The 56,476-nt window shown below is 68.4% G+C and carries 52 protein-coding genes and 1 tRNA gene (2 of these 53 running past the window's edge); 25 read left to right on the top strand and 28 right to left on the bottom strand.

Annotated features, from left to right (window positions below):
• Positions 1–1,397, top strand: the 3' portion of a protein-coding gene (locus tag ACFYRH_RS18000) for a cation-translocating P-type ATPase (protein ID WP_387775775.1). The gene continues 1,315 nt to the left of window position 1, outside the view; only the last 1,397 of its 2,712 coding nucleotides appear in the window; its start codon lies beyond the left edge, outside the window; it ends in the stop codon at positions 1,395–1,397.
• 19 nt (positions 1,398–1,416) lie between these two features.
• On the opposite strand, the gene ACFYRH_RS17995 is transcribed toward ACFYRH_RS18000, so the two are convergent.
• Both ACFYRH_RS17995 and ACFYRH_RS17990 read right to left on the bottom strand, forming a co-directional pair.
• Positions 1,417–2,295, bottom strand: coding sequence for a universal stress protein (locus tag ACFYRH_RS17995; RefSeq protein WP_387775773.1), 879 nt, complete (start codon positions 2,293–2,295; stop codon positions 1,417–1,419).
• Between the two features lie 36 nt (positions 2,296–2,331).
• Complete coding sequence (locus ACFYRH_RS17990; RefSeq protein ID WP_387775770.1) at positions 2,332–2,955, bottom strand: hypothetical protein; 624 nt, start codon at positions 2,953–2,955, stop codon at positions 2,332–2,334.
• Positions 2,956–3,169: 214 nt separating this feature from the next.
• Here ACFYRH_RS17990 and ACFYRH_RS17985 point away from each other — a divergent pair, with 214 nt between their 5' ends.
• Both ACFYRH_RS17985 and ACFYRH_RS17980 read left to right on the top strand, forming a co-directional pair.
• Positions 3,170–3,754, top strand: a complete 585-nt coding sequence (locus ACFYRH_RS17985) for a hypothetical protein (RefSeq protein ID WP_387775767.1) — start codon at positions 3,170–3,172, stop codon at positions 3,752–3,754.
• 51 nt (positions 3,755–3,805) lie between these two features.
• Positions 3,806–4,558, top strand: a complete 753-nt coding sequence (locus ACFYRH_RS17980) for an esterase/lipase family protein (protein WP_387775764.1) — start codon at positions 3,806–3,808, stop codon at positions 4,556–4,558.
• Here the strand turns inward: ACFYRH_RS17980 and ACFYRH_RS17975 are convergent.
• Genes ACFYRH_RS17975 through ACFYRH_RS17960 form a run of 4 tightly spaced genes read right to left on the bottom strand, consistent with a single transcriptional unit; the run spans position 4,539 to position 9,526 of the window.
• A complete protein-coding gene (locus ACFYRH_RS17975; RefSeq protein ID WP_387778289.1) occupies positions 4,539–5,975 on the bottom strand; it encodes a wax ester/triacylglycerol synthase family O-acyltransferase in 1,437 nt (478 codons plus the stop codon). The two genes, ACFYRH_RS17980 and ACFYRH_RS17975, sit on opposite strands and share 20 nt — an antisense overlap.
• 2 nt (positions 5,976–5,977) lie before the next feature.
• Positions 5,978–6,853: a 2-oxo acid dehydrogenase subunit E2 gene (locus tag ACFYRH_RS17970; protein ID WP_387775761.1), complete on the bottom strand. Its 876-nt coding sequence runs from the start codon at positions 6,851–6,853 to the stop codon at positions 5,978–5,980.
• A complete protein-coding gene (locus ACFYRH_RS17965; RefSeq protein ID WP_387775758.1) occupies positions 6,828–8,774 on the bottom strand; it encodes a neutral/alkaline non-lysosomal ceramidase N-terminal domain-containing protein in 1,947 nt (648 codons plus the stop codon). The genes ACFYRH_RS17970 and ACFYRH_RS17965 overlap by 26 nt, the downstream gene beginning before the upstream one ends.
• Positions 8,774–9,526, bottom strand: a complete 753-nt coding sequence (locus tag ACFYRH_RS17960) for an SDR family NAD(P)-dependent oxidoreductase (protein ID WP_387775755.1) — start codon at positions 9,524–9,526, stop codon at positions 8,774–8,776. The genes ACFYRH_RS17965 and ACFYRH_RS17960 overlap by 1 nt, the downstream gene beginning before the upstream one ends.
• A 187-nt stretch (positions 9,527–9,713) precedes the next feature.
• On the opposite strand from ACFYRH_RS17960, the gene ACFYRH_RS17955 reads away from it, so the two are divergent.
• Positions 9,714–9,935, top strand: coding sequence for a DUF2945 domain-containing protein (locus ACFYRH_RS17955; RefSeq protein WP_387775752.1), 222 nt, complete (start codon positions 9,714–9,716; stop codon positions 9,933–9,935).
• 402 nt (positions 9,936–10,337) lie between these two features.
• Here the strand turns inward: ACFYRH_RS17955 and ACFYRH_RS17950 are convergent, their stop codons facing one another.
• Positions 10,338–10,907: a hemerythrin domain-containing protein gene (locus ACFYRH_RS17950; RefSeq protein WP_387775748.1), complete on the bottom strand. Its 570-nt coding sequence runs from the start codon at positions 10,905–10,907 to the stop codon at positions 10,338–10,340.
• 297 nt (positions 10,908–11,204) lie between these two features.
• Complete coding sequence (locus ACFYRH_RS17945; protein ID WP_387775745.1) at positions 11,205–11,369, bottom strand: hypothetical protein; 165 nt, start codon at positions 11,367–11,369, stop codon at positions 11,205–11,207.
• Positions 11,370–11,814: 445 nt separating this feature from the next.
• Here ACFYRH_RS17945 and ACFYRH_RS17940 point away from each other — a divergent pair, with 445 nt between their 5' ends.
• Complete coding sequence (locus tag ACFYRH_RS17940) at positions 11,815–14,175, top strand: hypothetical protein (protein WP_387775742.1); 2,361 nt, start codon at positions 11,815–11,817, stop codon at positions 14,173–14,175.
• A 71-nt stretch (positions 14,176–14,246) separates the two neighbouring features.
• Here ACFYRH_RS17940 and ACFYRH_RS17935 read toward each other — a convergent pair whose 3' ends face one another.
• The gene (locus ACFYRH_RS17935; protein WP_387775737.1) at positions 14,247–15,536 is read right to left on the bottom strand and encodes an MFS transporter; all 1,290 of its coding nucleotides are present in this window, start codon (positions 15,534–15,536) and stop codon (positions 14,247–14,249) included.
• Positions 15,537–15,586: 50 nt separating this feature from the next.
• Between ACFYRH_RS17935 and ACFYRH_RS17930 the strand changes: the two genes are divergently transcribed.
• Positions 15,587–16,657 carry a LacI family DNA-binding transcriptional regulator gene (locus tag ACFYRH_RS17930; protein ID WP_387775734.1) on the top strand — a complete coding sequence of 357 codons (1,071 nt, stop codon included), beginning with the start codon at positions 15,587–15,589 and terminating at the stop codon, positions 16,655–16,657.
• A 233-nt stretch (positions 16,658–16,890) separates the two neighbouring features.
• Here the strand turns inward: ACFYRH_RS17930 and ACFYRH_RS17925 are convergent, their stop codons facing one another.
• Entirely contained in the window at positions 16,891–17,580 is a 690-nt protein-coding gene (locus ACFYRH_RS17925; protein WP_387775731.1) for a GAF and ANTAR domain-containing protein, read from the bottom strand.
• A 179-nt stretch (positions 17,581–17,759) separates the two neighbouring features.
• Here ACFYRH_RS17925 and ACFYRH_RS17920 point away from each other — a divergent pair, with 179 nt between their 5' ends.
• The 7 genes from ACFYRH_RS17920 to ACFYRH_RS17890 all read left to right on the top strand — a co-directional run bounded on the left by ACFYRH_RS17920 (position 17,760) and on the right by ACFYRH_RS17890 (position 22,795).
• The gene (locus tag ACFYRH_RS17920) at positions 17,760–18,437 is read left to right on the top strand and encodes an ANTAR domain-containing protein (protein ID WP_387775728.1); all 678 of its coding nucleotides are present in this window, start codon (positions 17,760–17,762) and stop codon (positions 18,435–18,437) included.
• Between the two features lie 64 nt (positions 18,438–18,501).
• Positions 18,502–19,518, top strand: coding sequence for a DNA topoisomerase IB (locus ACFYRH_RS17915; protein ID WP_387775725.1), 1,017 nt, complete (start codon positions 18,502–18,504; stop codon positions 19,516–19,518).
• Positions 19,519–19,675: 157 nt separating this feature from the next.
• Positions 19,676–20,095 (top strand): hypothetical protein, encoded by a 420-nt coding sequence (locus ACFYRH_RS17910; RefSeq protein WP_387775722.1) that lies wholly within the window; start codon positions 19,676–19,678, stop codon positions 20,093–20,095.
• Complete coding sequence (locus tag ACFYRH_RS17905) at positions 20,092–21,321, top strand: NRAMP family divalent metal transporter (protein ID WP_387775719.1); 1,230 nt, start codon at positions 20,092–20,094, stop codon at positions 21,319–21,321. Before ACFYRH_RS17910 ends, ACFYRH_RS17905 begins: the two co-directional genes overlap by 4 nt.
• A gap of 3 nt (positions 21,322–21,324) precedes the next feature.
• The gene (locus ACFYRH_RS17900) at positions 21,325–21,627 is read left to right on the top strand and encodes a hypothetical protein (protein WP_387775716.1); all 303 of its coding nucleotides are present in this window, start codon (positions 21,325–21,327) and stop codon (positions 21,625–21,627) included.
• Complete coding sequence (locus ACFYRH_RS17895; RefSeq protein WP_387775713.1) at positions 21,614–21,955, top strand: hypothetical protein; 342 nt, start codon at positions 21,614–21,616, stop codon at positions 21,953–21,955. The genes ACFYRH_RS17900 and ACFYRH_RS17895 overlap by 14 nt, the downstream gene beginning before the upstream one ends.
• A 135-nt stretch (positions 21,956–22,090) precedes the next feature.
• On the top strand, positions 22,091–22,795 hold the full coding sequence (locus ACFYRH_RS17890; protein WP_387775710.1) for a GAF and ANTAR domain-containing protein: 705 nt from the start codon (positions 22,091–22,093) through the stop codon (positions 22,793–22,795).
• A 31-nt stretch (positions 22,796–22,826) separates the two neighbouring features.
• Here the strand turns inward: ACFYRH_RS17890 and ACFYRH_RS17885 are convergent, their stop codons facing one another.
• The 6 genes from ACFYRH_RS17885 to ACFYRH_RS17860 form a co-directional block, all read right to left on the bottom strand.
• Positions 22,827–23,180, bottom strand: a complete 354-nt coding sequence (locus ACFYRH_RS17885; protein WP_387775707.1) for a hypothetical protein — start codon at positions 23,178–23,180, stop codon at positions 22,827–22,829.
• Between the two features lie 29 nt (positions 23,181–23,209).
• Positions 23,210–23,464, bottom strand: a complete 255-nt coding sequence (locus tag ACFYRH_RS17880; RefSeq protein WP_387775704.1) for a hypothetical protein — start codon at positions 23,462–23,464, stop codon at positions 23,210–23,212.
• 76 nt (positions 23,465–23,540) lie between these two features.
• Positions 23,541–24,557 (bottom strand): Ppx/GppA family phosphatase, encoded by a 1,017-nt coding sequence (locus ACFYRH_RS17875; protein ID WP_387775701.1) that lies wholly within the window; start codon positions 24,555–24,557, stop codon positions 23,541–23,543.
• A 97-nt stretch (positions 24,558–24,654) separates the two neighbouring features.
• Positions 24,655–26,448, bottom strand: coding sequence for a SelB C-terminal domain-containing protein (locus ACFYRH_RS17870; RefSeq protein ID WP_387775698.1), 1,794 nt, complete (start codon positions 26,446–26,448; stop codon positions 24,655–24,657).
• On the bottom strand, positions 26,439–27,764 hold the full coding sequence (selA, locus tag ACFYRH_RS17865) for an L-seryl-tRNA(Sec) selenium transferase (protein WP_387775694.1): 1,326 nt from the start codon (positions 27,762–27,764) through the stop codon (positions 26,439–26,441). The genes ACFYRH_RS17870 and selA overlap by 10 nt, the downstream gene beginning before the upstream one ends.
• Before the next feature lie 19 nt (positions 27,765–27,783).
• Positions 27,784–27,878, bottom strand: a tRNA-Sec gene (locus tag ACFYRH_RS17860).
• Between the two features lie 93 nt (positions 27,879–27,971).
• Between ACFYRH_RS17860 and fdh the strand changes: the two genes are divergently transcribed.
• From fdh to ACFYRH_RS17835, 5 genes are all read left to right on the top strand, one after another.
• Complete coding sequence (fdh, locus tag ACFYRH_RS17855) at positions 27,972–31,199, top strand: formate dehydrogenase (RefSeq protein WP_387775691.1); 3,228 nt, start codon at positions 27,972–27,974, stop codon at positions 31,197–31,199.
• Complete coding sequence (locus ACFYRH_RS17850) at positions 31,186–32,067, top strand: 4Fe-4S dicluster domain-containing protein (RefSeq protein ID WP_387775688.1); 882 nt, start codon at positions 31,186–31,188, stop codon at positions 32,065–32,067. The genes fdh and ACFYRH_RS17850 overlap by 14 nt, the downstream gene beginning before the upstream one ends.
• Entirely contained in the window at positions 32,064–32,966 is a 903-nt protein-coding gene (gene nrfD / locus ACFYRH_RS17845) for an NrfD/PsrC family molybdoenzyme membrane anchor subunit (RefSeq protein WP_387775685.1), read from the top strand. The genes ACFYRH_RS17850 and nrfD overlap by 4 nt, the downstream gene beginning before the upstream one ends.
• A complete protein-coding gene (gene selD, locus ACFYRH_RS17840) occupies positions 32,963–33,955 on the top strand; it encodes a selenide, water dikinase SelD (RefSeq protein WP_387775682.1) in 993 nt (330 codons plus the stop codon). The genes nrfD and selD overlap by 4 nt, the downstream gene beginning before the upstream one ends.
• Before the next feature lie 74 nt (positions 33,956–34,029).
• Positions 34,030–35,202 (top strand): zinc-dependent alcohol dehydrogenase, encoded by a 1,173-nt coding sequence (locus tag ACFYRH_RS17835; protein ID WP_387775679.1) that lies wholly within the window; start codon positions 34,030–34,032, stop codon positions 35,200–35,202.
• A gap of 3 nt (positions 35,203–35,205) precedes the next feature.
• Here the strand turns inward: ACFYRH_RS17835 and ACFYRH_RS17830 are convergent, their stop codons facing one another.
• Positions 35,206–35,406 carry a CDGSH iron-sulfur domain-containing protein gene (locus ACFYRH_RS17830; protein ID WP_387775676.1) on the bottom strand — a complete coding sequence of 67 codons (201 nt, stop codon included), beginning with the start codon at positions 35,404–35,406 and terminating at the stop codon, positions 35,206–35,208.
• 22 nt (positions 35,407–35,428) lie between these two features.
• On the opposite strand from ACFYRH_RS17830, the gene ACFYRH_RS17825 reads away from it, so the two are divergent.
• Positions 35,429–36,454, top strand: coding sequence for an iron-containing redox enzyme family protein (locus tag ACFYRH_RS17825; protein WP_387775673.1), 1,026 nt, complete (start codon positions 35,429–35,431; stop codon positions 36,452–36,454).
• Positions 36,455–36,459: 5 nt separating this feature from the next.
• Complete coding sequence (locus ACFYRH_RS17820) at positions 36,460–37,545, top strand: YbdK family carboxylate-amine ligase (protein ID WP_387775670.1); 1,086 nt, start codon at positions 36,460–36,462, stop codon at positions 37,543–37,545.
• A 14-nt stretch (positions 37,546–37,559) separates the two neighbouring features.
• On the opposite strand, the gene ACFYRH_RS17815 is transcribed toward ACFYRH_RS17820, so the two are convergent.
• On the bottom strand, positions 37,560–38,051 hold the full coding sequence (locus ACFYRH_RS17815; protein ID WP_387775667.1) for a DUF6328 family protein: 492 nt from the start codon (positions 38,049–38,051) through the stop codon (positions 37,560–37,562).
• A gap of 97 nt (positions 38,052–38,148) precedes the next feature.
• Between ACFYRH_RS17815 and ACFYRH_RS17810 the strand changes: the two genes are divergently transcribed.
• On the top strand, positions 38,149–39,126 hold the full coding sequence (locus ACFYRH_RS17810) for a TIGR03557 family F420-dependent LLM class oxidoreductase (protein ID WP_387775664.1): 978 nt from the start codon (positions 38,149–38,151) through the stop codon (positions 39,124–39,126).
• A gap of 62 nt (positions 39,127–39,188) precedes the next feature.
• Here ACFYRH_RS17810 and ACFYRH_RS17805 read toward each other — a convergent pair whose 3' ends face one another.
• Positions 39,189–39,902 carry a GAF and ANTAR domain-containing protein gene (locus ACFYRH_RS17805; protein WP_387775662.1) on the bottom strand — a complete coding sequence of 238 codons (714 nt, stop codon included), beginning with the start codon at positions 39,900–39,902 and terminating at the stop codon, positions 39,189–39,191.
• A 120-nt stretch (positions 39,903–40,022) separates the two neighbouring features.
• Here ACFYRH_RS17805 and ACFYRH_RS17800 point away from each other — a divergent pair, with 120 nt between their 5' ends.
• Both ACFYRH_RS17800 and ACFYRH_RS17795 read left to right on the top strand, forming a co-directional pair.
• Entirely contained in the window at positions 40,023–40,631 is a 609-nt protein-coding gene (locus ACFYRH_RS17800; protein ID WP_387775659.1) for a flavodoxin family protein, read from the top strand.
• A gap of 113 nt (positions 40,632–40,744) precedes the next feature.
• On the top strand, positions 40,745–41,410 hold the full coding sequence (locus tag ACFYRH_RS17795; protein WP_387775656.1) for an HAD family hydrolase: 666 nt from the start codon (positions 40,745–40,747) through the stop codon (positions 41,408–41,410).
• 26 nt (positions 41,411–41,436) lie between these two features.
• Here ACFYRH_RS17795 and ACFYRH_RS17790 read toward each other — a convergent pair whose 3' ends face one another.
• Positions 41,437–41,841, bottom strand: coding sequence for a rhodanese-like domain-containing protein (locus ACFYRH_RS17790; protein ID WP_387775653.1), 405 nt, complete (start codon positions 41,839–41,841; stop codon positions 41,437–41,439).
• A gap of 216 nt (positions 41,842–42,057) precedes the next feature.
• On the opposite strand from ACFYRH_RS17790, the gene ACFYRH_RS17785 reads away from it, so the two are divergent.
• A complete protein-coding gene (locus ACFYRH_RS17785; protein ID WP_387775650.1) occupies positions 42,058–42,258 on the top strand; it encodes a hypothetical protein in 201 nt (66 codons plus the stop codon).
• Between the two features lie 124 nt (positions 42,259–42,382).
• Positions 42,383–43,906, top strand: coding sequence for a catalase (locus tag ACFYRH_RS17780; RefSeq protein WP_387775647.1), 1,524 nt, complete (start codon positions 42,383–42,385; stop codon positions 43,904–43,906).
• Between the two features lie 17 nt (positions 43,907–43,923).
• On the opposite strand, the gene ACFYRH_RS17775 is transcribed toward ACFYRH_RS17780, so the two are convergent.
• The 8 genes from ACFYRH_RS17775 to ACFYRH_RS17740 all read right to left on the bottom strand — a co-directional run.
• Positions 43,924–44,466 (bottom strand): hypothetical protein, encoded by a 543-nt coding sequence (locus ACFYRH_RS17775; RefSeq protein WP_387775644.1) that lies wholly within the window; start codon positions 44,464–44,466, stop codon positions 43,924–43,926.
• An 88-nt stretch (positions 44,467–44,554) separates the two neighbouring features.
• Positions 44,555–45,502, bottom strand: coding sequence for a sugar kinase (locus tag ACFYRH_RS17770; RefSeq protein WP_387775641.1), 948 nt, complete (start codon positions 45,500–45,502; stop codon positions 44,555–44,557).
• Positions 45,499–46,149, bottom strand: a complete 651-nt coding sequence (locus tag ACFYRH_RS17765) for a bifunctional 4-hydroxy-2-oxoglutarate aldolase/2-dehydro-3-deoxy-phosphogluconate aldolase (protein WP_387775638.1) — start codon at positions 46,147–46,149, stop codon at positions 45,499–45,501. Before ACFYRH_RS17765 ends, ACFYRH_RS17770 begins: the two co-directional genes overlap by 4 nt.
• Positions 46,139–47,917: an exo-alpha-sialidase gene (locus ACFYRH_RS17760; protein WP_387775635.1), complete on the bottom strand. Its 1,779-nt coding sequence runs from the start codon at positions 47,915–47,917 to the stop codon at positions 46,139–46,141. The genes ACFYRH_RS17765 and ACFYRH_RS17760 overlap by 11 nt, the downstream gene beginning before the upstream one ends.
• Positions 47,911–49,056 (bottom strand): galactonate dehydratase, encoded by a 1,146-nt coding sequence (gene dgoD, locus ACFYRH_RS17755; RefSeq protein WP_387775632.1) that lies wholly within the window; start codon positions 49,054–49,056, stop codon positions 47,911–47,913. The genes ACFYRH_RS17760 and dgoD overlap by 7 nt, the downstream gene beginning before the upstream one ends.
• A 23-nt stretch (positions 49,057–49,079) precedes the next feature.
• Positions 49,080–51,722, bottom strand: coding sequence for a glycosyl hydrolase family 28-related protein (locus tag ACFYRH_RS17750; protein ID WP_387775629.1), 2,643 nt, complete (start codon positions 51,720–51,722; stop codon positions 49,080–49,082).
• Positions 51,723–51,732: 10 nt separating this feature from the next.
• Entirely contained in the window at positions 51,733–54,402 is a 2,670-nt protein-coding gene (locus ACFYRH_RS17745; protein WP_387775626.1) for a right-handed parallel beta-helix repeat-containing protein, read from the bottom strand.
• Between the two features lie 18 nt (positions 54,403–54,420).
• On the bottom strand, positions 54,421–56,476 hold the 3' portion of the coding sequence (locus ACFYRH_RS17740; RefSeq protein ID WP_387775623.1) for a right-handed parallel beta-helix repeat-containing protein. Its footprint extends 587 nt past the window's final position; the window shows 2,056 of its 2,643 coding nt (coding positions 588–2,643); its start codon lies beyond the right edge, outside the window; it ends in the stop codon at positions 54,421–54,423.

Here is a 56,476-nt window from a genome sequence, read left to right as displayed (position 1 = left end):
ACACGGTCTTACATGTCAAGGGTGCTCCCGAGGAAGTGCTGGCGCGTTCGACGCGGTACCTGGGGCCGCAGGGGACGGCCGAGGCCACGGACGAGGTCCGGGCGGGCTTCGCCCGCAGGTTCGCGGAGCTCGAGGGGCGCGGGCTGCGGCTGATCGGCGTCGCCGACAGACCCGCCGGCCGACCGACCGAGCGAGCCGATGTCGAGCGGGATCTGGTGTTTCTCGGGGTGGTGGCGATGCTGGATCCGCCACGACCCGAGGTGGCAGACGCCGTCCGGCGATGTCAGGCTGCCGGGATCCGGCTGATCGTGGTGACCGGTGACAACGGTCTGACCGCGGCGGAGATCGCCCGGCAGGTCGGCATCACCCGTGACCGTGTGACGGTGGTGACCGGCGCCGAGCTGGACCTGATGACCGAACGTGAACTGGACGGCCTGCTCGCGTCCGAGCACGACCTGATCTTCGCTCGCAGCTCGCCCGAGGCGAAGCTACGGATCGCGGATGCGCTGCAGGCAGAGGGTCAGGTTGTCGCGATGACCGGTGACGGCGTCAACGATGCACCGGCGCTACGCCGCGCCGACATCGGCGTCGCTATGGGGGCCTCTGGCACCGATGTTGCGCGGGAAGCCGCCACGATGGTGCTGACCGACGACAACTTCGCCGACATCGTCACGGCGGTCGAAGCGGGTCGCCGAGTGTACGACAACGTGCGGAAGTTCATCGTCTACATCTTCGCCCATGCGACCGCGGAGGTCGTGCCGTTCCTGATCTACGCACTGTCCGGCGGTCGGGTCCCACTGCCACTGACGGTGCTGCAGATCCTGGCCATCGACCTCGGCACCGAGACGCTCCCGGCGCTCGCGCTCGGTCGTGAACCCGCCGAACCAGGCCTGATGGACCGGCCACCACGACGCCGGACCGACGGGGTGATCGACGGCCCAATGCTGGCTCGCGCGTGGGGACTGCTCGGCGGTCTGTCGGCAGCGCTGGTCGTCGGCGTCTTCTTCTGGACCCTGCTCGCGGGCGGCTGGCGCCCTGGCGACCCGACCGGCAGCGGTACGGCACTCCACCACCTGTGGCTTCAGGCGACAACCATGTCCTTCCTCGGCATCGTGGCCTGCCAGATCGGCACCGCCTTCGCGTCCCGGACGCAGTACGCCTCGCTCCGCTCGATAGGGCTGACGACGAACCGCCTGCTCCTGTGGGGCATCGCGTTCGAAGTGGTCTTCGCTGCCGCGGTAGTGGCACTGCCGGCCTTACAGAGCATCTTCGGCACCGCCGTCCCACCTGTTCCACAGGTCTTCGTCCTGACAGCTTTCCCGTTCGTGGTCTGGGGCGCGGACGAACTCTGGCGGCTGTTCCGCCGTCGACGGTCCGTGAAGAGGCCGGCAGTCTGAAGGCGCCCCCGGGGTCGCTTCAGCGGACGATGGCGATTGGGCAGCGGGTGTGGTGCAGGACGGTCTGGCTGACCGATCCCAGCAGGAGACCGCTGAATCCGCCGCGTCCGCGGGAACCGACGACCATCAGGCCGGCGGTTTCGGACCGCCGGAGCAGCGCCTGTCCTGCGGAGCCGCTGACGAGTTCGGTCGTCCAGTCGACGTCGGGGTGGTCCGCGGCCGCGCCGGCGACGGATTCGGCGACGAGCAGCCGCGATTCCTCCCGGACCTTCTCCTCGTCGAACTGCAGCATCGAGTCGCCGTCGGCGTAGGTCAGGTACGGCGAGGTCCAGGCGTGCACTGCGACGACTCGGGTGTGGCGCGCCTCGGCCTGGTCGAAGGCGAACTCGATCGCCTTGGCCGAGGACTTCGAGCCGTCCACACCGACGACGACGTCGTCGTGATGGTGCTGGGCGTGCGGCGGCGAGTCGTGGGGGACAACCAACACCGGGCATACCGCATGCGTGGTGACCTGGACGGCGACCGAGCCGACGAGGAGACCGCTCCAGCCGCCGAGGCCACGCGACCCCAGCACGACCAGCCGGGCGTCTTCGGCGGCCTCGATCAGCACCTTCGGCGCCGCGCCGCCGACCAGGGCCGTCTCGACGGTGAGCTCCGGATGGTGCAGGCGGATGCCTTCGGCCACTGCCGACAACCCCTTCTCCCGCGCCGTCCGCACGGCCTCGAGCGGTACGACGTGGCCGGGCGACGGACGCGTGACGATGACGATCTCGAAGGCTTCGACGATCCGCAGTGGCGCCATCGTCCGGACGGCTTCGTCGGTCGCCCAGCGCAGTGCGCGTTGACTACCGGTGGAACCGTCGTACCCGACGACGATCGGGGCGGGCTGAGTGGTCATGGTGTTCTCCTTTGTCCAGGACCTCCGGTACGGCGTTCACCTGATGTCCGGTTCGATGGTCCGCTCGCCGAAGCGGATCAGCGTGTGGTTCACGCAGTCGGCCCGGACGTCGCGCGAGGCGGCGGTGAGCAGGACCCGCTCGAGTGCGATACCGGCCTGGATCTGGTCCGCGGGTTCGCCGCGGTGCGTGACGACGACCGCGAGCGATCCGACCGGAATCCAGGACAGTTGGGCGTCCTCGATCGCAGCGGCCCGTTCGAGCGCCCGCCGGTCCTGTGCGTCCGGGGGCGTCGCGGGACGGGCGAGCTGCCGCGTCAGGATCGCGACGTACAGCTGACGCAGCTCTTGGTCGGGCAGACCGGTGGGTTCGACGAGGATCCGGGCGGCGAGGCCGGGTTCGTTCGGGTAGGGGTAGAGGCTCGTCCAGCTGTCGTAGCTCAGCGAGGCAGCTGCACAGCGCAGGTTGAAGATGGTGGCTCCGGTGGCAATGCGCTGGACCCTGGCGGTCGGCTCGGGTCGCCGGCCTTCGTCGAGATAGACGTCGATCAGGTGACCGTTCACCTCGATGCGCCAGGAGCGCGGGACGTGCAGACGCGGTGCGGCGTCGGCGGCGTGCATCAGCACACCGACCGCTGCGGATGTCAGCTGGTCAGTCAGCATCGGAACCTCCTTGGGCCGCGGTCCCTCTGATTCCAGCGTCTGCCACGCGCCGGAGGGCCGACAGTTGCAGACGTCCCGGGCACGATGGGCCGTTCGACTCAGCTACCTGGAGCCGGCCGACGGCAACGGGGGAGACCTGGATTGGCCGCCGCTGGTCGAGGTTCGTGACTTTGGACCCCTGTGCTCATGGCTGGCCGCGGCGCACCCTTGGGGGATGAGAGTTCTCGCCACCGGCCCTCCACAGGAGCCATGGTTCCGGCAGCACCCGAGGATCGTGCTGGCTGTCGCGGGCCTGCTCTTTGCGTCGGTGCTGTTGTTGCGCGTGTTCGCCGGTGAGCTGGTCGACGCGTCCACCCTGCTGTTCACTCTGCCGGTGGCGCTCATCGCTGTCGCGTTCGGATTACGGGCCGGGATGGCCGCCGGGGCGCTGGCGGTCGTGCTCGTCGTGATCTGGGTCGTGACGACGGATACGACCCTCAGCGCGGTCGGATGGATCTCGCGCTTGGTACCCGAGATCTTGCTCGGGCTCCTGCTCGGCGACGCGTCGGACCGGCTCCGGCGCGCAGACGCCGAGCGGCGGCGGCTCGAGTCCGGGGCGCTGCTGTACCGCGAGGCGATCGAGATCAACGATTCGCTCGTGCAAGGCATGGCCGCCGCACGGTGGGCGCTGGAGGCAGGCCGGACCGAGGCGGGGCTGAAGACTCTGGACGAAACGCTCGGCCAGGCGCAGGAACTGGTGTCCGACCTCATCCGGCAAGCCGACAGGGGAAGTCCGACGTCCTCCGTGACCTCCGAGTGAGCGGACCCGGACGCCTACACTCGACGGAGGAGCGTGAAACTCATGGTTGGCGTGACAGCTTGGGAGCCGTTCACCCCGCCCGTCGCGCTGCGCCGGCGTGAGGTGCTCGGCTGGCTCGGTTATGTCCGGGCCATCGGTCGGCGAGTGCCGGCGGTGGATCCGCGTGACTCGCTGCTGGTACCGGTACTGACGGTGCCTGGCTTTCTGGCCGGTGACTGGTCGATGATTCCGTTGGCGCGGCACTTGCGCAGGTCCGGGCATGCGACCTTCACCAGTGGCATCGTCCTCAACTCCGGATGCACCGAGATGCTGCTCGAACTGCTCGAACACCGGCTCGAGCAGGTCGCCGAGGAGGCGGGCAGATCGGTGGCGCTGGTCGGCCAAAGCCGTGGCGGCACGCTCTGCCGGATGCTGGCGGTCCGACGGCCCGAGCTGGTGGCGGGAGTCGTGACTCTGGCGTCCCCGTTGCTCCATCAGCTCGCGACCACCCGGAATCTTGTCGCCCAGGTGGAACTGATGGCCCGCGTCAATGTTCTCGGCTGTCCCTGGTTGCTGTCGGCGGACTGCCTGGCCGGAGGCTGTGCCGAGCGGACAAGTGCACTTCTCGAGTCACCATGGCCTACTGGACTACCGTTCGTGTCGGTCTACTCGCAGCACGACGGCGTCGTCGACTGGCGCTCCTGTCTCGACCCAGCGGCGGAGCATGTCGAGGTGATCAGCACGCACAACGGGATGGGTACGGACCGGCACGTCCAGCGCCTGTTGAGCGGCAAACTGCGGACCTTCAGCAGCGGGCGAAACTGACCAGCGACGCCAGTTCCGCCGCGGTCCAGTCGGCAATGCGCTGCACGTCCGGCACCTGCTCCCGGTCTGCGACGATTCCGACGGCCAGTCGTCCGCTGTAGCTCATCACGGTCAGATTGACCCCGAGACCGTCCGTGATCCCGGCGAGCGGCACCATCGAGCACACCCGCGCCCCGGCGAGATAGACAGTCCGCTCAGGTCCGCGGACGTTCGAGATGTTCACGTTCACCGCCGGCGTCCGCGGAGCCCAGGCGTTGAGTCGGGTGAGCAGCTGGACCGTCTGTACGACGAATGCAGGTGGAACCATTCGCACCGTGTCGACGAGTGCGTCGGGTGCGGTCGTGCCGAGATCGCGTAACGCGCCGAGCATCGCCTCGTGCGCGACGCCCAGCCTGGCCGCGGGGTCGTCCACATCGGTCGGAATCGGCACGACGACGGCGCTGAGTTCGTTGGCCGCGGAGTCCGGACCGGTTCTGCGCAGGCCGACCGGCACCACCGCCGTCAAGGGCTGTTCGGGGAGTTCCGAATGCTCGAGCAGCCAGCGGCGCAGGGCGCCCGCGGCCATCGCCAGTACTACGTCGTTCACACTTACCGCGAAGTGGGTCTTCACCCGCTTGACATCGTCGAGTGCGACGGTCGTGATGCCGATCCGGCGATGCCCGGAGATCTGCCGGTTGAACGACGTCCGCGGTGGCCGGGCGATCACTCTGTGCCTGCGCGCTCGCCGTACCAGCGCGGTGGTTGCCCCGACGAGCCGAATACCGGGCATCGTGCCGAACACCGGAAGTTCGTCGAGTCCGGACAGGGCTGCGGGCAGGCCGGCCGCCGCGCGCGCAGGTTGCCGGACTGCGCCGCTCAAGCCGCGCAGCAGCATCGACCCGGGGGCGGGTGGCGGTGGCGCGGCCGGGCGCGGCGACCGTCGAGGACGGCGGCGCGGACGAGGCCTGCTGTCGGTCAAGGCGCTCAGGATCTGTACGCCGGTGCGACCGTCGGCGACCGCGTGGTGGATCTTGGTCAGCACCGCGGCCCGGCCGTCGGCGAGTCCCTGGATCAGGTACATCTCCCACAGCGGTCGCGCGCGGTCGAGCGGCCGGGAGAAGATCCGTGCCACCTGTTCGCGGAGCTGGTCGTCGTCGCCCGGCTCCGGCAACGAGACTTCGCGGATGTGGAAGTCGAGGTCGACGTCGGCCTCGACCCAGTACGGCCGGTCCAGGCCGAAGGGCACCTCGGCCAGGCGGCGGTGGAACGCCGGCACGAGGTCCAGCCGTTCGAGCACCAGCGCGCGCAGCCGGGCCACGGTGAGCTTGCCTCCGGTGAGCGTCGCCGGATCGACCGTGATCAAGGCTGCCGTGTGCGTGCTCACCCGGTTGTTCTCCGCGGCGAGGTACATCGCGCCGAGGTCGTCGACCTGCAGCATCGTCACAGCTCCTCCCGGACGGACGCACTGTCCACGGCGTCTTCCGGCAGCCCGAGGTTTCCGATCGGGTCCTCGAGGCGGCGGCGCAGCAGTTCGGCCGAGCGCGCGGCGTACAGGCCGTCCTCGATCCGCTCGTCGAACGTCCAGCGCAGCGGAAGGATCTGCCGGATCTGGATCCGCCCGTCGTGGACGACCGGTGCCGGCCGGCAGCTCCCGACGACGAGGAACAGCGGGCAGTTGCCGTGTTCGTAGAGGTGGTGGAAGGCTGCGTCGGTCTTGAGGCTCCCGAGGTTCGAGACGACGGCCGACGAGTACATCGGATCCGAACTGGTCAGGGAGGACGGCAAGAGGCCGCGGGCATCGAGCCAGTGGAACACCGCGACCGCGATGTCGAGCAACGGTACCGGCAGCGACAAGAGGAGTTTCAGCTCCTTGTCGACGCTCGCGACGCCGGCCGCGCGGGCTTGCTGGATCGCCGTCTCGAGGCTGCGGACCACCGTGCCGAGGCTCTCGTCGGGCTCGAAGCGCCGCTTGATCATTTCCAGCGTCGCGTTGTCGGCGAATTCCTTCATGGCGCCGAAGGACAGGTAGACACCGTCACGGTCGTACAGCCGGCGGCGGGCGACGAACCGGTTGAGCCGCGGCCGGGCGTGCAGCATTCCGGCGACTTCGTGCAGGAGCAGGACGAACAGACTGAGGCGCGGTCCTCCGGCGGCGTTCCACCGCTCGATCCAGTCCTGGGCCGCGGTGATGTCGACGAGTTGTTCGAAGTAGACCGTCGACTCGTTGCGGCGACGCATGATGAACGGCATGATCGCCCGCTCGTCCGGGATGCCGGTGACGAGCCGGCCGTCACGGCGGCGCAGCGGGGTTCGCATGATGTCCTCCCTCGTTCCCGATGGTGAACACCCGGGAACTGCCCGAGTAGGGCCAAAGGACCTGCCGACGAGCCTTTCCGTAGCACCGGATGCGGTACTCGCCTGCCGCATCCTGCGGGACGGTCCAGGTCACGACGGCGATCTGGCCCGAACGGGTGCGGCGCCAGCGGAACGTCGTGGACCAGTCACCGTCGTCGGCCACGGTCGACCAGCCGTCGGTGACCCGCTGCTGGACCTCCAGATAGGTGCCGTTGCGGTGCAGGTCGTTGTTCGGGTACGCCGCCACGAAGACAGCGGTCACGACGTCGCCTGGCCGGTACCGGGCCCTGGGCTCCAACACCACGTCGCCGAAGTCGAGGCCGGCTGGGGCAACGTCGTGAGGGATCCGCGGTCGGGCGTGTCGTAGGCGTCCGGACAGGTCTGGCTCGGCGTCGCCGTACCGTATCGGCGTGCCGTCTCGGATGGCGGTCGCGAGCTCGCTCGCGACCTGCTGGAGCGCGGGCAGGGTCCAGCGGCCGAAGAGCGTACTGCCGCCTTCGTACTGTTGGGTGTCGTACTCCTCGGGTGTCGTGATGTAGTGCAGATAACCGTTGGTATAGCCCACGACCAGGACATCGGCCAGCTGCGCGCCGACGATCGAGGCGACCGTACGGCGCAACCGGAGACCGGCGACGATCGTGACTTCGGCGGGGACACCGATGAGGTACAGGTGCCCGATCCGCAGCAATTGGACCGGCGCCCGCCGTGCGACGTAGTGGCCGCGGAGGCCGCCGGCGACGAGCGCCTTCGGTGCCTGGGCGTCGCGAAGCGCGGGCATCCGGCGGTAGATCCAGCGCGACACCCCGTCCCAGAAGGGATTGCGGCCCTCGTGGAACCCGCGGAACGCCGGCCCGTCCTCCGTACTGCCCGCCAGTGCCGAGGCCCCGCCGACCGGCCCGCCGGTGCGATGCTCGCGACCGTCACCGGTGAACTCCGGCCGGATCACCACGGCGCCGAGGTTGACATGGGTCATCCGATGATCAATGCCATCGGCAATTGTCCGGCCGGGCGCGGTCATGAGCCGGGCAGCGGCCTGGTGCTGGCGCAGTCCGATGACGCGGGTGTTCTCGACTTCGTCGGCAGTCGGCCCGCGGCCGGGCCGTAGGTCGAGGTTCGGGGTGAGGTCGCCGGCATTGGTCTGTGCGAAGGCCGCCACGAGGTCGTTGGGTCGGCGATCCAGGTAGTCGGCACCGGCCACCACACGTTCCCAGTGGTACGCGGCGTACCCCTTGTTGTCGCCGCTGATCAGGGTGTTCGTGTTGGTCATACTGGTGTTGTGTACGCCGAACCAGTTGATCGCTCCGACCGGTGTTCCGTCGCGCTCGATCCGCAGCAGCGTGGTCTGCGGATCGACGCCGTCCGGGAAGCAGCGTCGGTCCGCCTCCGGATTGTTGTCGAAGGCGACCTTGGACCGATTGGCGCTCGCGTCGTGGAGTTCGCCGTGTGACAGCGTGAGTACGGCGGGAGAGAGGTCGTCGTGTGCCCGGACGACGGCCTCGGTCATCCCGTCGACGATCGCCGCGAATGTCTTCGGCCGGAAACCGCCGGTGTTCGAGTGATAGAGCCGGTGGTGCGAGTAGCCACCCGGTCCACAATGGGTGTGCGTCGCCGTGATCATGGTGTTGTGCTCGGTGTACAGCACACCGTACCGGTGCCGCAGCCGGTCGAGCAGTGCGCGACGGACACTGTCGAACACCATCGGCAGATCGTTGACGACGACCAGCACACGCCGTCCACCGGCGGGCTCGGCGATCACGAACGCGCGGGACCGCAGGCGCAGGTGAATACCGTCACTACGCTGCCAGGACTTGCCGTAGCCGAGCATCCCGGTGTCAGCGGGTTCGCCGGTGATGTCCGCGATCCCACGCCCACACGACAGCATCAGCGCGCCAGGTAGCCGCCGTCGATGGACAACTCGACTCCGGTGACGAACGAGGCGTCGTCGCCGGCCAGATACGCGACGCCGGCGGCGATCTCGTCCGGGCGGCCGAGGCGGCCCATCGGCGTGAGGGTGGTCATCGTGGTCCAGAACGGCGTACCGCGGGCCGAGTCGAGGATCGGGGTGTCGATGAATCCGGGATGGATCGAGTTGACCCGGATCCCGTCGGTCGCCCAGTGCACGGCGGCGTTCTTGGTCAGCGTCCGGACGGCTCCCTTGGCCGCGTGGTAGGCCGGTGACGTGCCGAAGCCGCCGCTGGTGCCGAAGATCGAACTGATGTTGACGACCGAGGCATGACCGGAGGCCTTCAGGTACGGCGCCGCGGTCCGCATCCCGAGGAACACGCCGGTCTGGTCGACGTCGATCGTGTGCTGCCAGTCCTTCAGCGTCGTTTCCTCGATCGTGGCCAGATCGCCCATACCGGCGTTGTTGACCAGGATGTCGATGCCGCCGAACTGTTCGGCGGCGAGCGCGCAGACGGACTCCCAGTCCGCTTCGCTCGCGACGTCGTGGCGGGCGAACACGGCCTGCGCCCCTGAATCCCGCAGCGCCTCCGCCACGGCTTCTCCGGCCTCGACGGCGATGTCGGTCAGCAAGACTGCCGCGCCCTCCGCCGCGAGCCGCCAGACGGTCGCCTTCCCGATCCCACTCGCCGCGCCCGTCACCAGCGCGACCCGATCGTCCAGCCTGCCCATATCGCCCGCCTCCTCCGATGCCTCCAGCCGCTCCAGGCTTGCAGCGCCTTCGAACTCCCAGCAGATCCGTTCGGCCCCAAAACCGGCGCATTGGTCCCTGGCCGGATGCCTGGCGTGCCGATGTGCGGCAGCTGGGGGACAGGGGTATTGGACGGATGCAGCGACCGGAGCTGGGCACCGCACCGTCATGACAGACTTCCGCAAGGGTGACGTCGTGGAATGGGACAGCCATGGCGGTACGGCGTACGGGACGGTCGAGCGAAAGATCACCGAACGGACCGAGGCCGGTGGCCGTACAGCGGACGCGTCGCCCGGCGAACCGCAGTACCTGGTGCGCAGTGCCAAGTCCGGAGGTACGGCGGTGCACATACCGTCGGCGCTGCGGCGGAAGAAGTCCTCCTCGCGCTGATGCTCGCGGCATCTCGAATTGGACGGAGCAGGCGACCCACGATCACCGACGATCCGGCACGGGCTGCGTCCGGGTAGCCGGGCTCTGATCGTTCGCCACGTCACCTCGACCCACGGCTCCCGGGTGCCCGTTCGAGCGCTTCGGGACCACGATGGAACACCGAGCTGACGATCACGAACTCGGTGCCGGCCGGCGCGACCGCCCTGCGCCGCTCGGTCTCCTCGCGCGTCTGACGGAGTACGACGAGGGTGGTCGGCCAGAGGCACTGTGACTCCTGGACAGCGACGCCTCCGGGTGGACCGCCTCCGCGACGCTCGGAGCAGCGATGGACCCATCCGAGCGTCGCGGGTCGGAGCCGCAGAGTGCGCCATCCAGGGACTGGCCGTGCCGGTAGGTTTCGTCCTAGGTGGAGCGGCCGGTCAGCCTGTCGCGGAGGCGGTCGACGAGCCCGACTCCGGGGCCGGCGAGTTTGTGGAACAGTTCGGCGTTCGGGGCGCCGGGATGGGGCCTGGTGGGTGCGACCTTCTTCGCGAGCTCGACTTTCTCCTTCAGACGGACGAGTTCGGCCGTCGGGATGTGAGCGCGGAGTTGTGGGAACTGTTCGGTCTCCTCGTCCTGCACGTGGTCGATGAGCACTTGCTGCAACTTCCGGAGGGTGTCCTCGAACTCGGTGGTGGCCGCATCGGCGCCCTCCAGTTGCTTCATCAGCTGCTCGAGTTCCTTGTGTTCCTCGATGTCGTGTTCGACGGCGCGGTCGCCGTCGGGCAGGTGCTCGCGCATGGCCGGGTAGACGTACATCTCCTCGGCGACCGAGTGCCGTACGAGCTCGGCGATGAGCTGGTCGGTCAGCTCCCGGCGTTCGTCGGCGCCTGCTGTCGCGCTGATCTGATTGGCGAGATCCTGCGCCTCACGGTGATCCGCGATCAGGATGTCGATCACGTCGGGTTCGGCAACGCTGCTGGCTGTATTCATCTGTTGCTCCGTTGTTGAAACGGCGGTCCGGGCGCAATCTCCACCGGACCGCGTGCTTACCTGTTGGCTCGGGATGCCTTCCCGGCCGTCTCTTGGCGGGCGATTCCCAGTCGGTACCCGCCCGCAGCCCTTCGACGCAGCTGCAGCCGAGGTCATCGAGCTGCTTCCTGCGCCGGTCGATGCGGCGTCCTCAAGCGGAGGCCCCGGAACGCCGGGTGCGCGTGACTGGTCCAAGTTGGCCCAGGATCCGGCACACTCACCTGTCGCACTCTGATGACGGGCCACGAGGCGGAAGCCTCAGGGCTTATCACGCTGCCGGCTCCCGCGCGGGGCGATGTACCTGAGCACACCGCAGGTCGTGGCCCACACCGCGCTGATCACGCTCGCTGCGACGGCGTGGCCGGCGAGTGCGAGGACGACGATCGATGCGAACGCGACCACAGTGACCGCGAGGATCACCATCATGAGATTGTCCGGGGACGATGGCCCGCCCGGGGACGAGTTCTCTATGCTCATGAATGAACTGCCTTTCCTGCGTTGCTTCCGGATGGGTTTGTTCGCTGGGCGGTCTCCTGCTGCAACAGGGACCGCCCTCCTACGTGCTGGACTTGCTCGCCGCGAGATCGGCCGCCGCGCGGAGGCGCGCGAAGTGTCTGGCCGTTTCGTACGGTGATCAGGTCAGATCCTTGGGTGGAGGGAAAAGCATCGGTGATGACGAGCGACAGGCGCTCGCGGCGTGTCATGCGTTTGCGGGACATGGGATCTCCATCGGGTTCGCTATCAGCGGGTGGCCAGCCGGTCGGCCTGCTCTCCATACTCGGGCCCTCGCGACGGCCGACTCCCAGTTGCGACAAGTGCTGCGCGAACGGGTGGCCTGTGCGCCGTTCAGACTGTGCACGGTGCCTGGATGAACGCTGCCGGTGCGATGAGTCGCGATGAGTCGCGACGAGGCGGCCCGGTGAAGCGGCCGCGGAAGCTGGAGCGGGCGCAGGTGGGATGGCCCCGCCCGTTACGCGAGCTGAAGGACCTGCTGTACGAGGTGTACCTGGCGGCGGCTGCGCCGAGTCTGGACGAGATCGCCGCGGACATCGCCAATATCGGTAATAAAGACCGCGTGGTGACGGGGACGCCGAGCAGGGACACCATCCACCGCTGCATCAGCTCGCCGAACCTGCAGCCCAGCCAGGCCGACGTGGTTTCCGTCGCCGTCGTGCTCGCCCGCCGTGCCGCCTGGAACGCAGGTGATCTGGCCGCGCGGATACGCGATCTGTGGATCGAGGCCGGGATGTATACCCCTGCGGGCCGGCCGATCGCCGAGTACGACGACCGGCTCGTCCTCGACGACCTGGAGGTTCATCCCGCCCTCGTCGTCGGGCCTGCCGACGACGGGCTCGGCGCGCTGCCCGCCTATGTCCGGCGGGAGTTCGACGAGCGCCTGGATGCGATGGTCGCCGCGGCAGCGGACGGGCAGAGCGGAATCGCTCTCCTGGTCGGCAACTCCTCCACGGGCAAGACCCGGGCCTGTTGGGAAGCAATCAAGAACCTCCCGGACGGATGGCGGCTATGGCATCCGATCGAGCCCAACCCCGCGTCTGCCCTGATGGGGCAACTGGACCAGGTACGACCACAGACAGTGGTATGGCTCAACGAAGCCCAGCACTACCTCCTCAACCAGGAACACAGCGCGCAAGTCGCGTCCGGTCTCCGCGAGGTGCTGAACGACTCCAGACGCGCCCCGGTGCTGGTACTGGGCTCCATCTGGCACCAGCACTGGGACGAGCTCACTGCCGTCCCTGGCACTGGCCCGGACCCGTACGCGCAGGCCCGACAGTTGGTCAAGGCGAAGGACATCCCAGCGCCCGCGGCATTCACCCCCGACGAGCTGAAGGCCGTACACACCGCAGGCGACGGCGATCCCCGTCTGGCCGAGGCCCTCGCACGCGCGGAGCAGGGACAGATCACCCAGTATCTAGCCGGTGGTCCCGCCCTGCTGGAGCGCTACCGCACCGCCCCTGATGCCGCACGGGGGCTGATAGAGGCAGCCATGGACGCCCGCCGCCTGGGCCACGGTGACGAGCTCCCACTCGCCGTGCTGGAAGCCGCCGTGCCCGGCTATCTGACCGACCTGCAGTGGGATGCGCTGCCCGACAACTGGCAGCAGCGAGCCTGGGACTACGTCACCGACAGGGAAGCATGCCGCGGGACACGGAGCCCGCTGTACCGCCGCAGGTCGCGCGGCGGTCAGCCCGCAGATGAGCAGCCCAGCTACCGTCTGGCCGACTACCTTGAACAACACGGCCGCGAAACTCGCCGCACCATGCCCGTCCCAGCTGCCCTGTGGGAGGCCTTCATCGATTTCGGCGCCCGCGACGACCTCACCACACTGGCCGCTGCAGCCCTGGACCGGGGTTTGATGCGCGATGCCTGCCGCTGTTACGTCGCAGCCGTCCGGGCAGGTCAACGGAGAGCGGCGTGGTCGCTGGCCGTGATGCTGGAGAGCATCAACCGAATTCCCGAGGCTCTCGGCTGGTATCGATGGTGCGCTGAATCCGGAACGGACGATGACGCCTACGCCCGGGTGGCCTGGCTGACCGAGTGGTCCGGCATCGGTGAGGAGGAAACCGTCAGCTGGCTGCGCGGTCGCATAGAGGCCAGCACAGAGACGGGCACAGAGACGGGCACAGGAACGGGCATCCAGGCCGCTCTGGAAGCACTCGCCTATCTGCTGGATGACCGGCGCGACGAGTTGAACGCGGTGTTGAGCCGCCATCATGAGATCAACGACGAAACCGAGCTGCGCGAGCTCGGCGACCGGCTCGCATCCGCCATCGACGATCAGTACCCCGTGAGTGACTCTGATGATGACGAGCTTTACATGGGTAGCAGGATGAGCGGCCCGAACCCGGTCATCTTCTGGATAGGTGATCCACTGGTCCGCGAGGGCCGGACCGACGAGGCCATCCGCCACTATCAGTGGTACTCCAACGAGAGCACCTACGCGATGCGCACGGCCGTCGAGCTCCTGGAGCAGGCAGATCGACGGGAGGAGGCGATCGTTTGGCTCCGGCATGAGCTGACGTCCGGAAACGGAAGGGCCCTCTGGATCATGGCCGAGCTGCTGGCACGGACGGGGCGCGGCCCAGAGGCAGAGCGACTTCGCAGGTACGGCGTGGCGCCGGACGGATCGATAGCCCGGCCATGGGAGGCGATACTGCCAGAGCAGGTGCCGTTGACGAACTTCGCGGCAGCCACACGTGACGGCGGCTGACCGCTCTCTCATCGAACGGGTAGGTCTTCGGGAGATCGCGCGAACATGATCGGGGGTGACGCCGAGGGGCATCACGACCGGTTCGTGGCTCGGGCGCTGGTTGGTGCTGCTGTGAGGATGAAGACCGAGCCGAGGGCGGCCACGCCGAACATCGCGCCGCGAAGGCCGCTGGTCTCGGCCAGCAGGCCTACGTAGGCCGGGCCGAGCAGGAAGCCGAGATAAGCCGTGGCGGCAACGGTGGAGGTGGCCCGGCCGTGCTGAGCGGGGTCGGTTCCACGCAGGCTGCGGCTCAGCAGCGTGGGGAACAGCGTCGCGGTGCCCAGGGCGGCCAGCACCAGCCCGGCCAGTGCCACAGGGCCCGAGGGGGCGGCGGCCAGCACCGCGCTTCCGGCGGTGGCCAGGACGCCGCCGCTGACGAGCATCGCGGTGGGATGGCTGCGTGAGAACCGCGCCAGGCTCAGGCGCGCCAGCGCGGCGGTGGCGGCGAAGGTCGCAGGGGCTGCGGCCGCCAGTTGGGGTGAGGCGCTGAAGACGTCGGTAAGCATCACCGCTCCCCAGCTCTGGTGGGCGTTCTCGATGGCGTAGGCCAAGGCAGCCACGAGTCCCACGACGATCAGGGGTGAGATCCGGTTGATCCGGCGCAGCAAGCCTTTGAGCCGCAATGGGCCACGAGGCGTGGCCGCGCCGAAGCCTGCCGGTCCCTCCGGCACCTCGCGGTCGGACTCGGGAGCATCAACCCTGCAACCGGCGTCCCCGTCGTGAGCCGGGATCTCGAGCGACGTGCTGGTCAGCAGGGCGGCTGCTGCCAGGGCGAGCATCAACGCCGCGACCACGACGAAGGCTGCCAGTAGTGGCAGTCCCGCACCCAGCAGCGCGCCGGTGGACAGGCTGGCGACGACGACGCCCACCGAGAACAGCCCGTGGGAACGGGTGAGCAGCGGCTTGGCGGTGGCGTGCTCTGCGCGCCCAGCCAGGGCGTTGATGGCCACGTCCGCAGCACCGGAGGCTGCGCCGACCACAAGCATCCCGATGATCAGTGTTCTCAATCCATGGGCGCCGGCGGTGATGAGGAGGCCGGCACCGGCGAGTGCCGACAACAGCCACGCCGCCACGCGGAGCCCGAAGCGGTCCACCGCTCGTCCGGTGAACGCCATCGATGGCAGCGCCCCCAGGCCGATGAAGAGCAAGGCGGTGCCGAGCTGGCCGTCGTTGACCCCTGCCTGGGTGCGCAACGCGGGCAGGGCCGCCCCCCAGGCGCCCCAGAAGATCCCGAACCCAGCGAACGCGGCGAACGCCGCGTAGGCGGCGCGGGCACCGACAAGGGGCGGCCGGAGCTCGGAGGAGGCCGTGTCGCGACTCATGGATCGTAGCGTTACACAGAATCGTAACGTTACACAAGTATGCTGTCGCCATGTCCACACGTGCCCGGCGTCGCCCCACTGTCAAAGACGTCGCGGAGCGGGCGGGCGTCGCGCCGATGACCGTCTCCTACACCTTCAACCACCCCGCACGGGTGGCCGAGGCCACCCGGAACCGGGTGCTGGAGGCCGCGGCTCGGCTCGGCTATCACCCCGACAGCACCGCCCGCGCCCTGCGCTCGGGACGCGCCAACCAGTTGGGAGTGGTGATCGGGGAGCACCTGTCCTACCTGTTCGACAATCCACAGGCGACGCAGTTCCTGGCCGGGGTCGCCGACGTCTGCGTCAGCGAGGGCTTGGGGATGATGCTGATCCCCACCCGCGGGGATGCCTCCGACGTCGACAGGGTGCTGTCAGCGGCAGTGGACGGCTACGTGCTGTGGACCACCGTGGCCGATGACCCGGTCCTCGCCGCCGTGGCGGCAAGCGGGCGACCCGCTGCCATCCAAGGCGGCCCTGCCCCCACGGGGCTGGTGTGCATCGGGCCCGACGACCGGGCAGCCGCGGCAGCGGTCGCGGCCGCCACGCCGCTGGCTGAGGCGACCCCCCTCATCATCAGCTTCCCCCTCGACCGGCGCCGTACTAGCGGCGTCCTGCGCGGCAACGACCTGCCGTCCGATCTGATGGATCCGCAGGCGGTCCCCTTCCCCGTCACCGGAGCGCGTCTGGCCGGCTACCGCGATGCGCTGACCGCAGGCGGTCACGACTGGGGCAACGTGCGGATCGCCGTGGTGGAGCGCAATCAGCGTGAACTGGGTGAGGATGCCGCCGAAGCACTGCTCGAGACACTGGAGGGCTCTGGCTCCGTGGTGATGCTGGCGATGAGCGACGAGCTGGCGCTGGGGGCCTACTCAGCGGTGCGTCGCACGCAGCGGAACAACGTAGTGCTCGCCGGGTGGGACGGCTCGCGCGAAGCCACCACCTCAGGAGTCTGGTCCGTCGCGGCCCCCCTTCGCGAGCAGGGCCGTGCGTGCGCGCAAGCGGCGTTATCAGGCGAGTCCGACGGTCACCTGGTGCCGTGGAGCGTGGTCGCTCCCGAGCAACGGCCAGACACCGACCGGTAACTACGGGCGGTACGACATCACGATCGGCGGAGTACACGAAAGCCGATCACGTTCTTGCGGCGATCGGCCGCACAGCGCGAAATCACAGTCTCGTGGCAGGCGTACGGCGTACTTCCTGGGGTACCGATCGGCGCACGAACGGGGGCGGTCGCGCCGTTACAGGGGTACGGCGCGGCCGCGAGTGCGACTCCGACCGCGAGCGCGGGAACTAGGTGCCTGCCTTAAATGCGGGATCAGTTCGTGCCGCGGGTGACGATGATCTCCTGGGCGGTAGCGCCGGGTGCGAGGTGGGAGTCTCGTGAATAACGGCGCATGACGTCGGAGGCCTGGTCGCTGGTGAGGTCGTTGCGTTCCATCAGAATCCCCATCGCCTGGCCGACCACTCTGCGGGTGTCCATCGCCTGGATGAGGTGTGCTTCGTGCCGGCTCGCCGCAATGGCGATCGAGGCATGGGCGGCGAGGACGTGTCCGATCTGTGCGTCCTCGAGGCTGAAGGTGTGGGCTTTGTCGTGATAGAGCGACAGGGCGCCAATGGGGGAGGAGCCGGTGGCCAGGGGCACGTGCAGCATCGCGTTGATCGGCAGCTCGGCGACGAGCCGGCTCCACAGCGGCCACCGGGTCTCGGTGGCGGGATCTGCGACATGTACAGGGACCGCTGAGGTGAGAGCGTGCAGCATCGGCCCGTCACCGACTTCCAGCTGCCAGCGCAGGACGTAGGCCACGAGAGGGTCGGTCGTGTATGCGACCTGTATACCGTCGGGCACCACCAGTGAGATGCCTGCGTACTCACACCCGAGGACCTGGAGGGCATATCGACTGGTGGTCTCGACGGTTGCCTCGAGGCCCTCCGCAGACGCCAGGTCTACCGCAAAGCGCCCGAAGGTCTCGGCCGAGCCTTCAAGTGCAGTTTTCTGACCGGACATGTGATGTCACCTCCGCGGGGTCCGGACGGAGTCTCGCCGGGCGGCTGTCCGGCTATCAGGCCCGTACCCGGATCGCTCGGGATGTAAGCCCCTGACCAGCGGCGCGACCGGCGTGGCATCGGCCGCAGGGCCGTCTCGGTGATGGGTAGCTTGGCGCAGCTCTGGGTACCGAATTCGTTGTGAACGGCGAGCAGCTGCTGGACCTGGCCCAGCGAATGGCGAGGACGCTGACTCCTGGCGACCTCGATCACACGCTGAGCCGAATCACGGCCGCGGCTGTCGAGGTCTTGCCGGAGACCGACTACGCCAGCATCACCGTTCTGCACGGCGACGGCCTGCTGGAAACCGTCGCGCCGAGCGACGACCTGCTGTGGGGCCTCGACGCCGCACAGCACGAACTTCGTCAAGGGCCTTGTTACAGCGCCGCGGAGAACTCGGTACACGTTGTGTCGACTGATCTGGCTCATGACGGCCGGTTCCCCGAGTACGCCGCGGCGGCGGTCGCTGCCGGTATCGGCGCACAGGCGGGGATCAGCCTCTTCGACGCTCCCAGGTCGCGAGGTGCCTTGAATCTCTATGCGCACAAGCCTGGTTCGTTCCACGATCTCGCGACGATCGCCGAACTGTTCCGGCACCAGGCAGCGTGGGCGATCGACTACGCGCGGGAGATCCACAATCTGCAGGAGGCGGTCCGCACCCGCACCACGATCGGTACGGCGGTGGGCATCGTGATGGAACGGTACCGGCTCAGCGACGACCGTGCGTTCGCGTTCCTGACCCGGCTCTCCCAGGACAGCAACATCAAGCTCCGCCTGATCGCGGAACGCGTCATCGCAGCGACACGTCATGGGTCGTAGCCGCATGATGCGGGCCGCTGATCCGTGCCGGCGAGCCGGAGAGTAACTGTGGGTACCGGAGGGCATGCGACTTCGTCGGAGCCATCCTGAGAAGGACGGGTTCACCCGCCGGAGGTGTGGGCGTGGGTTCAGCTACCTCGATGTCGACGGGCAGCCGATCCGGGACACCGACGTGCTGGAGCGGATCCGGACGCTGGCGATTCCGCCGGCCTGGACCGATGTCTGGATCTGCCCGTACCCGAACGGACACATCCAGGCCACAGGCAACGACCAGGCGGGCCGGCGGCAGTATCTGTACCACGACGACTGGCGGTCGACGCAGGACGCGGACAAGCACGATCGGGTCCGCCTGCTCGCCCGGAAGCTGCCCGCGTTCCGGGAAGCCGTGGACAACGACCTGTCCGGACGCGGGCTCGACCGGCGACGGGTGCTGGCGATCGCGTTGCGGATGCTCGACTACGGCGTCTTCCGGACCGGGAACACGCAGTACGCCGACGAGAACGGCAGCCGCGGCGTGGCGACCCTGCACCGCGACGACGTACGGGTCAGCAAGGGCAAGCTCGTGTTCGACTTCGTCGCGAAGGGCGGTCAGCGGCGCCGGGTCGAACTGGACGACGACCGACTCGTCGCGGCGGTGCGCTCACTGCAGCGGGGGCGGCACGGGACCGACCGACTGCTCGTCTACCGCGACGGCGACGGCTACCACGAACTCGACGCCGCGATGATCAACGAGCGCTTCCAGGAACTGGTCGGCGAGGACTACACGGTCAAGGACCTGCGTACCTGGACCGCCACCGTGCACGCCGCGGTCGAGCTCGCGCAGGCCGATCCGCCGTCGACGAAGAGGGCCCTGAACGAGGCGGTGCGATCGATGCTGGACGAGGTGTCCGACCACCTCGGGAACACGCCGACCGTCGCCCGGAGCTCGTACGTCGATCCGCGCATCGTCGACCAGTACGAACACGGCCGCACGATCGAGAGCACCGTCGACCGGGTCGGTGCCGACCTCGACGACGAGCAGGCCCGCGCCGCCCTCGAACGCGCGGTGAACAAGGTCCTCGACCACGCCGGCCGGGACTGACGTCAGCGGCCGGCGTCCGCCATGGACAGGAACATACGAGCCACGATCGTGCCCAAACCACGCCGTGTGGGTGCGGTGGTGCCCGCGTGTGGCGTGTGGGTCTGGGTACTGCGGCGTTGTACGGCTATCGGACCATGGACGGTGAACAGTGCGTCGAGTGGTGGTTGTCGTGATGCTGCTGGTGCTGCTGACCGGGTGCCAGGGTCCGGAGCAGCAACTGCGGCAGGCGGCGGCGCAGTCGGCGCGGGAGGCTGCTTCCGAGGTCGGGACGACGCGGCTGGCGGTCGAGCAGCTGCGGTCGCGTCGGCTGTGGTCCCAGTCGGCCGAGCAGATCGTCAAGGACGCTGAGCAGGGGGTCGAGAAGGCCGCGAGCTCGTTCTCGGCGCAGCAGCCGGCCACCGGAGCGTCGACCTCGCTGTACGAGCAGGTGACCAAGGCACTCGACGATGCGCAGACTGCGGTGACCGCGGTGCGCATTGCCCTCGGCAACAACGATCTCGCCGCCGCCGAGCGACAGCTCGACCAGCTGCGTGCCGCGAGCCGCGACCTCCAGTCGATCGAGGAGGTCGCGTCGTGAAGAAGTTCGTCGGCGTGACACTGGGCATCCTGACCGCGATCGGCGGGTTCGTGGACATCGGGGACCTGGTCACGAACGCGCTGGTGGGCGCCCGGTTCGGCATGCACCTGGCCTGGGTGGTCGTGGTCGGGGTGATCGGGATCTGTCTGTACGCCGAGATGTGCGGCCGGGTCGTGGCGATGTCGGGGCGACCGGTGTTCGATCTGATCCGTGAGCGTCTCGGGCCGCGTACCGGACTGCTGACCCTGGTGGCGTCGCTCCTGGTCACGCTGCTGACGCTGATCGCCGAGATCGGTGGCGTCGCGCTGGCGTTCGAGTTGGCGAGCGGCGTGAACTATCTGCTCTGGATGCCGCTCGCGGCGCTGGCGGTGTGGTTGGTGATCTGGCGGGTCAAGTTCTCCCGGCTGGAGCAGGTCTTCGGGCTCTTGGGTCTGTTGCTGGTGGTTTTCGCGGTGGCCCTGTTCAAGCTCGGGCCCGACTGGGGACAGCTGATGCATCAGGCCTTGCGCCCGCATCCGATCGGACACGAGAGCTGGTGGACGTACGCGTACTACGGGATCGCGTTGTTCGGTGCCGCGATGACGCCGTACGAGGTGTTCTTCTTCTCCTCCGGCGGGGTGGAGGAGAAATGGACCCGGCGGGATCTGGGGACGGCGCGGTCCAATGTCTTCATCGGGTTCCCACTCGGTGGGTTGTTGTCGCTGTCGATCATGGGGTGTGCGGCGGTGCTGTACCTGGCGGCCGGTATCGAGGTCGCGACGTTGGGCCAGGTCGTGCTGCCGGTGGCCGTTGCCCTGGGCAAGCTCGGGCTGGCGGTCGTGCTGATCGGTGTCTTCGCGGCGACCTTCGGGGCGTCGCTGGAGACGGCGCTGTCGTGCGGTTACACGATCGCGCAGTACCGCGGCTGGCAATGGGGCAAGTTCGTCCGGCCGAAGGAGGCGTCGCGGTTCCACGTGGTGATGATCGTCTGTCTGGTGCTGGCCGTGCTGACCCTCCTGACCGGGGTCGATCCGGTACTGGTGACGGAGTACTCCGTGGTGTTCGCCGCGATGGCCCTGCCTTTGACGTACCTGCCGATCCTGATCATCGCCAATGACCCGGACTACGTCGGACGGGAGGTGAACGGCCCTGTGCGGAACGCGCTCGGGCTGGTCTACCTCGCGCTGCTGACGATCGCATCGGCCGCGGCGATTCCACTGATGATTGTCACGAAGGCGGGGCAATGACCCATGACCAATGAATCCGCGCGCGTGCTGCACGCCCAGCTGCATCTTCTCGATCGGCAGCTGATCGACCGGTCCGACGGCCATCTGTGCGGGAAGGTCGACGACGTCGAGCTCGACCTGGAAGCCGACCCGCCGGTGGTCTCGGCGCTGATCTCCGGCCGGGAGCGGATCACCGCGCGGCGGATCGCCGAGATCGACACCGCGGTGAAGGTTGTCGCGGACGGCCTGCAGCTCGACTACTACGACGACTGGCTCGGGGACCACGTCATCGACAAGATCCCGGGGGCTCTCGATGCGACTGAATGACCTGCTCGGTCTTCGGGTGATCGATGCCGACGGTGACGACGTGGGCGGTGTGGCCGACGTCCGGCTGGTGCAGGACGGACCGCTGCTGGTCTCGATGCAGCGTGCCCTGCGGGTTGACGGTCTGATCGTGGTGGAGAACCGGGTCACCCGGCTCTTCGGGTACGAGCGGCATGTCGGGCCGGCCCTGCTGCGCCGGCTGGTGCATGCGCGGCTGGGCGAGGTCTGGTACCTGCCCTGGGCGAACGTCGACGAGATCGTGGACGGTGTCGTCAGGCTCGCCTCGAAGCGCGCCGACTTCCGCCGCCTGGAGGAGCTCGCACGGTACTGACGACGCTCGAGTGCGTGCAGGAGGTGCTGATGGTCGTTTGTCGCGGTGCGGGCCGGGTACCGATCGGCCGGTCGGCTTCTGGGGATCAGGCAGGTGTCCCTGCAGGTGGAAATCGGCAGTTCGTGGAGGCGAGCCATGACTGAGCATCATCCGTCGACGGCAGAGATGCTGGAGCGGTTGGCGACCGAGATGCACGACGCGGAAGGCGTGGAGCAGACCGTCGACACGGTCGTCGAGTTCTGTTGCCGGGCCGTCGGGTGCGAATTCGCCTCGATGGTGCTGATCGACCGCCGGCAGTGCCTCTCGATCCTGGCGCTGAGCGACCCGAAGCTGGCCGAGCTCTACCACGAACAGGTCCGCTTCGGTGAAGGTCCGCTCATCACCGCGGTCCAACAGGACAAGGAGTTGCTCATTCCCGACGTGCTGGTCGAGACTCGCTGGTCGCAGACGTGGACCAACGCGGCCCTCGTTGCGGGGATCCGGAGCGCGATTCACATTCCGGTGCGGGTACGGCGTGATCCGGGGGCGGTGCTGAGTCTCTTCTCCGGGACGCCGGGCGGCTTCGACGACGACGACCTCGCCGTGGCGCACCTGCTCGCCGGCCAGGCGGCGGTAGCGATCGCGAGGGCACGTGACGACCGCAACCCGGCCGTGGCGACCGATGTCCGCAGGCTGATCGGACAGGCGCTCGGCATCCTCATGGAGCGTTACGACTTGGACGACGAGCGCGCCCTCGAGGTGCTCCGGCAGTACTCGAAGAACTCGAAACGCAAGCTGCGCGACGTCGCCCAGGAGCTGATCGAATCTCGCCGGCCGGCCCCGTTGCCGGAGAACGCCTGACTGCCCCGCCGGACCCCCGGCCCTTCGGGGTTCAGGCGTGATCGCCGTCCAGCAACCGGTGGATCTCCTCCAGGGCGTGCTGGATCTCCGGATGGTTGTACTGCGCGGCGCGTGACTCCGCGCTGATCACACCGCAGCGGTGCACGCGCCGGAAGTCGCCGTACGGGAACTCGTAGTGGCCCTTGGTCTCCTCGTCCATCTCCGTGTCGACACCGAGGAACCACGATCCGTAGTCCTGCCAGCCGTGCTTGTCCAGGTACGCGTTCTGCTCGGCCGCGGTCGGTGCGTGCTCGCTCCAGTCGTCCCGCTCGTCCTTGACCGTCTGACCCTTCCGGATCAAGGACTTCGCGTGTTCGAACGCCTTGTCGTTCAGCTTCACAGTCATGCAGTCCCGGTGCCCGATCAGTTCAGGAGTCAACCGCCCGCGCGGTGCCGCCCGCGGCGTTCGGCGCCGCTCTCACCGGCTGTTGATTCGTCCGTCGTGGTGTCGTCGCCGGCGACGCGGCCGACGAACTCGGAACTCGTACCGGTCCCGGTCGTGGCCGGGGTCCCGCGATCGGGATCGCCGCCCGTACTGCGGGTCATCGCCGTGGTGCCATCGGACGGTGCGTCGGCCTCGTTGACCTTGTGGGACAGACGCCAGCGCTTGAACCGCTGCCAGATCGACATCGTAGGCTCCAATCGCCCGCGGGAGCTGAATCGGTACCCGCGGTGCCGGCGTGGAAACAGCGAGCCGTTGTGCGAGCTACTTCCGCTTGATGCTCGTGACGACGGCAGGTGCCGGTGCGAGTGCCGTGATCGGCTGCAGCGACTCGACCGTCAGCGGCTGCTCCTGGTTGGTGACGGTTTCGAGGTGATGCAACAGAATCCCTTCGCGCAGCGCCCACGGCGACACCTCGAGGTGGCTGATGTCGAGAGTCGCCATCGTCGCGCTCGCGACCACGGCTCCGGCGAGCGACTGGTGGGCACGGTACTGCGAGATCCCACGGAGGGTGGCGCGCTCGGTGCTGGTCATCGCGGCCAGCCGCGGCAGCCAGCGCCGTACATCCCGTCTGGACAGGGAGCGCCGGACGAACGGACCGCAGCGTTGCGCCGGCGCTCCGGTCAGCCGGGCCAGCTGCTTGAACGTCTTGGAGCTGCCGATGACCTGTTTGGGGTCGCCTTCCCAGAGGAGCCGGTCGGAGACCTGGCGCAGCGTCGTACGGACGTGGTGCCGCAGTTCGTGGAGTTGGTCCCGGCTCGGCGGGTCGTCGGGCAGGAAGCGACGCGTCAGCCGGCCGGCCCCCAAGGGCAGGGACGCCGCGAAGTCGGGGCGGGCGTCGCGACCGAGCGCGATCTCCATCGAGCCGCCGCCGATGTCGAGCACGAGCAGGCGTCCGGCGGACCAGCCGTACCAGCGCCGGACCGCGAGGTAGGTCAGGCGGGCTTCGTCCTCCCCGGTGAGGAAGCGCAGCTGGACGCCAGTCTCGTTGGCGAGCGCGGCGGCGATCTCTCCGGCGTTGGTGGCGTCGCGGATCGCCGAGGTCGCGAACGCGTACATCCGGTCGACCTGCAGGTCGTGCGCGGCAGCCGCCGCCCTCCGGACGGCCTCGATCACGCGGTCCAGGCCGTCGCCGGTGATGGTGCCGTCCGGCTGAAGTGCTTCGCCCAGCAGGATCCGTTGCTTGAACGCGTGGGTGGGGAGCGGGGGCGCGCCCGGCACGGCCTCCGCGACCTGCAGTTGCGCGGTGGTCGATCCAATATCCAGTACGCCGATCTTCATGACTTGGTCGGTGCCCGCCGCAGCGGCCCTCTAGTCGTCCCGGATCTCCTTGCCTTCGCTGCATGCGAATGAGCGCGGCGGGTCGGGGTAGGCGCACTCACTCCTGCCGTTCGACGGTTGGCTCAGGCACGGTGACTCGTCGGTCGTCGGGGAGCCGCCGGGTGCGTCCGCGGCGGTCGAGGTGTTCGAGCAGTGGTACGACGACACGTCGGGTGCTGTCGAGGCAGCGTCGTGCCGCACTGGTGGTGAAGGGCTGCGGTAGCTCCGCGAGTCGTCGTACTGCCGTCTCGTCGGCGCCGGGGAGGAGCACGACCGTGTCGGTGAGGCGGAGCAGCAGGTGGGCTCGGCCCGCGGCCGCGATGGCCCGCTTGTCGAGACCTGCGGCTTCGAGCTCGGCTGCCTCGGGTGCCCGGTACGGCTGCCGGCGGATCCGCTCGGTGAGCTCGGCGACTGCCTTCAAAAGCTGGGGTGGGAGGGCGGCGTCGCCGTTGAGCACGCGTCCGCCGGTGACGTGGAGCGGAGGACCGACCAGCGCCGTGACGAGGTCGACGGAGGGGAGGGCAAGGAGCTGGGCCGCTGTGGTCAGCGGCAGACCGGGGTCGAGTGGTTGTTCAGCCGACCATGTCGCCACCAGATTCGCGAGTTCGGTTCGCAGGGCCGTGGCATGATCCGGGGCGAGCAGCCAGTCGCCGACCCGGACAGCGTCCGCGGTATCCGGGTCCACGCCGATCCGGCGGAGTAGCGAGGCCCGGACGGGGCTGCGCCGCCGGACCTCGGTGGCAGGGCGACCGTCCACCGTCGCCAGCTCGGATGCGCGCCGGCGTGCGGCGCCGCGACGGTTGATCGCGGGCGGAATCGGGTCGGCCACGACGATTCCCCACAGCCGCCGGCTGCCTGGATCGCGGAGGATGGCGCGATCGCCGATCCGGAGCGGCAGGGGGCGGCGGAAGAGCAGCCGGGCGTGCCGCGCACCGAGCGCGCGGAAATGAACGTGCTCGGCCACCGCACCGATGTGCACCACGAGGTCGGCGCGGCCGGGCACGTCGACTGTCGGGGCCGAGTCGGGTTCCGCGTCGTGCGGTGCCAGGATGACGTCCGCAGATGTCGTCCAATGCCATGCGTCCGGGGTGGCCAGCACACTGTCCCGTCCAAGAGCGTCGGGGATTTTGCTGCCGAGGTTGAGTGCGACCCGGGCGACGCCACTCACCTGGTCACGGGACCTGCCGAGTGCCTCGATCCCGCGGACCCTGACCTCGCCGTTCCCGAGCACGAGTCGGTCGCCGCGGGCGACGGTTCCCGCGGCCAGGGTGCCGGTCACGACGGTTCCGGCACCGTGCACGGTGAAGCTCCGGTCGACCCACAGCCGGACATCGGCGCCCGGATCGGGGACCGGTAGTGCGGCCGCCAGCGTCGTCAGGGCCTCGCGCAGTACGTCGAGGCCTTGTCCGGTCCGGCCGCTCACCGCGACGATCGGCGCTTCGTGCAACGTCGTCCGAGCGAGTTCCGCCCGGGTTCGGGTGATGATCGGTTCGGGATCGGCCAGGTCGGATCGCGTCACGGCAACCACGCCGTGCCGGACCCCGAAGGCGTCCAGCGCGGCGAGATGTTCGGCGGCCTGCGGCATCCAGCCGTCGTCGGCGGCGACCACGAACAGAACGGCCGGCACCGGCCCGACCCCGGCCAGCATGGTGGCGAGGAACCGTTCGTGCCCCGGTACGTCGACGAACGCGACCTCGCCCACGTCGGGGAGCTCGGTCCAGCAGTAGCCGAGACTGATCGTCAGTCCGCGCCGTCGTTCTTCGGCGAGCCGGTCCGGGTCGGATCCGGTCAGTGCCCGGACGAGCGTCGACTTGCCGTGGTCGACGTGCCCGGCGGTGGCGATCACGTGCATCGCTCAGCCACCCGTCGCACAGCCTCCACGAGTACGTCGTCCTGCGTCGGCGGTACTGCGATCAGATCGAGCAGCAGCCGTCCGCGCACGACATGACCGACGACCGCCGGGTCGAGCATCCGCAAGGGTTCGGCCCACCGTGGATCGAGTGCGACGGCTGCACTCTCCAGTTCGACGCCGGGTGCGCCTCCGCCGCCGACCGCCGCCGTCGAGACGACCGCGTCCGCGCCCAATGCGCTCGCGACCTGCTTCGCCCGCGCGAGGAGCTCGCCGGGTGTGGTGGCCAGCGCCTCGGCAACCGGCGTCGGGGGACCGGTCAGCGTCGCCTCCAGAGCGGCCAGGGTGAGCTTGTCGACCCGGAGCGCCCGGGCGAACGGGAAGCGGCGCAGCCGCTCGACCAGGGCGTGGTCACCGAGGAGAAGTCCGCATTGCGGCCCGCCGAGGAGCTTGTCGCCCGAGGCTGTGACGAGCGCTGCCCCGGCACGCAGTGCGGTGGTCGCGTCAGGCTCCGCAGGAAGTCGGGGATGCGGCTGCAGCAGGCCGGAGCCGAGGTCGGCCACCACGGGAACCGGCAGGGTGGACAGCTCGGCGATCGAGACGGTGGACGTGAAGCCCTCGACGCGGAAGTTGGACGGGTGCACCTTGAGGACGAACGCGGTCGAGTCGTCGACAGCCGCCTGGTAGTCGGCGAGCCGGACGCGGTTCGTCGTACCGACCTCGCGGAGGGTCGCGCCGACCGATGTGAGCAGGTCGGGGATGCGGAAACCGTCGCCGATCTCGACCAGTTCGCCCCGGGCGATCACGATCGAGCGGCCCGCGGCGAGTGCGCAGGCGGCGAGCGCGAGGGCTGCGGCGCCGTTGTTGACCACGTGGACGCCGCCCGCGTCGGGGACGGCCGCGGCCAACGCGGCGAGTGCTGCCGCGCCACGCTTCCCGCGCGCACCGGTCCGTAGATCGAGTTCGACGTCGGTCGGTCCGGCAGCCAGTCCGAGCGCCTGCTGTGCGGCCGTGGACAGGGGCGCGCGCCCGAGGTTCGTGTGGACGACGACTCCGGTCGCGTTGATCACCTGTCGCAAGGACGTCGGCGCGCTGGGGAGCGCTGCGAGCACGGCCGGCACGACGTCCGCGGGGGAGATCGCACCGGAGCGGCACCGGTCGAGTGCACCGCCCACAGCCTGCTTGACCGCGGGCCGGCCGAGACGGGCGATCGCGTCGGCCAGTTGAGGATCGGCCAGCACCCGGTCGGTGCGCGGCGTCGCCCGGCGCGGATCGTCACCGGCGACGTGCCGGGCACGGTCGCGATCGGCTGCGGACACCGGCACCTCCGGACGTGGTTGGCGGAGGCGGACGGGAATCGAACCCGCCTGGCCGGGATACCCGGCCACAACGGCTTTGAAGACCGCGCCCGTCACCAGACGAGGTACGCCTCCACGAGTCGCTGGTGCAGTGCCCATTCGGAGCGTTTTTCACTCAGTGCATGGCATGAACGTTTACGACGGGCCACTTCGGCGTACAGGTGTGTCATGTCCGTCGAAGGTCTTCCTTGGCCGGTGCTGCGGCAGCTCCGCGGCCCGGACCGGCTCGGGCGTGGCAAGGCGGCCAGGTCGAAGCGGACGGCGGCACTGCGCGGGCGCATCGCGGACGCGGACCGGGTCGTCGACTCGATCTGCCCGTACTGCGCGGTGGGCTGCGGGCAACGGGTGTTCGTCAAGGACGAGCAGGTCATCCAGATCGAGGGTGACCCGAAGAGCCCGGTGTCACGCGGCCGGTTGTGCCCGAAGGGCAGCGCGAGCAAGCAGCTCGTCACCTCGTCGTTGCGCGAGACGAAGGTGCGCTACCGGCGCCCGTACGGAACCGACTGGGAGGAACTGGACCTCGACACCGCGATGGAGATGATCGCGGACCGCGTGCTGAAGACCCGGGACGAGACCTGGCAGTGGGAGCAGGACGGCAACCGGGTCCGTCGCACGATGGGCATCGCCAGCCTCGGAGGAGCGACCCTCGACAACGAGGAGAACTACCTCATGAAGAAGCTGTACACGGCGATGGGTGCGATCCAGATCGAGAACCAGGCGCGTATTTGACACTCCTCGACGGTCCCCGGTCTGGGGGCCTCGTTCGGGCGCGGCGGCGCCACCGGGTTCCAGCAGGACCTGGCCAACGCGGATGTGATCCTCATCGAGGGCTCGAACATGGCCGAGTGCCATCCGGTCGGGTTCCAGTGGGTGATGGAGGCCAAGGCCCGGGGCGCGACAGTGATTCATGTCGACCCACGGTTCACCCGGACGTCGGCGGTCGCCGACCTGCACCTGCCGATCCGGGCCGGCACCGACATCGCGTTCCTCGGGGCGCTCGTGAACCACGTGCTGAGCAACGAGCTCGACTTCCGTGAGTACGTCGTCCCGTACACCAACGCGGCCGCGATCATCGGGGAGGACTTCCGCGACACCGACGATCTGAACGGCCTGTTCTCCGGCTTCGACCCGGAGACGGGGTCGTACGACGCGGGCTCGTGGCACTACGAGGGCGCGGAGGCCGACGCCGCGGCCGGGACGAAGCGCGGGCAGAAGGGCCACCGCAGCAGCGACGACGCCGGTGCCCACGAGGCAGCGCGATCCGAGGCCGCAGGTTCTGGCGGTCCGGCGGTCGAATTCAAACCCGAGCGTGACGAGACGCTGCAGCATCCGCGGTGCGTCTACCAGATTCTGAAGCGGCACTTCGCCCGTTACACGCCCGAGATGGTGGAGCAGGTCTGCGGGATCAGCCCGGACAAGTTCCGCCAGGTCGCCGATGCGCTGACCTCGGCGAGCGGACGGGACAAGACCGGCGCGTTCGTGTACTCGGTCGGCTGGACGCACCACAGCACCGGCGTACAGAACATCCGGACCGCGGCGATCCTGCAGTTGCTGCTGGGCAACATCGGCCGTCCGGGCGGTGGCATCATGGCGTTGCGCGGACATGCCAGCATCCAGGGCTCCACGGACATCCCGACGCTGTTCAACCTGCTCCCCGGGTACCTCCCGATGCCGCACGCCGAGCACCACCTGAATCTCGAGCAGTACGTCGCGGAGGACGCGGGCAAGACCGGCTTCTGGGGCAACATGGACGCGTACATGGTCAGCCTGCTGAAGTCCTGGTGGGGTGAAGCGGCGACCGCTGACAACGACTATTGCTTCGACTATCTGCCGCGGCTGACCGGCCACCACTCGACGTACGAGACCGTGATCGGCCAGATCGAGGGCCGGGTCAAGGGCTACTTCCTGATCGGCGAGAACCCGGCCGTCGGGTCGGCGAACGGCAAGATGCAGCGCCTCGGTCTCGCGAACCTGGACTGGCTCGTGGTGCGTGACCTGGCGATGATCGAGTCGGCAACGTTCTGGAAGGACGGGCCGGAGCTCAGCACGGGGGAGTTGCGCACCGAGGAGATCGGCACCGAGGTCTTCTTCCTGCCCGCGGCCGCGCACACCGAGAAGGCAGGTTCGTTCACCAATACGCAGCGGATGCTGCAGTGGCACCACAAGGCGGTCGAGCCGCCGGACGACGCCCGCAGCGACCTGCAGTTCTACTACGAGCTCGGTCAGCGGTTGCGGGCGAAGCTGGCCGGATCCACCGACGAGCGGGACCGCCCGTTGCTTGATCTCACCTGGGATTACGGACAGGAAGGCCCGCTGCGGGAGCCCCGAGCGGAAGCGGTGCTGCGTGAGATCAACGGGACGAAGGACGGTCACGCGTTGTCGGCGTACACGGAACTGAAGGCCGACGGCAGTACCCGGTGCGGCTGCTGGATCTATTGCGGTGTGTACGCCGACGAGGTGAACCAGGCGGCCCGGCGGACCCCCGGCGCCGACCAGTCGTGGGTCGCGCCCGAGTGGGGCTGGGCCTGGCCGGCGAACCGCCGGATCCTCTACAACCGCGCGTCCGCGGATCCGGACGGGAAGCCGTGGAGCGAGCGGAAGGCCTATGTCTGGTGGGATGCCGAGAACGGCAAGTGGACCGGCCACGACGTACCGGACTTCATCCCCGACCGGGCGCCGGACCATGTGCCGGACGATGACGCGCGAGGGCCGGACGCGATCGGCGGCCGGGACCCGTTCGTGATGCAGACCGACGGGAAGGGCTGGCTGTTCGCGCCGGTCGGGCTGGCCGACGGACCGATGCCGGCGTTCTACGAGCCGGCCGAGTCGCCGGTCCGCAACCCGCTCTACGACACGCAGAACAACCCGGCCAGGTTCCGTCTGGAGCATGCGGTGAATCCGCTGAACCCGTCGCTGTCGGAGGTGTTCCCGTACGTGTTCACGAGCTACCGGTTGACCGAGCACCACACGGCCGGCGGTATGAGTCGCACGCTGCCGTACCTGTCGGAGCTGCAGCCGGCGATGTTCTGTGAGGTCTCACCGCGGCTGGCCGCCGAGCGCGGGCTGACCAACGGTGACTGGGCGACGATCGTCACCACCCGGACCGCGATCGAGGCGCGGGTGCTGGTGACCGACCGGATGCGGTCGTTACGGCTCGGCGACCGGATCGTCGAGCAGGTCGGCCTGCCGTACCACTGGGGCGGCCGCGGGCTGACCACCGGCGACTCGCAGAACGACCTGGTGAACGTGACGCTCGATCCCAATGTGTACATCCAGGACAAGGTGGGCACTTGCGACGTGCGGCCGGGACGGCGTCCACGCGGCGCCGACCTGCTCGCGTACGTCGAGGCCTACCGCAGGCGGCTCGACGGAGGGAGCCCCGATGACGCAGGCTGACCGGTTCTTCGGACCGCTGGCGGACGTCTCTGCCGACGCGGGGTACGGCGACGACCACCCGCCGCGGGTCGGGTTCTTCACCGACACCTCGGTCTGCATCGGCTGCAAGGCCTGCGAGGTCGCCTGTAAGGAGTGGAACGAGCTGCCCGAGGACGGCCTCGAGTTCACCGGGACGTCGTACGACAACACCACCCAGCTGGGCGCGGACACCTGGCGGCATGTCGCCTTCGTCGAGAAGCAGAAACCCGCCACGACCGTCGACCTCGGACTGCCCGGCGTGGGGCCACCGGACGAGCAGAAGGACGTCGCGTGGCTGATGTCTTCCGACGTGTGCAAACACTGCACGCACGCGGCCTGTCTGGACGTCTGCCCGACCGGCGCGCTGTTCCGCACCGAGTACGGCACCGTGGTCGTCCAGGAGGACATCTGCAACGGCTGCGGGTACTGCGTTCCAGCCTGCCCGTACGGCGTGATCGACCAGCGCAAGAACGACGGCCGTGTGTTCAAGTGCACCATGTGCTACGACCGGCTGAAGGTCGGCGAGGAACCCGCGTGCGCAAAGGCCTGCCCGACGGATTCGATCCAGTTCGGGCCGCTGGACGAACTCCGCGAGCGGGCTGACAAACGCGTACAGGACCTGCACGACCAAGGTGTCGACGTGGCCAGGTTGTACGGCGCCGACCCGGAGGACGGCGTCGGCGGTGACGGTGCGTTCTTCCTGCTACTCGACGAGCCGGAGGTGTACGGCCTGCCGCCGGACCCGGTCGTCACCACCCGCGATCTGGGATCGATGTGGAAGCACGCGGCGGCTGCCGCAGGTGCCCTGCTCGGTGTCGCGGTCGCCGTCTTCGCGGGAGGCCGGCGGTGAAGGAACGCCGGATGGTCCCGGAGCCCGAGTTCGACTCGTACTACGGGCGGCCGATCCTCAAGGAGCCGGTGTGGAAACAGCCGGACGTCCCGCTGTATCTGTTCGCCGGTGGGCTGGCCGGTGCATCGGCGTTGCTCGCCGAAGGCGCTGCGCTGACCGGACGGGCCGGACTGTTGCGCGTGGCAAGGACCGCGGCGGCGGCCGGGTCCACGCTCGGCTCCGGCCTGCTGGTTCACGATCTCGGTCGTCCGGAGCGTTTCCTGAACATGCTGCGGGTCCTGAAGATCACCTCGCCGCTGTCCGTCGGGTCCTGGATCCTCGCATCGTTCAGCGGGTTGTCGGCGGCCGCGGCCGCGACCGAGTACAGCGGCCGGCTGCGAGTCGTGGGCCGGATGGCCGGCGCCGGCGCGGGGGTCCTAGGGCCTGCGCTGGCGACGTACACCGCGGTGCTGGTAGCGGACACAGCAGTGCCGGCCTGGCACGAGGCGCATCGGGAGTTGCCGTTCGTGTTCGCGGGCAGCGCTGCGGCGGCCGCGGGCGGTCTGGCGATGGTCGCCGCGCCGAAGGCCGAGGCCGGACCGGCCCGCCGGATGGCGGTCATCGGCGGCGTCGCGGAGCTCGCGGCGTCAGAGCTGATGAACCGCCGGTTGGGGATGCACGCGGAGGTCTACCGCGAGGGACGCCCCGGCACGCTGCTGAAGCTTGCGCGGGTGCTGACGGCGGCCGGTACCGGCCTGACACCCTTCGCCCGGCGGTCCCGAGTGGTGTCCACGCTGGCCGGCACGGCGTACCTCGCCGGCTCTCTGCTCACCAGATTCGGCGTGTTCCAGGCGGGGCTGGCGTCCGCGCGCGATCCGAAGTACACCGTGGTTCCGCAAGGTGAACGGAGCGGGCAGTGACTGACCTGGCGGCACCCGTGCGGTTGACGCAGTACGCGGCCGGTGGCGGTTGCGCGTGCAAGATCCCGCCGGGTGAACTGGAGGCTCTCGTCGGCGGAATGCCGGCCGGCCACGCCGACGGGGAGCTGGTGGTCGGCCTGGAGCACGGCGACGACGCGGCCGTGGTGCGGATCGACGGCCGCCGGGCCGTGGTGACGACCGCGGACTTCTTCACACCGGTCGTCGACGACGCCTACGACTGGGGGCGGATCGCGGCGGCCAACGCGCTGTCGGACGTGTACGCGATGGGCGGCGAGCCGATCGTCGCCGTGAACCTCCTGGCCTGGCCGCGAGACCGCATTCCGTTCGAGCTCGCGGCGGACGTACTGCAAGGTGCCGCGGACGTCTGCGCGGAGGCCGGGACCTACCTGGCGGGTGGACACAGCATCGACGATCCCGAGCCGAAGTACGGTCTCGCCGTCACGGGCCTGGCCGATCCGGATCGGCTGCTGCGGAACGACGCCGGGCGGCCCGGAACACCGTTGACGCTGACCAAGCCGCTCGGGCTCGGCGTGCTGAACAACCGGCACAAGGCGACCGGCGAGGTGTTCGCGCAGGCGGTGGCGACGATGACCACGCTCAACCGGGACGCGTCCCGCGCCGCGCTCGCGGCGGGGGTGGTCTGTGCGACCGACGTCACCGGGTTCGGCCTGCTCGGGCACCTGCTGAAGCTGATCCGGGCGAGTGAGGTCGGAGCGGTGGTCGAGGCTGCCGCCGTACCGTGCCTCGAGGGTTCCCGTGAGGCGTTGGCAGCGGGCTTCGTTCCTGGCGGGAGCCGCCGGAACCTCGACTGGGTCCGCAGTTCGCTGGACTCGAGCCTGTCCGAGGAGGAGTTGCTTCTCCTGGCCGATGCCCAGACCTCCGGCGGCCTGCTCGTGGCCGGCGAGATCCCGGGCTGCCCGGTGGTCGGCGAACTGGTCCCCGGACCACCGCGCATCCAGATCGTGTGACCCGCCGGATGCTTGGTAGGTCGCTCGTCGGGCACCGAAGTTCCCTGGATCGGCACACGGTGACGGGAGGCCGGATGAAGGCGCTGACGTGGCAGGGAAAGCGGAGCATCGGGTACGACGACGTACCGGATCCGCGGATCGAGGAACCGACGGACGCGATCGTGCGGGTGACGTCGTCGGGGATCTGTGGGTCGGACCTGCACCTGTACGAGGTGATGGGTCCGTTCCTCGACACCGGCGACGTACTCGGGCACGAGGTGATCGGGGTCGTCGAGGAGACGGGAGCGCAGGTCGGCGGTCTGCAGCAGGGGGACCGCGTGGTCGTCCCGTTCCAGATCGCCTGCGGCGCCTGTTTCCTGTGTACACAGGGTTTGCAGACCCAGTGCGAGACCACTCAGGTCCGTGACCAGGGGATGGGCGCGGCGTTGTTCGGCTACACCAAGCTCTACGGGCAGGTGCCCGGCGGACAGGCGGAGTACCTGCGGGTGCCGCAAGCGCAGTACGGCCCGATCAAGGTGCCGGAGGGCCCGCCCGACGACCGGTTCGTCTACTTGTCCGACGTACTGCCGACCGCTTGGCAGGCGGTGGAGTACGCCGGGATTCCGGACGGAGGATCGGTCGCGGTGCTCGGTCTCGGACCGATCGGTGACATGGCGTGCCGGATCGCGTTGCACCGCGGTCACCGGGTCATCGGCGTCGATCTGGTGCCGGAGCGGATCGAGCGGGCGCAGGCCCGTGGTGTGGAGACGCTCGAGTACTCCGACGACGTCGCGGACCAGATCCGGAACCTGACCGACGGACGCGGACCCGACTCGGTGATCGATGCCGTCGGCATGGAAGCCCACGGGTCACCGGTCGCGAGCGTCGCGCAACGGGCGGCGGGCCTGCTGCCGGACGCGATCCAGCGCACGTTCATGCAGAAGGCAGGCGTCGACCGGCAGTCCGCGCTGCTGCTCGCGATCGACATCGTCCGGCGCGGCGGCACGATCTCGCTGGTCGGCGTGTACGGCGGGATGGCGGATCCGCTGCCGATGCTGACGATGTTCGACAAGCAGATCCAGCTGCGGATGGGACAGGCCAACGTCCGCCGGTGGAGCGGGCAGATCCTGCCGCTGCTCACCGACGACGATCCGTTAGGGGTCGACTCCTTCGCGACGCATCACCTGCCGCTGGCCGAGGGGCCAGCGGCGTACAGGACGTTCCAGGAGAAGGCTGACGGCATGGTGAAGGTGCTGCTGAATCCCTGACGCCTACTCCGGGGAGTGCGCGGTGCGACGGGGCAGCGGCAGGGCGTGGGTGCCGTCGCACAGCGGAGGGATCGCGGTGCGGCCGCAACGACAGAGCGCGATCGTACGGCGGCACGCGGGGATCGGATCGCCGTTCTCGTCGAGGAGCTCGAACTCACCGCGCACCAGCAGCGGCCCGTCCGGATACGCACGAATCTCGGTCATGACCAGTCGGTACCCACGGGCGATGCGTTCACGACTGCCCGGCGGGTACCGGGTCGGCATGCAGCTACCAGCACCCCGGGGGCCTCTCAGCGGCTGGCTGGCCTCTCGGCTCCAGCGTTACGCCACCGCGGCTCCACGGGTCACGTCCAGCGCCGATCCGTGGTCCGACGACGATCTCCAATTGGCCCTCTGGGTCGCCTACGAGCTGCAGTACCGCGGCTTCGACGACGTGGATCCGGCCCTGCAGTGGGCTCCGGACGTGATCGCGTTCCGCTCTCGTCTGGAGGGCCCGTGGACGGGCCGGCTGGAGGCGGCCTGCCGGGTCGAGCCGGGTTCACAGCCGGTCGCCGAGCAGCTGCGATCCCTGATCGAGGGCGCCGACGGTCCGCGTCTCTCGCCGTACCTGCGCCGGCATGCCACGAAGGAACAGTTCCGCGAGTTCGTGCTGAACCGGTCGGTCTACCAGCTCAAGGAGGCCGATCCGCACAGCTTCGGCATCGCGCGGCTGGACGGCGCGGCGAAGGCGGCACTGGTCGAGATCGAGGCCGACGAGTACGGCGGAGGCCGACCGGATCGCATGCACTCGGAGCTCTTCCGTACGACGATGCGCTGGCTCGGTCTCGACGACAGCTACGGGTACTACGTTCCCGACGTACCGGCGGTCACGCTGGCCGTGTCCAACGTGATGTCGCTGTTCGCGATCCACCGTCGGTGGACCGGTGCGCTGCTCGGTCATCTCGCCGCTCTCGAGATGACGTCGACGCTGCCCAACCGGCAGTACGCGACGGGAGCGATCCGGCTGGGTGCGTCCGAGGAAGCAGCCCGCTACTTCACCGAGCACGTCGAAGCCGACGCGGTCCACGAGCAGATCGCCGCGCACGACCTGTGCGGCAACTACGTCCGCCGGCATCCCGAGGCGATCGGCGACGTGCTGTTCGGCGCCCGTTGCGCGCTGGCGGCCGACGACCGCTTCGCCGAACATCTTCTGACCTCGTGGACCGCGGACCAGCCGGACCGCGCGCGGCAGCTTCGTCGTGTGAAGAGTTGACCTGCGTGGCGATCACGGACGCGGAGCTGCTTCGTTCGCGGTTCTCCGGCACCGAGCCCGGGACCGTCGGCTTCGAGGAGGAACTGCTGCTGGTGCACCGCGCGACGTGGCGGCCGGCCACCGCAGCCGCCGTGGTCGCGGTCGTCGACGATCCTCGCGTGAAGCAGGAACTGCCCGCGTGCCAACTCGAGATCGCGACCTCGGTGCACACCTGTGTCGCGGATGCTGTCGACGAACTCAGAGCCTGTCGAGCGCTGATCACCAAGGCCTGCGATCCCACGGTGGCGGCGATCGCGACCCCCGTCCATCCGCTGCTCGACGGACCCGCCGCCTTGTCGCCCACGGAGCGATCGGCTCGGCTCGCTGCCCGCTACCGAGAGGCAATCGGCCGGCAACTGGTGTCTTCACTGCAGGTCCATTTGGCTTTTGGCGACGCCGACTGCACGTTGGACGTCTATCACCGGCTGCGGAACATCCTGCCGGAGCTGGCGGCGCTGGCCGGCGCCGCGCCGTACGCAGGCGGACGGGACACCGGACTGTGCTCGGTGCGTCCGGTGATCGCGGCGCAGTTGCCGCGCCAAGGTGTGCCGCCGGTCATCGGCTCCTGGGAGCAGTTCGCCGCCGATCTTGCCTGGACGGTCCGAGGGGGAGTCGTGGGTGACGCGTCGGAGTGGTGGTGGGAGCTCCGGCCGCACGGTGGCTACGGCACGCTGGAACTGCGAGTTCTCGACGTACAGGCGACCGTGTGGCAGACCAGCGCGATCGCGGGCTTCGTGTACGCGCTCGGTGCGAGGTTCGCGGATCTGTACCGGATCGGTGAGCCCGTCTCGCCGGCGCCGGCCTGGAGAATCGCGGAGAACCGGTGGGCGGCGCTGCGCGACGGCGTACGGGGAGAGCTGCTCGACCTGCGCACCGGTGAGACGCGAGCCACCCGGCGCCGCCTGCACGAGCTCGTCGACGCCGCCGAGCCCTACGCGCCGGACGGTCTGGACGACGTGCGGATCATGGTCGAGCATCCGCCGGTCGAACACCTGCGAGCACTCGGCGCCGAGGCCGTCGTCCCGTGGCTGGCCGAGGTGTTCAACCGCTGACGGTGGCCGGCGGATCAGCCGGGTACGTCGCGCTTGTGCCGGACATAGGCGGGCAAGACCAGCCACAGCACGCCGAACCATCCCAGGAGTACGCCGACCAGGACGGTTGCGGCGGGCCGGGGAAGGACGACGTCCAACGCGATCAGCACCCCACCACCGACCGACGCGACGAGGAAGACCATGCCGGCCCGAACCAGGCGGTCGGTGACGATGATCAGGCGGTCTCGCAGACCTTCGCGGTACAGGAAGCGGTGGAACGCCACCGGAGCGAGGAACAGGGAGACAGCGACCGCCGCGGCGAGCAACGTGCACGCATAGACGGCATGGGTGAATCTGTCCGCGGTGTGGAACTGGTTCTGGAACGCGATCCCCAGCAGGAAGGCGAACAGGATCTGAGTTCCGGTCTGGACCAGACGCAGTTCTTGCAACAGCTCGTTCCAGTGCCGGTCGAGTCGTTCGCCGGAGCTCTCGTCGTCTCGCTGGTAGCTCAGCCGTTTGGAGATCATGCCGTCAGGCCTCCCATGACCTGCCCGGTGCCCCCGGTGCGACCTGAACATGCCGCACCGAACGGGTGCCGCGCGGTGTTTCGGGTACCGCAGTGGAATGACAGACACCAAGGACCGGGTGAAGGTCGGGTTCAAGCTGATCGCCGAGGCCTACGGGCCGGTCGACATCGTCGAGCAGGCGGTGCGGGCCGAGGAGGCGGGGTTCGACTTCGTCGAGGTGAGTGATCACTTCCATCCGTGGGTGAGCGAGCACGAACATTCCGGCTTCGCGTTCTCGATGCTTTCGGCGATCGCGGCACGAACCTCCTCCATCGGTCTCGCGACCGGTGTGACGTGCCCGTTCATCCGGTACCACCCCGCGGTCGTCGCGCAGGCGGCCGCGACGACGGCGATCCTGTCCGGTGGGCGCTTCACTCTCGGCGTCGGCGCCGGTGAACGTCTCAACGAGCATGTGGTCGGGCGAGGCTGGCCGGCTGTCGCTGTTCGGCATCAGATGCTGCGCGAGTCACTCGAGATCATCCGGCTGCTGTGGAAAGGCGGCTACCAGTCGTACGACGGGAAACACCTGCAGCTGGAGGACGCGAGAGTGTTCGATCTGCCGGACGATCTGCCGGCCATCGCGGTAGCCGCAGGAGGACCGGAGGCGGCCCGGCTCGCGGGCGAGCTGGGCGACGCGTTGTTCGTGACCGAGCCGGAGCCGGAGCTGGTCGCGGCATTCGAGGGCGCGGGCGGCAGCGGTGCTCGATACGCAGAGGTGCCGCTGGCCTGGGCGCCGTCGGAGGACGCGGCCGCCGAGTCTGCGCGCAGGCTGTTCAGGTTCGGCCTGACGGGCTGGAAGGTTCAGTCCGAGCTGCCGAACCCGGTGAACTTCGACGCCGCCACAGAGTTGATCACGCCGGACCATCTGCGCGAGCAGTTCGGGTGCGGCCCCGACGTCGAACGGCACCTGGAGATCGCCCGGCCGTTCGCCGCGGCGGGCTACGACCATCTCGCCCTGATCAACGCCGGCCCGGACATGTCCGGCTTCTTCGACTTCTTCACCAAGGAGCTCGGCCCAGCGCTGCGCTCCCTGTGACAGCGCCAGATAGACGGTCCTCCGCAGCGTGGTGCCACCGGGTGCCGGCGCTCAGGTCCTCATCAGCTCTCCGCGCTGTCCGGGGGTGTCGGCAGGCGGCGCTCGGCGATGAGTTGCCGTGCGACCTCACGGAGTTTGGTGTTGGTGTCCTGGGAGTAGCGTCGGAGCACCTCGAAGGCGCGGTTGGCGTCGAGGTCGTAGCGTTCCATCAGGATGCCCACTGCCTGGCCGACCAGGTGGCGGGAGTCGACGGCGAGGTGGAGGTCGGCTTCGCGCCGTGCGGCGCGGAGCGCAACCGACGCGTGCCGGGCGAAGATGTGGGCGATCTCCTCGTCGGCCGGGGTGAAGGCGTCGGGTTCTGTGCTGTAGAGGCCGAGCACGCCGACGACGGTTGTGTCGTCCGTGGACAGCGGCACGTCGAGGACGCTGCGGATGCCGAGGCCGAGCATCTTTCCGGCCCATTCCGGCCAGCGGCCGTCGAGCACGGTGTCGCGGACCAGGACGGTGCTGCGGTGACGCATGCATTCGACCAACGCACCGAGCCCGCCGTCGAGCTGGAACCGGTAGATCTCGGCCAGGACCGGTTCGGTGACGGCCGGGACCTCCAGATGCCCGGCGCGGGCGAGCGCGACACCGGCGTACCGGCAGCCCAAGGCCTGCACCGCGAACTGGATGGCGCTCTCGACCGTGTTCTCCACGCCGTCACTCGCATGCAGCTCGACCGCCATCTGAGCGAAACTCTCGGCGGCCGAGGCCGATGGCGGCGTTGCGTCCATGACTCCATCATGCCCCGGTTGGAAGACCTGTTGCTCCCCGGAGAACTAGAGCGGGTCCACTCGGGTACCGGTTCGTGAGGTGCGGCTGCCGATGCCGCACCGGAACGGGAGATGTCACAGATGTCGTCACTGCGGGCGCTGGTGCTGAGCTGTTCGTTGAAGAAGTCGCCGGCGAAGTCGAGTTCGGAGTTCATCGGGCGAGAAGTGCTGACCGCGCTCGCCGATCACGACGTCGAGGGTGAGGTCGTCAGGGTCGCCGATCACGACGTGCGGTTCGGCGTGAGCATCGACGAGGGTGACGGCGACGAGTGGCCGGCGTTGCGCGAGAAGGTGCTGGCCGCGGACATCCTGGTCATCTCGACGCCGATCTGGATGGGGCAGCCGGCGAGCGTGTGCAAGCTCGTGCTGGAGCGGCTGGACGCCGAGCTTTCCGAGCAGGACGACCAGGGACGGCCCCTCGTGTACGGCAAGGTTGCGGTGGTCGGTGTCGTGGGCAACGAAGATGGAGCGCATCACGTGACCGCCGAGGTCTTCCAGGCGTTGAACGACGTCGGTTTCACGATCCCGGCGGCAGGGGCGACGTACTGGGTGGGGGAGGCGATGGGTTCGGTGGACTACAAGGACGCGGGGCCGAAGCCTGACACCACCGGTGCCACGACCAAGACCGCCGCGGCCAACGCCGCCCACCTGGCTCGGGTACTCCGTGACCAGGAGTACGCGCCCGCATGAGGCGCGGCCCAGGCATGAAACCTGCGTCGTCGACGGCAGGCCGCACCGCCGCGACATCGCCGCCGATCGGTCTCGGCGGGTTGATTCGCGGATTGCCGGGTACTGCGACAGGTGTGACCGACTCAGCCATCGCCATCCTCGACATCGATGGGACGCTCATCGACTCGAACTACCAGCACGCCTTGGCGTGGTACCGGGCGCTGCGGTCCGTGGGGGAGACCTATCCGGTCTGGCGGCTGCACCGGCTGATCGGGATGGGCGGGGACCAGTTGCTCGCGGCGCTCGGTGGAGATGAGTTGGAGAACCGCGTCGGGGACCAGGTTCGCGAACAGCAGCGGCACGAGGCCGATGCGTTGCTGGCGGAGATGTCGCCGCTTCCGGGCGCTCGTGACCTGCTGTTGGCCATCAAGGAACGTGGTCACCGGCTGGTGCTGGCGAGCTCCGCGCAGGAGGACCACGTGGACGTGTTCCTGGACAAGCTGGACGCGCGCGACATCGTGGACGACTGGACGACCAGCGCCGATGTCGAAGCGTCGAAACCGGCGCCCGATCTGCTCCACGTGGCGTTGCAGAAGCTGGGCGCGTCGTCCGATGCGTCCAGTGTCATGGTCGGGGATTCGGTCTGGGACGTGAAGGCCGCCCGGAAGATCGGTATGCCGTCCCTCGTGGTCCGTTCGGGCGGCTTCGGCGACGATGAACTCCGCGAGGCGGGCGCGGCCGCCATCTACGACACGCCGGCCGACCTGGTGAAGGCACTCGACGACACCCCGCTCGCCTGAGTTCCCCCCAACCGACCAGCCGGAGGCTATCGCGGCTGAGTCGGTATCGCAGGGTGATGGATCGCAAGGCCGGCTGCGCGCCACGCTTCGAATCCGCCGATGACGTCGGTGCTGCGCGACAGGCCGATCCTTCGCAGGGAGTCGGCAGCGAGGCTCGAGGAGTACCCCTGCTGGCACAGGACGATCCACCGGATACCCGCCTCGACAGCCTCGGGGATCCGGCTTTCGCTGTGCGGGTCGAGTCGCCACTCGAGGTGGTTGCGTTCGACGACGATCGCCCCCGGAATCTCTCCGAAGTCTTTGCGCTGTGCCTCGGGCCGGGTATCCACGATGAAGGTCCCCGGCTCCCGGGCCGCGGCCTGCGCCGCCGCCGGACTCAGCCGCCGGAGACCCGACCTGACTTCTGCGAGTGTCTCGGTGATCCCCATCATCACTCCAGCCTGTGTCGGCGTCGACGCGCATGCACGTGAGGCCGGTTCCCACCCGGCGCGCTGTTCTACCCTCGTGTATGGGTTTCTCTATCGTGGATTCGACAGTGGTCGAGCTGGGACCTGGCCCGCATCCGGCCGCGAGTCCGTTCGACAAGCGCATCAGTGACCTTCTGGGCGTCTCCGCCTTCGAGGTCTACAAGGTAGAACTTCCCGCCGGTGCGACGACGACCCCGCACGACCCACCTAGGCGACCAGGTCGAGGACGTGTACGCCGTCGTCAGAGGCTCCGGATGGCTCGTCGTCGACGGCGCGCGCGTCCCGATCGCTCCAGGGCACTTCGTTGCCGTCTCACAGGAGTCGACCCGCTACCTCTTGGCAGGCGCCGACGGCTTGGATCTGATCGCCGTCTGCGCCTGAACCCAGACGGGTGTACCACCTGCGGGCCGCGGCCTGCTGCTTGCTGTACGTCGGTCTGGGTACTGGTTGATGGTGGCGGGCTGAGTGCTGCCTGAGTCGACTCTGTTTCGGAGGGATGATCTGCATGACCGACCCCACTTCTCACCCGACGACCACGGACGCGGGGATTCCTGTCGAGAGTGACGAGCATTCTCTGACGGTCGGGCCGGACGGGCCGATCCTGCTCCAGGATGCGTACCTGATCGAGCAGATGGCGCAGTTCAACCGGGAGCGGATTCCCGAGCGGCAGCCGCATGCCAAGGGGAGTGGCGCGTTCGGGCATTTCGAGGTGACGGCAGATGTCAGCCGGTATACCAAGGCGGCGTTGTTCCAGCCGGGGGTACGCACCGATCTCGTGACCAGGTTCTCCACGGTGGCGGGTGAGCGGGGCAGCCCCGACACGTGGCGTGATCCCCGGGGCTTCGCGGTGAAGTTCTACACCAGCGAGGGCAATTACGACATGGTGGGCAACAACACTCCGGTGTTCTTCATCAAGGATCCGATGAAGTTCCAGCACTTCATCCGGTCGCAGAAGCGTCGCGCGGACAACAACCTGCGGGACCACGACATGCAGTGGGACTTCTGGACGCTGTCCCCGGAGTCCGCCCATCAGGTCACCTGGTTGATGGGCGACCGGGGCATTCCGCGCACGTGGCGCCATATGAACGGCTACTCGTCCCACACCTACCTGTGGATCAACGCCGCGGGTGAGCGCTCGTGGGTCAAGTACCACTTCAAGACCGATCAGGGGATCGAGTGCTTCACCCAGGACGAAGCCGACCAGATGGTTGCTGTTGACACCGATTACCACACCCGCGACCTGTTCGAGCACATCCGCGACGGGGAGTTCCCGAGCTGGACGCTGTACGTCCAGATCATGCCGTACGAGGACGCGGCCGCGTACCGGTTCAACCCCTTCGACCTGACCAAGGTGTGGCCGCACGGCGACTACCCGCTGGTCGAAGTCGGCCGGATGACGCTGGACCGCAACCCGACCGACAACCACGCGGAGATCGAGCAGGCGGCGTTCCAGCCGAACAACCTGGTTCCGGGCATCGGTCCCAGCCCGGACCGGATGCTGCTCGGCCGGCTCTTCGCGTACGCCGATGCGCACCGCGCCCGGATCGGCGCCAATTACCAGCAGTTGCCGGTCAACGCTCCGATCGCGCCCGTCCGGACCTACTCGAAGGACGGGGCGATGGCCTATCGCAAGACGACCGACCCGGTGTACGCACCGAACTCGAAGGGTGGACCGTCAGCAGACGTCGCGGCCCACGGCTCGCCACCCAGTTGGCACGCCGACGGCGAGATCACCCGTACGGCGTATGTGTCCCACGCCGAGGACGACGACTGGGGACAACCGGGCACCATGGTCCGCGAAGTCCTCGACGACGACGCCCGCGGCAGGCTCGTCGACAACGTCGTCGGCCACCTCCTGAACGGCGTGACCGAGGACGTCCTGAAGCGAGCCTTCCAGTACTGGCGCAACATCGACCCAGGCATCGGCACCCGCATCGAGGACGGCGTCCGCGCCAAGCAACACGAGAAAGACCCCAAGGCCGCCCAGCAGGCCAACCCCGCCCGAACCACCATGCAACAAAAGGCCTGACACCACAGCAATCGGGGTCAGCGGCGGATCCAGATGGAGCTGGTTCGGTCGTTCATGTACGGGCCGACCCAGTCCACGTCGGGGCCGTCGCTCACGGCGCTGTACCAGTACGCCGAGTCGCCGTTCGAGCTGTAGCCGTCGTACAGCGTCACCTTGTGGCAGTGGCTGTAGGTGTAGAAGCCGGAGATCTCGTTGTCCCAGATGAGGTTCGGCCGCAGGCGGTAGCCGGACGAGTCGCATTCGCCTTCGTCCGAGATGATCCGGGTGAGCTTGGGCGGGCTGTTGTACGCGTTCCAGAACCACTCCATGAGCAGTACGTCGGGCGCGGCCGCCGCCTTGAAGGCCGACGCGTTCGGGTCGTCGCTGCACGACTCCGACTTCACCGGCGAGTACCCACCGTCGACCGACTTGCCGACGGTGACGACGCAGTACTTCGCCGACTTGCCACCCTGCGAGTCGGCCGCGGTGGCGGCGCCGGCCGACGTACCGGTGACGATCAGGGCCGCGGCAACCAGCGCCACCGATCGCCGGGCCCGGACAAGACCATTGCGAGCGTTCATACCATTCCCTCCGAGAGATTTCCCTTACGTCCCACGGAGCCTGGCACCCACCCCTTTCAGATCACTTTCACCACTGCGCTCGGTTCGATCAACGGACCGCAGTGCCCTGGGAAAGGGTGAGTAGATCGAGTTCGTGTCGTCGTGGTTGCCCTTCCCAGTCGCCGACGGTGGAGATGCAGAACGCCGCGGAGGCTGCGGCGCGGGTCAGTCGTTGACCAATGGGCAGGTTGTCGAGGACACCGGAGAGATACCCGGCGGCGAAGGCGTCGCCGGCGCCCACTGTGTCCACGAGCGGTATCGGTACGGCGCTGGTGTGATGGTTGTCGCCTTCGATGTGACAGGTGGCGCCGTCCGCGCCGCGTTTGATGATCACTTCATCGACACCGGCCGCCATTGCCGCGTGGATCGGACGGCTGGAGCCGGTGGCGGCTTGTAGCACGTGGAGTTCGTCCTCGCCGCAGAACAGAATGTCCACCTGGGGCAGGACGCTCGCGAGCCGTCGAGCTGCGGCATCCACGGACGTGAGTCTGCTGCGGTAGTTGATGTCGTAGGAGACGAGCACCTGCCGGGCTCGGGCCATGGCAATCAGGGCTTCGACCGTCGCCGCGCCCTGCTCGCTGAGTGCGGGCGTGATTCCGGTGACGTGGAATATCCGTGTGTCGTCATGCATCGCAGGTACGACGTCATCGGCTGTTGCCTTGGAGGCAGCGGACTCCCGCCGGTGATATGTCACGACCGACGTCGCCGAGACACGCTGGTACCTTCGCATTTCGCCGGTGCGGGCGGACGCCTCGGCTTTCAGGTGCCGTACGTCGACTCCCTCGCCGGCCAGGACGTGCCGAACCAGATCACCCCCATCGTCAGCTCCGACCCGGCCGGCGAAGGAAACCGAGTGCCCGAGGCGGGCGGCGCCGATCGCGACAGTGGTCTCGGCACCGGCGATGGACGCCGTGAAATGGGTGCCCACAGCGAGCGCACCTGGACTCGATCCTCTCAGCACGAGCATCGCCTCCCCGGTCGTCAGAAGCGCGCTCATAGGGCCTCCACCGTACGGCGGTACTCGGCGACTCGTGCCGCGAGCGCAGCCAGGTCGCCACCCGAGGGCGCGTCCCGCAGGAGTGGTGCGGCGATTCCGATTCCGATCGCGCCGGCTTCGAGGTATTCGCGTGCCGCTGTGAGGGCGATGCCACCGACGGGCACGAAGGAGGTGTTCGGCAGGGGAGCCCGCAGGGCCCGAAGGTGCGATGGTCCACCCGTTGATGCGGGGAACAGTTTGACAGCGCACGCCTGTGCTGCCGTCGCACTGAGGACCTCGGTCGGTGTCCAGGCTCCGGCGAGGACCGGAAGTCCGAGGTCCACACTCTTCGTCAGACCGTCGCAGATCCCTGGGGTGACTGTGAAGCGAGCGCCCACAGCGCCGGCGGCAGACGCGTCGGCCGCGGTCAGGACTGTGCCGGCTCCGATCCATGCGGCTGACCCGAACTCCGCGCAGGCTCGCTCGAGAGCTTTCAGTGCGCCGGCTCCGGTCAAGGAGATCTCGAGGACCGTCAGCCCGCCGTCGAGAATGACCTCGACGCATCGCAGGGTCTGGTCGGGAGAGTCTCCCCGGATGATCGGCATCAGGCGGGTCCGGGCGAGCTCCGCCAGCAGTGCATCGCCGATGCTTGGTGTGTCAGCCGGCATGGAAGGCAGCCACAGCCTCGGAGACACGCAGCGGCCGGCCGTACATCCGGAGCTGCTCGACCATGTCCGGGTCGAGCCGAACTGGCTCGGTGGTGGTCACGTCGCGCAGGTCGGGATCGAATCGCCCCCAGCCGTAGGGCCGGCTCGTTCCGCCGTCCTGCAGGCGGCCGTCCGCCACGAACATGACGATCTTCGGACCGCCGTCGACGATCGCGACGAAGTGGGTTCGGCGACCGGCAACGATTGTCCCGGGGTCGGATGTCCAGCCGTTCTCGCGGCGGCCGTCATTGAGCGTGAGGTGGACTCGATCGTGGTCGACCTGCCGCAACGTCCAGCCGCGGCCGGCGGAGTCCCGTTGCTCGGCCAGAACGCGGTCGGTCGATCCGGCGGCGATCCAGAGATCGATGGTGAAACCTGCCCTGGCGTCTTCGATACGCCAGTTGCCGCGACGTAGCTGGAGCCGAGGCAGCTCGACAGGTGCGGAGCCGGACGTTGCGGAGTCGTACAGCAGCGCGTCGGTGCTGACTTCGGCGCGGGAATGCTGCTGCCACAGTCCGGCGAGCATCGCCGGATCGAGCGCGTGGACCCGGGCGATCGACTTCTGGGTTTCGGTGACCCAGAACCGCTCCCCGTCCCGGACGAGGTCCGGGTAGCTCATGCTCGTCTGCGGGTCGTCGGCGTACAAGGCGATCTCCGGCTGGGACCACTCGATGATGCCGTCGCGCTCGACGCCTCCGCTGAGCCACACGGGGTTGCGGTAGGTGCCGAACCAGGTGTTGCTGTTGTTGTGGTGCCACAACAGGTAGCGTGCGTCGCCGCAGTCCCAGACGAACGTGGCCGCCCGCGGATTCTTGATAGGCGCGCCATTCGCGTAGCGCGCGAAATCAGGCGCTGTCCAGGTCTGTCCGCGGTCGTGGCTGTATGCGGCGCCGACGTACCCGGCCTCGGTGCGGTACGTGCAGTAGAGGCTGCCATCGGTCAGTCCGACGAGCTTGTGTTCTTCGGAGACCTCTCCTTGTGGGGCCCGCAGGCCGACGTCTCCGTCGGGGAGTGTCGTCCAGGTGACGGCCGAGGGATCGGACTCGGTGAGGATGTTCTCGCTGCGGACCACGAAGCCTTCGCTGGTGCGCTGGAACCCGAGGCGTTCCTCCCGGAAGCCACCGACCTTCGAGGCCGAGATGTACACGGCGTCGCCGACGATCTCGGGTTTGCCGACCGACCACCAGAACAGGACATCACCGCCGTACGGGTTCGCGCGGTCGATGTCGAACGTGCGCAGCGGAACGAAGTACCGCTGAGTGGACCAGCTGCGGCCGTGGTCGTCGGAGTACCGGAACGCCATGTCGCCGAGGGTGTCGACGCGAGGACTGCTGCCGACGTCGGTGATGACCTCGCGGAGGTTCTGCGTGTTGTAGGTGTAGAAGACATAGATCCGGCCGCTCGGTACGACGAGCGGCACCGCCCAGGATGCCTCGGGGCCTTCCCGCGGTTCGACGTCGACGGGTTCGCTCCAGGTGGCACCGTGGTCCGTGCTGCGCCGGGACACGATGCGCTGGCTCGGATCGCCCTCGTGAGCGTCGGAGCTGGTCACCACACAGACCCAGGCGTCATCGGCGGCGATCACGACATACGGCTGGTCGCAGTATCCGTCGGCCTGGATCACCGAACCCTCGGCGAGAAGCCTGGGGTCGGAGTGTGCCCGCTGCGGGTCGTCCGGCAGTTGCGGGGAAGGCGCGAACTGCGAGTCCGTCGTCGGCTGGTTCACCATTCTGCGAAACTCCCGTCGGTGTGCCGCCAGATCGCGTTGCGCCAGCGGTGTGGGTTTTCAGCGGCCTTGCGTACGGCGCCTTCGTCGATCTCGATGCCGAGCCCGGGCCGGGTGGGACGCTCGACGAAGCCGTCCGCGGTCGCGAACACCGAGCGGTCGAGAAGGTAGTCGAGCAGGTCGGAATCGGTGTTGTAGTGGATCCCGAGGCTCTGTTCCTGGATCAGGAAATTCGGGCTGGTGATGTCGACCTGCAGGCAGGCGGCCAGCGCGATGGGTCCCAGCGGACAGTGTGGCGCCAGGCTGACGCCCCAGGCCTCGGCCATCGACGCGATCCGCCGTACTTCGGAGATTCCGCCGGCGTGGGACAGGTCCGGCTGGACGACCGCGATGCCGGAGCGGACGACGTCGCGGAAGTCCCATCGGGAGTAGAGCCGCTCGCCGGTCGCGATCGGGATCGACGTACCAGCGGCGATCCGCCCGATGTCGGCGGTCAGTTCCGGCACCACCGGTTCTTCCACGAAGATCGGGCGCAACGGTTCCAGTAGTGGCAGGGCGCGGCGTGCCATTGCGGGTGAGTATCGGCCGTGGAAGTCGACGGCGAGATCCCGGTGCGGACCGAGGACCTCGCGGACGCCGGCGACGCGTTCGACGAGCAGGTCGAGTTGATGCGGCGTGTCGATCGCGGTCAGCTCTTCCGACCCGTTCATCTTGACCGCGGTGAGACCGGCCGCAATCTGGCGTTCGGCGTCCTCGGCGAGGGCGGAGGGCCGGTCCCCGCCGATCCAGCCGTACACTCGGACCCGGTCCCTGACCGGTCCTCCGAGCAGGTCGTAGACGGGCACGCCGCGGGCTTTTCCGGCGATGTCCCACAGGGCCTGGTCGATGCCGGAGACGGCGCTGGAGAGCACGGGGCCACCGCGGTAGAAGCCTCCCTTGGTGAGGACCTGCCAGGTGTCCTCGATGCGCAGCGGGTCGCTTCCGATCAGGTAGTCGGACATCTCGGCCACGGCCGCCTGGACGGTCTCGGCCTTGCCCTCGACGATCGGTTCGCCCCAGCCGATGATTCCCTCGTCGGTGGTGACGGCGACGAACAGCCATCGGGGTGGGACGCGGAAGGTCTCCACGTCGACGATCTTCATGCTGTGGTGCTCCTGGTTGTCGGTCACACGGTGACGAGGTTGACGATCTTGGCGCGCTGGTCGTCCCGGATCAGGACGTTGCTCCCGGCCACGTTGCTGAACACGTTTCCGGTGATCGTGAGGGTGTTGATCTGGGAGAGCATCTTGCCGATCGGGGACTGTCCGCCGACCCAGACGCCGGAGTACGGCACGTCCTGGATCGTGTTGCCGGTGATCGAGAAGAAGCCCTCCTTGGTGCCGGCCGATTCCCTGATGCTGTTGACGGAGATCGCGCCCGGGGTGACGCACAGTGCGCCGGTGCAGACGCGGGTGATGGTGTTGCCGGTGACCTCGGTGCTGTACGCCGGGAACTCAGGCGAGCGTCCCCAGAGGTACACACCCGCCTGGCAGGTGTCGCTGATGGTGTTGCCGAGCACGCTGATCGACGTACCGCCGCTGATCAGGATGCCGCCGCCCTCGGCCGAGCCGCTGACCGTGTTCTCCTCGACCCGGACGAACTGTGGGTCGCGCATGAGGTTCGACACGTAGCCGACCTGGATTCCGCCGTCGCGGTTGTCGGTCGCCGTACAGCCGACGACGTACACCTGCCGGCTGCCTTCGACGTCGATGCCGTACATGTTGGCGTTGCTCGAGGTGACGCCCTCGACCCGGACGCCGGTGGAGGTGTCGATGAGCAGGTTCGATCCGCTCGCGCCGCGCAGTGTGAGACTGCTGACCGAGCTGTCGCGGACGCCGGTCAGCTCGACCAGGGCACGGTTGTGGCGGAGGTCGGGGCGACTCGGCAGCGTGACGGCGAGATTCGACACCGAGCAGCCGGTGCCGCCGATGATCCGGATCCCTTGGTGGTCCGGGCTCGTCAGGACGATCTCCGAGACCGCGCCTTCGCCGAGGAGGTGGATGTTGTCCCGCTCGGCGACGGCGAAGTGGTGCTCGATCCTCGTGTCCCGGAAGGCCGAGTGATCCGCATCGGGCCGGAGCAGGTACCGGCCCTCCGGGACGAAGACGATCCCGCCTGCTCCGGGCAGGCTGGCGAGCGCCGCGCGGAAGGCCGCTGTGTCGTCGTGGGTGCCGTCGCCACGGGCGCCGAAGCGCCTGACGTTCGCGCGCGGCAGACCACGGAGCGAGCGCGTCGTCGGCTCCCGCCACGTGGTCTCGCTCGGTTCGGCACGACGGGCGCCGTACGGGTCGTCGTACGCACCTTGAATCAGCGTGAAGCCGGTGAAGTCGCCATCGATCGACCCCGTGACCTCCGGCGGACTGGTGACTGTGTTGCCGGCGGTACTCGTGTACGTCGTCGATCCCGCGACCGAGGCGCTCGCTCCCGGAGAGACGATCCGATTCCGGTCGACCGTGAAACCGTCGATGGTCGTTCCCGGGCTCACCCGCAGGCCGCCGGCGCCGCCGCCGAGCAGTTCGTTGCCAGACACCGTGACCGAGTTCGCCTGGACCGGGAGCCAGTTGTCGATGCCGATCGTGATGTCGTTGTTCTCGGAGCCGCGAATGCTGTTGTTGGTGATGGCGAGCGACTGGACCTTGTCGATGAGGGCGATCGTGCCGTGCCAGCCGCCGCCGGGGGAAAGGATCCGGTTGTCCGCGCGCATCTCCAGGTTGCCGCGGACCAGCACGTTGTCGTCGATGACCGCGTCCATCAGGGTGGCCGGGTTGGTCGTGGTGATGTCGCCGAACAGCGTGCAGCCGACCACGTTCTCGATCCAGTTGTGCGCGACGGTCTGTTTCGAGCCGCCGAGCGTGATGCCGCGGCCGTAGCACATGCTGATCAGCGTGTTGTGTTCGACGCGGACGTTCGAGATGACGGTGCTGTCGGGGTAGGTCGCGCTGTTGTGCCAGTTCGCGATGCCGTCGTCGCCGATGTACTCGGCCCAGTTGTACGCCGCGACGCAGTTGCTGGCTCCACCGAAGTTGTAGGCGTCCGAGCCGCTGTTACGAAGGGTGTTGCCGACCATCCAGCAGTCACGAGCATTCGGGAGCAGCAGGCCGGGCTGGCAGTGGTCGACCGTGAGACGGAGCAGCTGGACCGACCGGGGGGCGCGGATGATCAGCGCGGTGGCGGTGGAGTTGTGCCGCATCATGTTCAGCGGCGCCCATTGAAAGGCGAGGTCGCGAAGTGACACGTTGACCGCGGTCTGGAACTGCCATGCCTGTCCGGAGAGGTACGGCGGCGCCTCGGACGCGTTGCCGGTCATCGCCGGCCGGTGGAACAAGAGCACGCTGCTCTCGCCCTCGCCAACGAAGTGCACATCGCGAATGTCCTGCTGGAACCACCAGTTGTTGCTCGGTAGTGGTGGCGGTGGGAACAGGTACCGGCCGGCCGGAATGTAGACGACGCCGCCTCCTCGAGCACGAACCGCAGCGAGCGCACTGTTGAAGGCGGCCACGGCGGACGTGGTCCCATCGCCAAGCGCGCCATGGTCGCGGACGTTGATCACGGGCATGCTCGCGTAGTCGATCCGCGGCATTCCTTCGAGACCGGGACGGTCGTAGAACGAGTCCGGCAGGTTGCGGATTGTTCCCGAGGGCGTGAGGTTGGTCTCGGCGACTACCGGCGCCGCGCTCACGGATCGACTACCGTGGATCGTCAGTGCGCTGACGGCCGCGGCTGCCAGTCCGGCGTTCAGGAATGTCCGTCGGGACAGATGTGCTGACATGGTGGCTCCTTCAGCTGATGGTGAGATCGGCGATCTTGGCGCGCTGGTCGTCCCTGATCAGGACCTGCTGACCGCCGACCGCCTGGTAGTCGTTCTGTTGGATCCGAAGGGTGTTCAGCTCGCTCATCCGCTCGCTGATCGGGGACTTCCCGCCCACCCAGATGCCCGCCCAGGGGGTGTCGGCGATGTGGTTCCCGGTGATGTTCACGATCCCGTCGGACTGGCCGAGACCTTCGCGGATGCTGTGCACCGCGATGGCACCTGGCGTGTAGGTCCCGGTGCCGCGGTTCGTCCTGGTGAGGGTGTTGCCGGTGACGTCGACGTCCTCGATGCCGAACAGTCCCCAACCCATCCGGCCATGGAGGTGGATTCCGGCGAGGTAGGTCTCGCCGATGGTGTTCCCCGATACCGTGATCGCGGTTCCACCGCTGACGCCGATCCCGGCGCCCTCGATGGATCCGGTGACGTCGTTGCTTTCGACGCGGACCTGTTGGGTGTCCCGGTAGATGGTGCCGTTGGTCGAGATGTCGATGCCGTTGTCGCGGGCGTTCAGGACGCGGTTGTCCCGAACGTGGACTTGACGAGAGGTGAGGACCGCGATTCCGTCGGTCCCGGCGTTGGTGCTGGTCACGCGCTCGACGAGCACCGACCGGCTGGAGTCGACCCGGACGCCGGGTCCACTCCCGCCCGACACCTCGAGGTCGCAGACGGCGAACCCGTCGCAGCCGGAGACATCGATCAGCGCCCGGTTGCGGCGCATCGCCGGCCGGGCCTCCAGCTCGATGCGTAGACGGCTGATCGATCCGTGATCGACCCCTAGGAAGCGGATCCCGTCGTGCTCGGCACTGCTCATCACGAGCCTGCTGGCGCCGCCGGTACCCTGAAGGTGCACGTTGCGGCGGTCTGCCAGCGCCAGGTGGTGCCGGATCCTGGTGCCGCGGAAGCTTTCGTTGTCCGCGTCGGGCTCGAGCCGGTAGGTTCCGGCCGGGATGTCGATCACACCACCCGACGTGGGCAGGCTGTGCGTGGCGGCGACGAACGCCGGAAGGTCGTTGTGTACGCCGTCGCCACGTGCACCGTAGGTTCGGACGTTCACGTGGCGGAGGCCGCCGAGGTCGATGCCCGCGGGCTCCTGCCAGGCGTGCTCGTTGTCGGCCAGACGGATGGGGCGATAGACATCCGTCGTTCCTTGCTGCTCACCGATCCGATAGCCGGTCAGGTCGCCGGTGGCCTGTGACGTTCGCCTGGGCGGGCGGCGCACGATGTTGAACGACGAGGACACGTCCTTGATCGTTCCGTCGAGCATGACGGTCGGAAGTTCGCCGCCGAGGATCGTGTTGCCCTCGAGGGTGAGTCCGGTGATGTTCACCGGAGCGGCGTTGACCGTGGTGACAGCAGTCACGCTGGTGTCGAGGGAGGATCGCAGTTCGTTGCCGGAGACGGTGATCGAGCTGGCGGTGATTCCCTTGTAGTGGTCCTGCCCGAACGTGATGTCGCGGTGCTCCGAATCGGTGATCCGGTTGCGGGCGATCGTCATCTTCTCGACCGCGTCGACGACGACGAGCGTGCCGCCGTACCCGCCGGTGGTGCGGTTGAGGCCGATGTTGTCCGTCCTGTTGTCGAAACCGGCGCGGACGATGTCGTTGTCGGCGATCACCGCCCCGGTGATCGTGCCCCGCGGAATGGTGGCCGGGTCGCCGGCGTCGGTCTGCGGTACGGCGTAGATCGCGGCGGAGACGCTGGACTCGATCCAGTTGTGCTCGATCACCGGCTGGGAGCCGCCGAAGCAGACACCGCGGCCTCCGGCCACCCGGACAGCGGTGTTGTGGGTGATCCTGACACCATGCTGGGTGGTGGCGGCCGGGCGTCGGGTCTCGGGGATGTTGGCGTAGGCGTCGTCCAGGCAGTTCTCCACGTAGTTGTAGGCCAGGACCGAGTTCGTCGCGTTCTCGAAATGGAAGGCGTCGGCGCCGCTGTTGCGCACCGTGGAGTCGACGACCCAGGTATCGACACAATCCGGGAGCCAGATGCTGGGTTGTCCTTGATCGGCCACGACGTCGATCAACTGGACTCGCTGGGGCGCACGCATCAGCAGTGCGGTCGAACTGTTGGTGTGGCGGATCGCGACGTGTGGGCTCCACTGGAACGCGAGGCTGCGGATGCTGCAGTCGGCCGCGGTCAGTTCCCACCCGTTGCCTCCGCTCGGTGTTCCGGGCACGGTCATCGAGAACCGTTCGAAGCAGATCATGGACACCTCGCCGTCGCCGACGAAGTGGATGTTGGTGATCTTCTTGAACCAGTAGTCGACGGTGGGCGCAGCGGGTGGCGCGAACCGGTACCGCCCGGCCGGCACGTAGACCACACCGCCTGCGGCACCGAGTGCGGCGAGTGCCGCGTCGAACGCGGGCCGGTCGTTCGTGATGCCGTCTCCGGCGGCGCCGTGCGCCCGGACGCTGACCACAGGCATCGAGCCGTAGTCGATGTGCGGCATGCCCTCGAGTCCTGGCCGGTCGTAGAACGAATCGGGCAGGTTGCGAATGGTCCCTTCCGGCGTGAGGTTGCTCATGGTCGCGGGCGGCGCGGCGGCGGCCGTTCGGCCGCTGCGGACCGCGAGAGCGCCGACTGTCGCGGCGGCCAAGCCGGCATTGAGGACCGTACGGCGGGACAGATCTGCAGACATGGGTACTCCTCGGAACGGCTAGGACAGGATCAGGTTGGCGATCTTGGCGCGCTGGTCGTCGAAGATCAGCACCTCTTCGCCGCCGAGGCCGGAGAACGTGTTGCCGGTGATGGTCAGGCGGTTGAGAACCGACAGGACCTTGCCGATCGGGCATTGGCCGCCGGCCCAGACACCGGAGAACGGGGAATCCGTGATGGTGTTGCCAGTCACGGTGACTGTGCCTTGGGTCATGTCCTGCGTCTCCCGGATCGAGTGGATCGAGATGGCGCCAGGTGTGTAGGTCAGGCCGCGGGAACAGGCCTGGCTGATCGTGTTGCCGTCGATCGTGACGCTGAAGATCGGGAAGCTGGGAGCGCGGCCGTAGAGGTAGACGGCGGCCTGGCTGGTCCTGGAGATGGTGTTGTTCTTGACCAGTACGTCGGCGCCGCTGCTGATGCAGATCCCGCCGCCCTCTGCGACGTCTGCGACCGTATTGCCGACGATCCGCACCTGCTGCGCTTCGCGGTAGATCGTCCCTTGCCAGCCGACCTGGATTCCGCCGTCCCGGTTGCCGGTCACAGCGCAACCGGTGACGAGGATCTGCCGGCCGGCCTCGACCTGAATGCCGTAGTTGTTGGAGCGAGTGCTGCGCACGTTGCTGACCAGCATCAGTCGGCAGGAGTCGATCAGGACGTTGGCGCCGCTCGCACCTTCGACGGTCAGATCGGTGACGGCGCACTGCTGGGCGCCGGAGAGGTCGAGCAGGGACCGGTTGTGGCGAAGCTCCGGGCGTTGTACGGCGGTGAGCTTCAGACCTGTGATCGAGCAACCGGTCGTCGAGATGAACCGGATCCCCTGGTGATCGGGGCTGTCGAAGAGGAGCTCGGAGCCGTCTCCGCTGCCGGCGAGATGGATGTTGTCGCGTTCGGCGACCGCGAAGTGATGCTCGATCTTCGTGTCCCGGAAGGACTTGCGCCGGGCATCGGGCTTCAGCAGGTACTTCCCGGCCGGTACGAAGATCACCCCGCCGATCGCGGGCAGCGCGGCCAGGGCGGCATAGAACGCGCCGGTGTCGTTGTCGATGCCGTTGCCCTTGGCGCCGAAGTCCCGCACGTCGAGTTGCTTGAGGCCCTTGGTCGACGGAGCCTTCGGCTCGATCCACAGCTGCTCGTTGCCCGCGGCCCGGATCGACTGGTACGGGTCGACGTACCGGACGCCGGGCGACGTGGGCGCGAAGCCCCTGAAGTCTCCATCGACGTCGCCGGTGACGACCGGGAGCTTACCGACCTTGTTGGCCGAGCTCGCGGCGCTCGAGATCACGCCACCGATGTCGGCCGCGGGCCCGCCGGTGGCGAGTACTTCGTTCCTGTTCATCCGCAGGCCGTCGATCGCCGAGCCGTCGCTGATCCGCAGGCCGGCGGCCCGGGCACCGAGGAGCTCGTTGCGCTCGACGACTGCTCCGGTCAGCTGCGCCGGATTCCAGCCGTCGATTCCGAAGGCGATGTCGTGCTCCTCGGATCCCTTGATCGTGTTGCCGGTGACGGTCAGGCCGCTGACCCGGTTGAGCATCGCGATCGTCCCGTGGTAGCCGCCGCCGGGGCGGAGCTGCCGGTTGTCGGGCCGGAGCTCGAAGTTCGCCCTGATGATGGTGTTGCCGGTGATCACGGCGTTCCGCAGCACCCCCGGGCCAGGTGTGCCGTTGGAGATGTCGGACAGGACGCCGGGCGTCATGCAGGTCTCGATCCAGTTGCCGGCGACCGTCTGGTCCGATCCGCCCATGGTGATACCGCGGCCGCCCGCGATCTGCAGCAGGGTGTTGTGCAGAAGCCGCACGTTCTTGATCGCCGTGCTGTCGGGGTACTTGTTCTGGTCGTGGTAGTTCGCGAAGGCGTCGTCGGTGGTGTTCTCGGACCAGCAATAGGCGCCGACGCAGTCGTTCGCGCCACCGAAGTTGAAGCCGTCGGCCGCGCCGTTGCGGACGGTGCTGTCGACCATGTAGCACTCGCGGGCGTCGCTCCACACGATGCCGGGCAGGCAGTGGTCCACCGTCACGCCGATGAGATGTGCCCTGGTTGGGGCTCGCATGAGCAGGGGT

The sequence above is a fragment of the Kribbella sp. NPDC004875 genome, assembly GCF_042873375.1.
Lineage (GTDB): Bacteria > Actinomycetota > Actinomycetes > Propionibacteriales > Kribbellaceae > Kribbella.
This window is presented reverse-complemented; position numbering and strand designations above follow the sequence as displayed.

Excerpts from the sequence above, each read along its gene's own strand:
- ACFYRH_RS17995 (WP_387775773.1), bottom strand. The coding sequence starts at position 2,295 with ATGACCACTCAGCCCGCCCCGATCGTCGTCGGGTACGACGGTTCCACC.
- ACFYRH_RS17990 (WP_387775770.1), bottom strand. The coding sequence starts at position 2,955 with ATGCTGACTGACCAGCTGACATCCGCAGCGGTCGGTGTGCTGATGCAC.
- ACFYRH_RS17985 (WP_387775767.1), top strand. The coding sequence starts at position 3,170 with ATGAGAGTTCTCGCCACCGGCCCTCCACAGGAGCCATGGTTCCGGCAG.
- ACFYRH_RS17975 (WP_387778289.1), bottom strand. The coding sequence starts at position 5,975 with ATGCTGCAGGTCGACGACCTCGGCGCGATGTACCTCGCCGCGGAGAAC.
- ACFYRH_RS17970 (WP_387775761.1), bottom strand. The coding sequence starts at position 6,853 with ATGCGAACCCCGCTGCGCCGCCGTGACGGCCGGCTCGTCACCGGCATC.
- ACFYRH_RS17965 (WP_387775758.1), bottom strand. The coding sequence starts at position 8,774 with ATGCTGTCGTGTGGGCGTGGGATCGCGGACATCACCGGCGAACCCGCT.
- ACFYRH_RS17960 (WP_387775755.1), bottom strand. The coding sequence starts at position 9,526 with ATGGGCAGGCTGGACGATCGGGTCGCGCTGGTGACGGGCGCGGCGAGT.
- ACFYRH_RS17955 (WP_387775752.1), top strand. The coding sequence starts at position 9,714 with ATGACAGACTTCCGCAAGGGTGACGTCGTGGAATGGGACAGCCATGGC.
- ACFYRH_RS17950 (WP_387775748.1), bottom strand. The coding sequence starts at position 10,907 with ATGAATACAGCCAGCAGCGTTGCCGAACCCGACGTGATCGACATCCTG.
- ACFYRH_RS17945 (WP_387775745.1), bottom strand. The coding sequence starts at position 11,369 with ATGGTGATCCTCGCGGTCACTGTGGTCGCGTTCGCATCGATCGTCGTC.
- ACFYRH_RS17940 (WP_387775742.1), top strand. The coding sequence starts at position 11,815 with ATGAACGCTGCCGGTGCGATGAGTCGCGATGAGTCGCGACGAGGCGGC.
- ACFYRH_RS17935 (WP_387775737.1), bottom strand. The coding sequence starts at position 15,536 with ATGAGTCGCGACACGGCCTCCTCCGAGCTCCGGCCGCCCCTTGTCGGT.
- ACFYRH_RS17930 (WP_387775734.1), top strand. The coding sequence starts at position 15,587 with ATGTCCACACGTGCCCGGCGTCGCCCCACTGTCAAAGACGTCGCGGAG.
- ACFYRH_RS17925 (WP_387775731.1), bottom strand. The coding sequence starts at position 17,580 with ATGTCCGGTCAGAAAACTGCACTTGAAGGCTCGGCCGAGACCTTCGGG.
- ACFYRH_RS17915 (WP_387775725.1), top strand. The coding sequence starts at position 18,502 with ATGCGACTTCGTCGGAGCCATCCTGAGAAGGACGGGTTCACCCGCCGG.
- ACFYRH_RS17900 (WP_387775716.1), top strand. The coding sequence starts at position 21,325 with ATGACCAATGAATCCGCGCGCGTGCTGCACGCCCAGCTGCATCTTCTC.
- ACFYRH_RS17895 (WP_387775713.1), top strand. The coding sequence starts at position 21,614 with ATGCGACTGAATGACCTGCTCGGTCTTCGGGTGATCGATGCCGACGGT.
- ACFYRH_RS17890 (WP_387775710.1), top strand. The coding sequence starts at position 22,091 with ATGACTGAGCATCATCCGTCGACGGCAGAGATGCTGGAGCGGTTGGCG.
- ACFYRH_RS17885 (WP_387775707.1), bottom strand. The coding sequence starts at position 23,180 with ATGACTGTGAAGCTGAACGACAAGGCGTTCGAACACGCGAAGTCCTTG.
- ACFYRH_RS17880 (WP_387775704.1), bottom strand. The coding sequence starts at position 23,464 with ATGTCGATCTGGCAGCGGTTCAAGCGCTGGCGTCTGTCCCACAAGGTC.
- ACFYRH_RS17875 (WP_387775701.1), bottom strand. The coding sequence starts at position 24,557 with ATGAAGATCGGCGTACTGGATATTGGATCGACCACCGCGCAACTGCAG.
- ACFYRH_RS17870 (WP_387775698.1), bottom strand. The coding sequence starts at position 26,448 with ATGCACGTGATCGCCACCGCCGGGCACGTCGACCACGGCAAGTCGACG.
- ACFYRH_RS17850 (WP_387775688.1), top strand. The coding sequence starts at position 31,186 with ATGACGCAGGCTGACCGGTTCTTCGGACCGCTGGCGGACGTCTCTGCC.
- ACFYRH_RS17835 (WP_387775679.1), top strand. The coding sequence starts at position 34,030 with ATGAAGGCGCTGACGTGGCAGGGAAAGCGGAGCATCGGGTACGACGAC.
- ACFYRH_RS17830 (WP_387775676.1), bottom strand. The coding sequence starts at position 35,406 with ATGACCGAGATTCGTGCGTATCCGGACGGGCCGCTGCTGGTGCGCGGT.
- ACFYRH_RS17825 (WP_387775673.1), top strand. The coding sequence starts at position 35,429 with ATGCGTTCACGACTGCCCGGCGGGTACCGGGTCGGCATGCAGCTACCA.
- ACFYRH_RS17815 (WP_387775667.1), bottom strand. The coding sequence starts at position 38,051 with ATGATCTCCAAACGGCTGAGCTACCAGCGAGACGACGAGAGCTCCGGC.
- ACFYRH_RS17810 (WP_387775664.1), top strand. The coding sequence starts at position 38,149 with ATGACAGACACCAAGGACCGGGTGAAGGTCGGGTTCAAGCTGATCGCC.
- ACFYRH_RS17805 (WP_387775662.1), bottom strand. The coding sequence starts at position 39,902 with ATGGACGCAACGCCGCCATCGGCCTCGGCCGCCGAGAGTTTCGCTCAG.
- ACFYRH_RS17800 (WP_387775659.1), top strand. The coding sequence starts at position 40,023 with ATGTCGTCACTGCGGGCGCTGGTGCTGAGCTGTTCGTTGAAGAAGTCG.
- ACFYRH_RS17790 (WP_387775653.1), bottom strand. The coding sequence starts at position 41,841 with ATGATGGGGATCACCGAGACACTCGCAGAAGTCAGGTCGGGTCTCCGG.
- ACFYRH_RS17780 (WP_387775647.1), top strand. The coding sequence starts at position 42,383 with ATGACCGACCCCACTTCTCACCCGACGACCACGGACGCGGGGATTCCT.
- ACFYRH_RS17775 (WP_387775644.1), bottom strand. The coding sequence starts at position 44,466 with ATGAACGCTCGCAATGGTCTTGTCCGGGCCCGGCGATCGGTGGCGCTG.
- ACFYRH_RS17770 (WP_387775641.1), bottom strand. The coding sequence starts at position 45,502 with ATGAGCGCGCTTCTGACGACCGGGGAGGCGATGCTCGTGCTGAGAGGA.
- ACFYRH_RS17765 (WP_387775638.1), bottom strand. The coding sequence starts at position 46,149 with ATGCCGGCTGACACACCAAGCATCGGCGATGCACTGCTGGCGGAGCTC.
- ACFYRH_RS17760 (WP_387775635.1), bottom strand. The coding sequence starts at position 47,917 with ATGGTGAACCAGCCGACGACGGACTCGCAGTTCGCGCCTTCCCCGCAA.
- dgoD (WP_387775632.1), bottom strand. The coding sequence starts at position 49,056 with ATGAAGATCGTCGACGTGGAGACCTTCCGCGTCCCACCCCGATGGCTG.
- ACFYRH_RS17750 (WP_387775629.1), bottom strand. The coding sequence starts at position 51,722 with ATGTCAGCACATCTGTCCCGACGGACATTCCTGAACGCCGGACTGGCA.
- ACFYRH_RS17745 (WP_387775626.1), bottom strand. The coding sequence starts at position 54,402 with ATGTCTGCAGATCTGTCCCGCCGTACGGTCCTCAATGCCGGCTTGGCC.